General features: G+C 35.4%; 39 protein-coding genes (1 of these 39 only partly in view). 7 read left to right on the plus strand and 32 right to left on the minus strand.

Annotated elements, in window-relative coordinates; translation table 11 throughout:
• Positions 1-715 carry the 3' portion of an imidazole glycerol phosphate synthase subunit HisF gene (hisF, locus tag J3U63_RS06565; RefSeq protein ID WP_267371024.1) on the plus strand. 62 nt of this gene lie to the left of the window's left edge, so 715 of the gene's 777 nt are visible here — the last part of the coding sequence; the start codon falls outside the window, past its left edge; the stop codon is at positions 713-715.
• A complete protein-coding gene (gene hisIE, locus J3U63_RS06570) occupies positions 709-1,338 on the plus strand; it encodes a bifunctional phosphoribosyl-AMP cyclohydrolase/phosphoribosyl-ATP diphosphatase HisIE (RefSeq protein ID WP_267344042.1) in 630 nt (209 codons plus the stop codon). The genes hisF and hisIE overlap by 7 nt, the downstream gene beginning before the upstream one ends.
• Before the next feature lie 88 nt (positions 1,339-1,426).
• Here the strand turns inward: hisIE and cysB are convergent, their stop codons facing one another.
• The 3 genes from cysB to matP form a co-directional block, all read right to left on the minus strand.
• The gene (gene cysB, locus J3U63_RS06575) at positions 1,427-2,398 is read right to left on the minus strand and encodes an HTH-type transcriptional regulator CysB (protein ID WP_267334217.1); all 972 of its coding nucleotides are present in this window, start codon (positions 2,396-2,398) and stop codon (positions 1,427-1,429) included.
• Positions 2,399-2,561: 163 nt separating this feature from the next.
• The gene (topA, locus tag J3U63_RS06580) at positions 2,562-5,162 is read right to left on the minus strand and encodes a type I DNA topoisomerase (protein WP_267371025.1); all 2,601 of its coding nucleotides are present in this window, start codon (positions 5,160-5,162) and stop codon (positions 2,562-2,564) included.
• A gap of 30 nt (positions 5,163-5,192) precedes the next feature.
• Positions 5,193-5,657: a macrodomain Ter protein MatP gene (gene matP / locus J3U63_RS06585; protein ID WP_416379607.1), complete on the minus strand. Its 465-nt coding sequence runs from the start codon at positions 5,655-5,657 to the stop codon at positions 5,193-5,195.
• 148 nt (positions 5,658-5,805) lie between these two features.
• Here matP and J3U63_RS06590 point away from each other — a divergent pair, with 148 nt between their 5' ends.
• Positions 5,806-7,488 (plus strand): amidohydrolase, encoded by a 1,683-nt coding sequence (locus tag J3U63_RS06590; RefSeq protein WP_267371027.1) that lies wholly within the window; start codon positions 5,806-5,808, stop codon positions 7,486-7,488.
• Positions 7,489-7,554: 66 nt separating this feature from the next.
• On the opposite strand, the gene J3U63_RS06595 is transcribed toward J3U63_RS06590, so the two are convergent.
• Complete coding sequence (locus J3U63_RS06595; protein WP_267371030.1) at positions 7,555-8,964, minus strand: PTS fructose transporter subunit IIC; 1,410 nt, start codon at positions 8,962-8,964, stop codon at positions 7,555-7,557.
• A complete protein-coding gene (locus tag J3U63_RS06600; protein ID WP_267371031.1) occupies positions 8,957-9,391 on the minus strand; it encodes a PTS sugar transporter subunit IIA in 435 nt (144 codons plus the stop codon). Before J3U63_RS06600 ends, J3U63_RS06595 begins: the two co-directional genes overlap by 8 nt.
• 364 nt (positions 9,392-9,755) lie before the next feature.
• Between J3U63_RS06600 and J3U63_RS06605 the strand changes: the two genes are divergently transcribed.
• A complete protein-coding gene (locus J3U63_RS06605; protein ID WP_267334211.1) occupies positions 9,756-11,117 on the plus strand; it encodes an APC family permease in 1,362 nt (453 codons plus the stop codon).
• A gap of 114 nt (positions 11,118-11,231) precedes the next feature.
• Here the strand turns inward: J3U63_RS06605 and J3U63_RS06610 are convergent, their stop codons facing one another.
• The 9 genes from J3U63_RS06610 to J3U63_RS06650 form a co-directional block, all read right to left on the minus strand.
• Complete coding sequence (locus J3U63_RS06610; RefSeq protein WP_065634652.1) at positions 11,232-11,495, minus strand: HPr family phosphocarrier protein; 264 nt, start codon at positions 11,493-11,495, stop codon at positions 11,232-11,234.
• Between the two features lie 143 nt (positions 11,496-11,638).
• Positions 11,639-12,577, minus strand: coding sequence for a phosphatidate cytidylyltransferase (locus J3U63_RS06615; protein WP_267344035.1), 939 nt, complete (start codon positions 12,575-12,577; stop codon positions 11,639-11,641).
• Positions 12,578-12,634: 57 nt separating this feature from the next.
• Positions 12,635-13,114 (minus strand): hypothetical protein, encoded by a 480-nt coding sequence (locus J3U63_RS06620; RefSeq protein WP_267371032.1) that lies wholly within the window; start codon positions 13,112-13,114, stop codon positions 12,635-12,637.
• Positions 13,108-14,421 (minus strand): phosphatase PAP2/dual specificity phosphatase family protein, encoded by a 1,314-nt coding sequence (locus tag J3U63_RS06625; RefSeq protein WP_267371034.1) that lies wholly within the window; start codon positions 14,419-14,421, stop codon positions 13,108-13,110. Before J3U63_RS06625 ends, J3U63_RS06620 begins: the two co-directional genes overlap by 7 nt.
• A gap of 24 nt (positions 14,422-14,445) precedes the next feature.
• Positions 14,446-16,200 (minus strand): bifunctional alpha/beta hydrolase/class I SAM-dependent methyltransferase, encoded by a 1,755-nt coding sequence (locus J3U63_RS06630; RefSeq protein WP_267344032.1) that lies wholly within the window; start codon positions 16,198-16,200, stop codon positions 14,446-14,448.
• A 10-nt stretch (positions 16,201-16,210) separates the two neighbouring features.
• On the minus strand, positions 16,211-16,822 hold the full coding sequence (locus J3U63_RS06635) for a CDP-alcohol phosphatidyltransferase family protein (protein WP_267344031.1): 612 nt from the start codon (positions 16,820-16,822) through the stop codon (positions 16,211-16,213).
• A gap of 71 nt (positions 16,823-16,893) precedes the next feature.
• Complete coding sequence (locus tag J3U63_RS06640) at positions 16,894-21,168, minus strand: acyl-CoA dehydratase activase-related protein (RefSeq protein ID WP_267371035.1); 4,275 nt, start codon at positions 21,166-21,168, stop codon at positions 16,894-16,896.
• Positions 21,169-21,460: 292 nt separating this feature from the next.
• Positions 21,461-22,180 (minus strand): epoxyqueuosine reductase QueH, encoded by a 720-nt coding sequence (locus tag J3U63_RS06645; RefSeq protein WP_065634654.1) that lies wholly within the window; start codon positions 22,178-22,180, stop codon positions 21,461-21,463.
• A gap of 165 nt (positions 22,181-22,345) precedes the next feature.
• Positions 22,346-23,305, minus strand: coding sequence for a phospholipase D-like domain-containing protein (locus J3U63_RS06650; RefSeq protein ID WP_267371036.1), 960 nt, complete (start codon positions 23,303-23,305; stop codon positions 22,346-22,348).
• 367 nt (positions 23,306-23,672) lie between these two features.
• Here J3U63_RS06650 and J3U63_RS06655 point away from each other — a divergent pair, with 367 nt between their 5' ends.
• The 3 genes from J3U63_RS06655 to J3U63_RS06665 all read left to right on the plus strand — a co-directional run bounded on the left by J3U63_RS06655 (position 23,673) and on the right by J3U63_RS06665 (position 29,256).
• Positions 23,673-25,085 (plus strand): EmmdR/YeeO family multidrug/toxin efflux MATE transporter, encoded by a 1,413-nt coding sequence (locus J3U63_RS06655; protein WP_267371037.1) that lies wholly within the window; start codon positions 23,673-23,675, stop codon positions 25,083-25,085.
• A gap of 1,217 nt (positions 25,086-26,302) precedes the next feature.
• The gene (locus J3U63_RS06660; RefSeq protein WP_416379665.1) at positions 26,303-27,688 is read left to right on the plus strand and encodes a glycoside-pentoside-hexuronide (GPH):cation symporter; all 1,386 of its coding nucleotides are present in this window, start codon (positions 26,303-26,305) and stop codon (positions 27,686-27,688) included.
• 41 nt (positions 27,689-27,729) lie between these two features.
• Positions 27,730-29,256 carry a glycoside hydrolase 43 family protein gene (locus J3U63_RS06665; protein WP_267371038.1) on the plus strand — a complete coding sequence of 509 codons (1,527 nt, stop codon included), beginning with the start codon at positions 27,730-27,732 and terminating at the stop codon, positions 29,254-29,256.
• Positions 29,257-29,660: 404 nt separating this feature from the next.
• Here the strand turns inward: J3U63_RS06665 and J3U63_RS06670 are convergent, their stop codons facing one another.
• The 18 genes from J3U63_RS06670 to J3U63_RS06755 form a co-directional block, all read right to left on the minus strand.
• The gene (locus J3U63_RS06670) at positions 29,661-30,674 is read right to left on the minus strand and encodes an SPFH domain-containing protein (protein ID WP_267371040.1); all 1,014 of its coding nucleotides are present in this window, start codon (positions 30,672-30,674) and stop codon (positions 29,661-29,663) included.
• A 28-nt stretch (positions 30,675-30,702) separates the two neighbouring features.
• Positions 30,703-32,103: a hypothetical protein gene (locus J3U63_RS06675; protein ID WP_267371042.1), complete on the minus strand. Its 1,401-nt coding sequence runs from the start codon at positions 32,101-32,103 to the stop codon at positions 30,703-30,705.
• Between the two features lie 506 nt (positions 32,104-32,609).
• On the minus strand, positions 32,610-33,140 hold the full coding sequence (locus tag J3U63_RS06680; RefSeq protein ID WP_267371043.1) for a tail fiber assembly protein: 531 nt from the start codon (positions 33,138-33,140) through the stop codon (positions 32,610-32,612).
• A gap of 1 nt (position 33,141) precedes the next feature.
• A complete protein-coding gene (locus J3U63_RS06685) occupies positions 33,142-34,986 on the minus strand; it encodes a hypothetical protein (RefSeq protein ID WP_267371045.1) in 1,845 nt (614 codons plus the stop codon).
• A 359-nt stretch (positions 34,987-35,345) separates the two neighbouring features.
• Positions 35,346-36,401 (minus strand): hypothetical protein, encoded by a 1,056-nt coding sequence (locus tag J3U63_RS06690; RefSeq protein WP_267334201.1) that lies wholly within the window; start codon positions 36,399-36,401, stop codon positions 35,346-35,348.
• Positions 36,401-39,871: a host specificity protein J gene (locus J3U63_RS06695; protein WP_267371046.1), complete on the minus strand. Its 3,471-nt coding sequence runs from the start codon at positions 39,869-39,871 to the stop codon at positions 36,401-36,403. Before J3U63_RS06695 ends, J3U63_RS06690 begins: the two co-directional genes overlap by 1 nt.
• Positions 39,872-39,878: 7 nt before the next feature.
• Positions 39,879-40,496 carry a tail assembly protein gene (locus J3U63_RS06700; protein ID WP_267348974.1) on the minus strand — a complete coding sequence of 206 codons (618 nt, stop codon included), beginning with the start codon at positions 40,494-40,496 and terminating at the stop codon, positions 39,879-39,881.
• Positions 40,486-41,208: a C40 family peptidase gene (locus tag J3U63_RS06705; RefSeq protein ID WP_267371047.1), complete on the minus strand. Its 723-nt coding sequence runs from the start codon at positions 41,206-41,208 to the stop codon at positions 40,486-40,488. The genes J3U63_RS06700 and J3U63_RS06705 overlap by 11 nt, the downstream gene beginning before the upstream one ends.
• A gap of 1 nt (position 41,209) precedes the next feature.
• The gene (locus tag J3U63_RS06710) at positions 41,210-41,944 is read right to left on the minus strand and encodes a phage minor tail protein L (protein ID WP_267334198.1); all 735 of its coding nucleotides are present in this window, start codon (positions 41,942-41,944) and stop codon (positions 41,210-41,212) included.
• A 61-nt stretch (positions 41,945-42,005) separates the two neighbouring features.
• A complete protein-coding gene (locus tag J3U63_RS06715; protein ID WP_267371049.1) occupies positions 42,006-42,347 on the minus strand; it encodes a phage tail protein in 342 nt (113 codons plus the stop codon).
• Positions 42,348-42,362: 15 nt separating this feature from the next.
• Complete coding sequence (locus tag J3U63_RS06720) at positions 42,363-45,035, minus strand: phage tail tape measure protein (protein ID WP_267371050.1); 2,673 nt, start codon at positions 45,033-45,035, stop codon at positions 42,363-42,365.
• A gap of 140 nt (positions 45,036-45,175) precedes the next feature.
• Positions 45,176-45,382: a hypothetical protein gene (locus tag J3U63_RS06725; RefSeq protein WP_065798291.1), complete on the minus strand. Its 207-nt coding sequence runs from the start codon at positions 45,380-45,382 to the stop codon at positions 45,176-45,178.
• 377 nt (positions 45,383-45,759) lie between these two features.
• Positions 45,760-46,002: a DUF1799 domain-containing protein gene (locus tag J3U63_RS06730; RefSeq protein ID WP_065798292.1), complete on the minus strand. Its 243-nt coding sequence runs from the start codon at positions 46,000-46,002 to the stop codon at positions 45,760-45,762.
• A 62-nt stretch (positions 46,003-46,064) separates the two neighbouring features.
• Complete coding sequence (locus J3U63_RS06735; protein ID WP_267334195.1) at positions 46,065-46,376, minus strand: phage tail assembly chaperone; 312 nt, start codon at positions 46,374-46,376, stop codon at positions 46,065-46,067.
• A 12-nt stretch (positions 46,377-46,388) separates the two neighbouring features.
• A complete protein-coding gene (locus J3U63_RS06740; protein WP_267334194.1) occupies positions 46,389-47,048 on the minus strand; it encodes a phage tail protein in 660 nt (219 codons plus the stop codon).
• A gap of 20 nt (positions 47,049-47,068) precedes the next feature.
• Entirely contained in the window at positions 47,069-47,296 is a 228-nt protein-coding gene (locus J3U63_RS06745) for a phage tail terminator-like protein (protein ID WP_323849508.1), read from the minus strand.
• Between the two features lie 707 nt (positions 47,297-48,003).
• Complete coding sequence (locus J3U63_RS06750) at positions 48,004-48,444, minus strand: D-Ala-D-Ala carboxypeptidase family metallohydrolase (RefSeq protein WP_267334193.1); 441 nt, start codon at positions 48,442-48,444, stop codon at positions 48,004-48,006.
• Positions 48,445-48,446: 2 nt separating this feature from the next.
• Positions 48,447-48,752 (minus strand): phage holin family protein, encoded by a 306-nt coding sequence (locus J3U63_RS06755; protein ID WP_267334192.1) that lies wholly within the window; start codon positions 48,750-48,752, stop codon positions 48,447-48,449.
• Positions 48,753-49,467 lie beyond the last annotated feature (715 nt).

The raw sequence follows: 49,467 nt of genomic DNA on the forward strand, positions 1-49,467 counted from the left end.
ACAGTTTCGCAATCACGAAATTATCGGTGATATCGTACCTTTAGCGAAAAGATATGCCGAAGAAGGCGCTGACGAACTGGTATTTTATGATATTACAGCCTCATCTGATGGTCGAGTTGTTGATAAAAGTTGGGTGGCAAAAGTTGCTGAAGTTATTGATATTCCTTTTTGTGTTGCTGGCGGGATTAAAACGGTTGAAGATGCAGGTCAGATATTAACATTTGGGGCCGACAAAATTTCGATCAACTCACCCGCATTAGCTAATCCAGATTTAATTACTGAATTAGCAGATTGTTATGGTGTGCAATGTATTGTTGTTGGAATCGATACTTGGTATGACCAACAATCTCAGCATTATCATGTTTATCAATTTACAGGTGATGAAAAGCGTACAGTTGCGACCAAATGGACTACCTTAGATTGGGTAAAAGAGGTACAAAAACGCGGCGCTGGTGAAATCGTATTAAATATGATGAACCAAGATGGTGTGCGTAATGGGTACGATTTGACACAACTACAAGCTGTGCGTGATGCTTGTCATGTGCCTTTAATTGCCTCAGGCGGCGCAGGCACAATGGCGCATTTTTTACAAGCGTTCAGGGACGCAAATGTGGATGGCGCTTTAGCCGCTTCTGTTTTTCATAAACAAATTATCAATATTGGTGAACTTAAAGAGTATTTAGCTCAACATGGAGTAGAAATTCGATTATGCTAATTCCAAATTCCGATACCAAATTAGACTTAAGCAAACTTGATTGGCAAAAAGTGGATAATTTAATGCCTGTTATCATCCAACATTATGTCTCGGGTGATGTCTTAATGCTTGGCTATATGAATCAAGATGCACTAACACAAACACAAAATAGTGGCAAAGTAACTTTTTATTCACGCACTAAACAGCGTCTATGGACTAAAGGTGAAACATCTGGCAATTTTTTAAATGTAAAAAGTATTTCAACCGATTGTGATAACGATACATTACTTATTTTAGTTGATCCTGTGGGTCCAACTTGTCACACAGGTACTAACAGCTGTTTTGCTCAGGCACAAACGACATGGGGATTTTTATTCGAACTAGAACAGCTGCTTGCAGCGCGTAAAAGTGCTGATCCAACATCATCCTATACAGCTAAATTATATCATGATGGAACAAAACGCATTGCACAAAAAGTAGGTGAAGAAGGCGTTGAAACTGCTTTAGCGGCTACCGTTCATGATAAAGAAGAGTTAAAAAATGAATCAGCCGATTTGATTTATCATTTACTGGTATTATTGCAAGATCAAAATCTATCACTACAAGATGTGATAGGTATTTTAAAAGCACGCCATAAAAAATAGTGCTAAACGAAAAAGTGCGAATTATTTCGCACTTTATTTGATTTGATTACTACGGACTTAAACAGATAGCGCTATTATTTCAATCTCATTAACGAATCGGTAATTTCACCCCATTGAACATAGTTTGAACATCAACGTTATTTTCGCACAAAATAAGGCGATCAACGGTTGATTTATTTAAATGTGGAGAAAATTGTCTTATAAAATCATACATGTAACTGCGCAAAAATAGTGAACGCGAAAATGCAATATACGTCGTACTATAAGGAAAGATATGCCCTGCACTCAGTACCACAAAATCATTATCCTCATTTTGACTCACTGCCATCTTTGCAACAATACCAACACCAACCCCCAATTTAACATAGGTTTTAATCAAATCGGCATCCGTTGTACTAAACACAATATTAGGTGATTGATTAGCCTTATTAAAAGCCTGATTCAAATCAGACCCATCATTCGAAAAATCATAACTAACTAATGGGTATTTAGATAACTCAGCAATCGAAATTAAACGACTTTTTGCTAAAGGATGATCTTTCATCACTATCACAGCCTGATTCCAGTGGTAACAAGGCAGTGCAATCATATCTTCACTTAATTGAGAGAGATCCGTCACAATAGCAAAATCGGCTTGTCCGGTTTGCGCTTGCAATAAACATTGTGGTGATGAACCCTGCTCCATATGTAAAGTAATATTGGGATATTGTTTCATGAACTGCTGAATGACAACCGGAAGTGTATAACGAGCTTGTGTATAAGTGGTGGTGATGGTCAAGGTACCTTGATTTGGCTGACTATACTCTTTGGCAACAATTTTAATATCATTGGATTTATTTAGGATTTCTCTTGCCAAAGTTATAATCTGTTCGCCAACATCAGTGACTTCGGAAAGATGCTTGCCAACGCGGGTAAAAATTTGCACACCAAGTTCATCTTCTAATAACTTAATCTGTTTACTAATACCAGGCTGTGAAGTATACAGCTTTTCTGATGTTAACGATACGTTAAGATCATTATTAACAACCTCAACTATATAACGCAGTTGTTGCAATTTCATGACAAAGGTTCCTTTCTTTTTATTCCCTTCACCTTTTCAATTAACAAAGAGGTAAAGGGACAAAATAACTCCTTTCACACTTTAGCACAAACGTAAACTCATTTTTATACTAAAACGCATGCATTACCTAAAACAACTTGGTAAACATATTAGGTTTTGTGACCTATTTTTTACTCTTTATCCATTGACCGTCAACGTATTGCATCACCCAACCTGTCGATTTTCCGTTAACTTCGGATGTGACATATTGTTGTTTGCTTTTACGACTAAAACGAACAATGGCAGAATTACCATCCGGATCTTTATTCGGTGCTTGCGTTAAATAGATAAACTTTTCGGGCAACCGATCTTTAAAACGTTGTAATTCTTCAATTAATGGTGCACGGGTTTCTCTTGATTTTGGAAAATTATGTGCAGCCAAAAAGATACCTGATGCGCCATCTCGTAACACAAAATGAGCGTCAGATTTGCTACATTTAAGTTCAGGCAAATCGACTGGATCTTCTTTAGGGGGCGCAACATCACCATTTTTTAAAATTTTACGGGTATTTTTACAATCAGGATTAGTACAGCCCATATATAACCCAAAACGCCCTGATTTTAAATGCATCTCAGATCCACATTTTTCACATTCGATAATTGGACCTTCATAACTTTTTACTTTAAAGTGACCTTTTTCAACAATAAAGCCATCACAAATTGGGTTATTACCACAAATATGTAATTTACGTTCATTATCAAGTAAATAGCTATCCATTGCGGTATGACATTTTGGACAACGCTTACGGGCTCTTAATGCATCGGTTTCAGCGGTTTCCGACTCTTCTAAAATATTGAGAGTTTCGTGCTCAGGAATTAAATTAATCGTTTGTTTACAACGCTCTTTAGGCGGTAGTGCATAGCCTGAACACGCTAAAAATACGCCCGTTCCTGCTGTTTTAATGCCCATTTCGCGCCCACAATGAGGACACTTAATTTCAGGGGTGAGCACCAAAGGATTAAGTTGCATACCACCTTTATCGGGTGATTGCTCTGCCACTTCAAGATGTTTACTAAAATCACTAAAAAACTGATCGAGCACTTCTCGCCACTCTTGTTTTTTATTAGCAATCTGATCGAGTGCATCTTCCATACGCGCGGTAAAGTCATAACTCATGAGATCATTGAAGTTTTCATTTAAACGATCAGTAACAATTTCACCAATTTTTTCGGCATAAAAACGACGATTATCTAAACGCACATATCCACGATCTTGAATAGTTGAGATTATCGTTGCGTAAGTCGATGGGCGACCTATTTCACGTTTTTCTAACTCTTTGACTAACGATGCTTCGTTATAACGTGCTGGTGGTTTAGTAAAATGCTGATTAGGATTAAGCGCAATCAAGCCCAACTTATCGTTAATTGATACAGCGGGTAAAATTTTATCATCATTATTTTTGGCCAATTGCGGTTGCACTTTAGTCCAACCATCAAAACGTAAGGTACGTCCTTTAGCTTTTAATAAGAAATCACCAGATTTAACAGTAATTGTTGTCGAGTTATATTCGGCTGAAGTCATTTGACAGGCAACAAATTGACGCCAAATCAATTGATAAAGTTTACACGCATCAGCTTCAACATCACTTATATTATCCGCCAGTAATTTAACGTCTGACGGGCGGATTGCTTCATGCGCCTCTTGAGAGTTCTTTTTGCTACTGTAAACATTTGGTGATTTAGGCAAATAGTTATCACCAAAATTTTTGCCAATATATTCACGTACCATGGCTAATGCATCTTGGCTCAAATTAGTCGAATCGGTACGCATATAGGTAATATAACCAGCTTCATAAAGACGCTGAGCAAGCATCATCGTTTTTTTGACGCCAAAACCTAAGCGCGTGCTCGCCGCTTGTTGTAAGGTCGAAGTAATAAATGGCGCAGTTGGATTGCTCTTAGTTGGCTTTTCTTCGATATTGGTCACTTGATATTGGCTGTTGTTTAATTCAGCTAGTGCAATATCAATGGCGACTTTATCTTTAGGTTCGAACGCTTCATCTTGATAATGAGTAACTTGTAAAGTGAGTTGCTCGTTGTTCGCTGTACTTAAATCAGCAAAAAGATCCCAATATTCTTCAGGAATAAAGGCATGAATTTCGCGCTCGCGTTCTACCACAAGTCGAACGGCAACCGATTGAACGCGACCTGCTGATAATCCTCTAGCAACTTTTTTCCAAAGTAAAGGTGATAGCATAAAACCAACAACGCGATCCATAAAGCGACGAGCTTGCTGGGCATTAACTCTATCCATATCAAGCATGGAAGGATGATTAAACGCATTTTTGATCGCTGTCTTGGTGATTTCATTAAATACCACACGACGATATTTGCTATCTTCACCGCCAATAACATCTTTCAGATGCCATGCTATTGCTTCCCCTTCTCTATCCAAGTCGGTTGCGAGGTAGATCATATCGGCATCTTTAGCGAGTTTTTTTAGTTCTGAAACAACCCTTTCTTTACCAGGTAAAATTTCGTAATGAGCTTTCCAACCGTTATACGGATCAACACTCATACGATCAACTAAAACCTGTTTTTCAGAACGTTTTACTTTTTTTTCGGCTTTATCTTTTGTGGTTTTTTCAACTCGATGGCTACTGCCACTTACTGGAAGATCGCGAATATGCCCTACGCTTGATTTAACCACAAAATCTTTGCCAAGATATTTATTTATTGTTTTTGCTTTGGCAGGTGATTCCACAATAACAAGGGATTTTCCCATAATTAAACCTATTTTATCCTGTAATTTACGTTATTTACTGTCTTGTTTCACATCAAGTAATGACAGTAAATCATCTTTTATTGTCGATACTTTCGTTGCATATTGCTCTTTTTGCTCAGCATCCTCAATAAGTTGTGTAATGGTCTGTGACAACGTGCAACCTCGGCGTTTTGCCAAATTAGCTAATCGTTGCCAAACTAAAAATTCCAAATCAATAGACTTTTTTCGTGTATTTTGTTGCTCAGCGTTAAAATGTCGTTTTCGTTTCGCACGAATGGTCTGCTTCATGCGATTATCTAAATCAGGGTTTAGATGCTGTTTTATCCATTGCACAACACCTATTGGATTATGTTCTAAAAGTAATAATTCATTTACGGCGTGCTGAGCTGCGCTCTTCTCAATATAACGAGTAATCAACTCGCCTTCTAAATGCCTTTTCACAAGATAGTGCCATTTCCATCCACATTCAAGGTTTTCGAGTTGTTGATATTTCATCTTTTCACCTTGTGACGCTGTAACTAAAGGTTGTAGTTGTAGCATAATCTCATCACACAATAAAGAAAATTATTGCATTTGACAAATTTTTTATAAATCTGCTATCGTTCACGTTTATTTAGAACTTGATTTAAGGAAATCACCAATAATGGCTAAAGCTGATGTTATTTATATTAATGGCTATATTTATACTGCAGACAAACAAGACAGTGTTTGTCAGGCTATTGCTATCGAAAATGGCTATATTATTGCAACGGGGAGCACGCAACAAATAAATAGCAGTCAGTATGTCGATAATAATACGACAGTTTACGATTTACAAGGAAAAACGATGATTCCCGGTCTTATAGATGCGCATTTGCATACTTTTTGGGGGGGAATGCAACTCTCTTCTTGTAATTTAAATTATCAAAGTTTAACCGTTGACCAAACTTTAGCTATTATTCAAAAATATTTAGATCAAGACTCAACCGATAATGATACCAATTGGTTACAAGTACGAGGATGGCTACGTCAAGAAGTGTTGCCAATAGGTACCGATATTACACGTTTCGACCTTGATAAACTTAATACCCAGCGCCCGGTAATTTTGTTTTCAAATGATTGCCATACACTCGTTGCCAATAGTCTGGCATTAGAAAAATTTGGTCTTAATAAAGATACGCCTGAACCATCAGATGGTAAGATTGGTCGAACTAATAATGGCGAACTTAATGGCATTTTAGAAGATGCACCGGCGATGCGTGCATTTGACAGCATATCTAAACTGACCGATCAGCAAGCGGTGAATATTGCAAAATTATCACAAGCAGAACTGAATAAACAAGGCGTAACGGCAGTAATGGATGCTCGCATTACCGAAACCATTGCTGATGCTTTTTTGACCCTTAAGCAACAAGACGCACTTTCAATACGCCTATTTGGTGCACATGAGTTACCACCCGATGATGTATCTTCAATAGATCAAATTCCGCTGTTATTGGACAAAGTTAAGCAATTTGCTCATCATTATGATGATAAAAACTGGCAACCTAAACCAGGTATAAAAATTTCGCATACTAAATTGTTTGTTGATGGTGTTATGCAAGCACCATTAATGACGGCACGGCTATTAAAACCTTATCAACTTGAACACGAAAAAGATCGTTACGGCGATCTTTACTATTCAACAGAAATGCTTGATGCGTTAATCCTTGAATCAGCAAAAGCAGGCTTTCACCCACATACGCATACAGTAGGAGAAGGTGCAATTGAAGTGGTACTCAATGCTATTGAAAAAATGCGAAAAGCATTGCCTGATGCGGATATAAGACCAAGTACGGCTCACAATGAGCTTAGTGCTGCGCATCAATTTGCCCGATATCAGCAATTAAAAGCCGGCGTAGTCTTTTCGTTCCAATGGGCGGGATGCAGCGCAACAATGGTTGAACAATATCATACGCTTTTTGGTCCAGAACGTTATAATGGATTAGAAGCACATGGCCAATATATTGATGCTGGTGTGAATTGTGCATTTGGTAGTGATTGGCCAATCGATCCCCTTAATGAATGGTACGATTTTCAAGTGGCAATGACCCGACAAATAGATACCGATCACCCTCGTTTAAACAGTGATCGAAATTTGACAGTAACAGAAGTGCTGCGTTGTGCAACCATAGGAGCCGCTTATATATTGAAACAAGAGCAATACATCGGTTCAATTGAAAAAGGCAAATTTGCCGATCTAATCATTTTAGATCGTAATCCATTTACCATACCGGCAACAGATATACAAAATGTTAAAGTATTAACCACAATCGTTGGTGGTAAAACGGTATATCAAGCATCGTAATTGTTCATTTAAAGAATCGAGTTATTTATCACGACGCCAACACAACGGTAGCGTCGTGATAAACAGTTATTCAGCTTCGATTTCAATTGGGTCGGCACTTTCTACTGCTCTCTTTTTCGTAAAATGCAATATTGCGGCAATAATCAATGCACCAATAAACATGTCAATAATATACCACATTGCACCTTTTGTTACGCCACCCAAGGCAACCAGCCCACCAAACGCTACTAATGACTCAATACCATTAATCATCCCTAACATACCTGCCACTGCCGTACCGACAACAATAGCGATAATTACACGTTTTGGATCTTTAGCGGCAAATGGGATTGCACCTTCGGTTATACCGGCTAATGATAAGAAGAAAGCGGTAATGCCAAACTCTTTTTCTTCTTTAGTATATTTAGAACGAGAAATAATCAATGATGAAATCGCTAAGCCTAATGGTGGAATTGCACAGCACATGCGGAACACACCATTTGGTCCATAAACACCTTCCGCCATAGCTGCCAAAGTAAAGGCCGTTGCTGCTTTACTACATGGTCCCCCCATATCTAGTGCAGCAAGAATACCAATACCAATGCCTAAAAACGCTGCATTGACTTCTGACATGCCTTTTAACGTAGCAACCATTGCTTTCACAAACCAATCTAACGGGTAAGATAGTCCGTAAATATAAATGGGCGCCATCACCAATATCGTCACTGTTGGAATAATCATGACTGGCATTACTGATGCAATGACAGGATGGACTTTAACGGTTTTAAACCATTTTACAAAATAACCAATTAAAACACCGAAAATCATCGCACCAATAAAGCCTGTACTGACATGATTAACACCAATTGGGTTATTAACTACATAGCCCATAATAAACGCAGGCGCCAACGCCGCATTGCCGCCAATAGAATAGGCCATATAAGCTGCAAGCACAGGTACCATCATAGCAAAACCATAAATTGCTACTTGCTGTAAATCAGCAAAAAACTGATTACTTGGCAAAATCGTATCGTTGGTTACATCACCTGTCATTAACACAATCGAAAAAAGAATACCTGAAGCAATAATAACGGGTAAAAATTTGCTGATTCCGGTATTTAATGCACGAAATATTTCTTTACCAATACTGTCTTTTACTACTTTAGTTGACATTTGTTCGGCATTATTGAAAATGTTGACCGTATTTTTCACGGCTTCGCCTGTGCTTACTTTAATGACGTTTTTATATGGTTCTAACCGCTCGGCATTTTCAATTGAAATATCAGTGGCTAATATAATCACATCTGCAGTTTTTAAATCGTGTTCGGTTAATGGATTATCAATACCTGCTGCGCCTTGAGTTTCTACTTTACAATCCCATCCCCGTTTTTTTGCCTCATTTTCAATCTTTTGTTTAGCAATATAAGTGTGAGCCATACCAGCAGTACAGGCACAAATTGCAACAATCTTTTTTTTGTCAATCGCACTATTATTCATACAAACCTCGTACTTTATCTGCTAATGACTGGGTATCACTATTAAGTAAAGTTGCAATAAAATCATCATCCGCTAAATGAGTTGCTAATTTAGCAATAATCGCTAAATGCGCCTTGTTGGCATGTTCTGGCGCACCAATCATAATCACCAACTTCACTTGGTTACCATTATTCCAAATGATGCCATCAAGATATTTCCCCACCACAATAAATGGCGTTTTTACTGCGCTACTTTTTGCATGAGGCAAAGCAACATCGGGTAACACATCGGTTTCCATCTCTTGCTCATGAGCCATCACATCATCAAAAAAAGTTTCAACATTAGTTAAATAGTTTTGACTGGCATTGGACATTAAATGAATAACCGATGATTTTTGATTAACGATATCACTGGTAAGCTCAACCGATAAAACAGGTATTGACTGCATATACCGCTCCTCTTTAATTAAAAATAGATATTTAAATTTACTGATTTTTATGATCTCTGTTTATTAAATATACAATGAATTATTTTCGGTGACACTAATTTTGTCTTATCAAGAGTTAGAGCAAGATCACAAATATGCACAATTCAATTTTACGTTTTAACGAGCAATTCCAGTGTAAACAGCTTAAAAATAATGACTAATGTGTGTTAAAGTCTATAAATCGCTCGCTTTAGTACCTTTTTACTAAAAATTAGCTTGCATAATTATCATAATGTGGCAGAATTCCTTGCCGCTTTAAGCGGGTAAAAAGGCAAAACTATACTTAGTAGTTTTTTATTGTTTTTTGGGACAGAGGAGCAAAGTCATGTCCGCAATAAAAATGAAACGAGTTTTAACCACACCTGCATTGATTGCATTTGGTTTAGCTTATATGGTTCCTTTGGGGATCTTTACCACTTATGGGGAAGTCACTGTTGATAGTAATGGTCACTTACCTATAGCCTATATCATCACCTTAGCCATGATCTTTTTTACAGCATTGAGTTATTGTCGAATGGCAAATAAACTGCCGATTGCTGGATCTGCCTACTCGTATGTACAACATACTTTTGGTGGAAAAGTTGGATTTTTGGTAGGTTGGGCACAAATCCTTGATTATCTATTTTTACCAATATTGAATTATTTGGTTTTAGGTATCTACCTGAATGAAGCATTTCCAAGCATTCCTGCTTATGTTTTTGTATTGGGTTCATTAATCAGTGTAAGCTTTTTAAATTATTTAGGGATTAAACTGATTAACTCTGTAAACTTTACATTGATTATTGTACAAATGATTTTTATAGGGTTATTTATCTTTTTAACTTTAACTAATGTTAATTTAACCCCTGAGGCAATGATGAAACCTCTGCAAGTTAATGCAGGAGATTTTAGTGGCTTAATGTCTGGAGCGGCAATATTATGTCTTGCCTTTTTAGGTTTTGATGCCATAGCGACTTTAGCCGAAGAATCTAACGATGCACAAAAATCATTACCAAGAGCAATTATCTGGACAGTTCTAATTGCTGGCTGTATTTTTCTAGTCGTATCGTATTGTGCTCATCTGGCATATCCTATGTGGACAGATTTTGTAGATAATAAAGATACAGCCAGTTTAGTCGTCGTTCGTCGAGTGGGTGATATAAGCCAATTAGGCGGTAATTTTATGTATAACTTCTTCCAAGCCGCATACTTAACTGGTGTTTTTGCATCAGCCATGACAGCGCAAACCAGTGTATCAAGAATTTTTTATGCTATGGGACGTGAAGGTGTTTTGCCTAAAAAAATCTTTTATAAAATTCACCCTCGTTATAGAACACCTTATTTATCGATTATTTTTGTCGCCTGTTTTTCATTGTTAGCGCTGGTATTAGATCTTAGTTTAGTGGTGTCGATGATAAGCTTTGGCGCATTAGTGGCTTTTACTTTTGTCAATTTATGCGTGATTAAAAGTTACTTAGGTGATTCAAAAGCGAAAACAGCATTACTGCTATTTAAATATGGATTATTGCCTGCGATTGGTGTTTTACTTTCACTATGGCTATGGACCAGCCTTGATGCAACGGCGATGATTGTTGGTTTAGTTTGGTTAGCAATTGGATTTTTCTATCTACTTTATCTAACTAAAGGCTTTACTGCTTTATTGCCATCGATTGATCATCATGAATTAAATTCAATCATCAAAGATTAAGTTCTTATAAATTGGTCTACTTTAAAGTATCTAGTTACTGCCCTTTTAAAACAACTCCGTCGACCTAAGTCGACGGAATAATAATCTTGTAAGCGTGGCTATTTGTTTAACCGATTACTCACCAAAACCACTAGCAAATAATTCGCGAATTTCATCCATTGCGGCTTGTTCGTCTTCACCATCACAAATAATTTCAACAGTTGAACCACCTTTAACGCCAGCACCAAGTAATCCCATCATGCTTTTTAATTTGATTGCTTTGTCATTATAAACAAGTTCAATTGATGATTTGTAACGACCTGCTAATTTAACAAGTGTGGTAACAGGGCGAGCATGAAGACCAGTTGAATTTTTTACTACCATTTGTTCTTTTAACATACTAAAGTCCTTATTTATATCTTTACGTTAATACAATGAATGGTATTTATATCATAAATTGAGTTATTTTGCTCTTTTTTTGCATACAAATTTCGATAAAAATAACGCTTTTATTGTTGTTACTTAGTTGAGCAGGATTGGACTTAAACCCAAAAATATCGAACAACATGGAAAAAAATCGGCGCAGCAAAGCAGATAGAATCGAAGCGATCCAGTATACCGCCATGACCACCTATCAATTTGCCCCAGTCCTTTACTCCCTTATCTCGTTTAATTGCCGACATCACTAATCCACCACAAAAACCGAGTAAAGTAATCATCAGCGAAATTAGGCCAGCTTGCACAAAACTAAATGGCGTTATCCAAAACATGCTTGCGCCAATTAAACTTGCCGAAACCACACCACCAATAAACCCCTCTACTGTTTTTGACGGTGATAAATTGGGGCTAATTTTATGTTTACCCCATAATTTACCAAACACATATTGGAGTACATCTGACAACTGCACCACTAAAATCAAAAAAGCGATGAGTAATAAATTACGATCTTGATAATGGTCGATATCTAATACCAGTAATGCTGGTACACAAGATATACAATAGACAGTAATCATCAGTCCCCATTGCACATCTGCGGTTCTTTCTAAAAAGTTATTGGTTGAGCCGGTTATTGAGGCTAAAATCGCCAAAAGTAAAAAGACATAGACGGGAATAAAAATACTAAATAGACCATACCAAGACAATGCAACTAAAATATATTGCATTGGTAAGGCAATGACGTAGGCAAAGATTAAAGCAAAATAGTCATAACGGCTAATCGGTGTTAAATGTAAAAATTCTCGCAGTGCTAATCCCGATATAACGAAAAACAGAAAAATTACGGCTAACTTACCAATCCAAAAAGCAACACCGATAATGATCACCATCACCCACCATGCATTGATACGCGTAATTAAATTATCAATAACACTATTTGGTGCTGTTGTACGCCTTTTTAACACCCAAGCAATCGTTGTGGCAATCAGCAAAAACAAGCCTATACCAATAAATAATAATAACGTATCACGTTGGTAAATCGACATTTTTTCTCCTAATTGCTCAATTAAGTCATCTCGCAAAAATAAACGTTATACAACTCATCAACGACAAATGATTATGCTAATCAAAACACCCACTACTAGCAAAAGCTGTATAGCTAACACGATTAACTGTACTTTGAAAAGACCTAATGTACCGATTTGACGTTGTTTAATGGTTCTAACCGGCGTTCGAACCAATTTGATTAAATGCAATTTCAACAATGCTTGATCGAGTTCATTAAGCACATCAGGTACCTGATCTAAATGATTGGTTAAATAATCAAATAGTTTTTTATCAAAAGCAATACGCACTGCATAATATTTGGTGACAATACCAAGCAAAAACACAACTAAACAAGTTGAAGACATGAACCATGAAAAATGCAATAGATCACTCAATAATCCCATAATTACAGCTGACAAGGTCAATAACATTGAAAATATATCAAGTTGTTGACTTACGGTCAGCAAGCTACAAAATGTCGCTATATCAGTCTGATTAATCTGGGATTGTTGCTTAATATTTTCACTGCTTAACATATCGATTCCCTGTTAGTGAGCTGAGCAAGCCAATTTGTTAAAATTAAACGCTGCCTATCTGAAATAACAATAGTCGTGCGACACGTTTTAACCTGTGTTATTGCATCTTCAACAGTCAATGCTTTTTTAGTCCACAATAACCAAGCAATAACGGCAGTAGCGCTTCTTGAATACCCCAACGCACAGCATACTAATAACTTTCCCTGCCGTTGATATTGCTCAATACGTTGCGCTGAATATTGACACTGTTGTTCAGATAATGGCGTCATATCTAATACCGGAATCAGGCTATAGCTACCGTCAAAATGCCCAATGGGCAATTCAGCACACAAATCAATCACCGCTAAAAATTGATATTTATTTAAAAAATGGCCAGAAGGAATTCGACCTAAATAAACATTATCCGTGATTCGATCAACATCTTGATGCTTGATTGTCCATAATCGTGAATTGAGCCACATAATCGAAAAATAAGGGAGATACAATAGCGCAACTGCTAAATTAAACTGTCCATTGAGTTGTTTTTGAAAACCCTCAGCACCTAAGATCACATAATTAACGGCAACCAATAACAAAGATGCCGATAGCCATAATAACCACAGCCCCCAACCACCAACATAAATCGCTAAACTAAACGATAATAATGACAAGATAAAGTAGATCACACCCCATCGATACTGTTTAGACAGCGGTCTAGCTTTTAATATTGATCCCCCTGATTGTGGCCACAACCAAATACAAAAACAACCAACCCATAAACCTGTTGGTACATCAAAAAAGTGATGCTGCCAAGTTGTTAATACCGATAACGCAATACATAAACACCAAAGATGCAGTAAATAACGCACCAATACAGTTTGGTAATAACTTGCATAAAACTGCCATAGAATCACTAACAGTGTAATATGTAATGAAGGAGCTTGATTAAAGGGTTTATCAAATCCCATTAAAATATCAAATAGAAGTCCAAAAAAACCGTCTAATGGTGGGCGCTCAAAACTAAATTTTAGTGGAAAAACAAGAAAACAAACGACACAAATAATTTGTGCTGATAATAATCTTAAGCCAAGTATTTTTAGTGACTGACTAGATTTAGCTAATAAGATAGCCAATCCATACATCAAATCAATTGACCAATAAGGCACAATAGTCCAAGGCAATAAAGGGATTGCTTGTTCCCAAGCATAAACCACACTATTAACTTGAACACGTGTTGAGGTAAACCAATTAGCAAAATTATAACTGCTAAAAAATAACAACGTTAATCCAATAAGCCACAGCCATTTTTGAACGGTAAGTTTAGTCATCGTATATCGTGGTATTGGCATAAATTATTTTTTTATTCGTTGTGCTAGTGAAACCGTAAAAATGCCCCACTGATCAACACTCATGGTTATTTTTTGAAAACCTGCCTCACTAACCAGTTGATCCATTTCCAGTTGCGTTCTTCGGCGCATAATCCATGGCTGCCCATCACGATGTGAGGTTAATGCTCTGGCAATAAACTCGAGTTGTGGATGCCATGGCTGATTAGTGTAAATTAAATATCCGCCTTCAGACATGACATCGGCTAACCCTGACAACGATTCTCGCAACAATTGATTGTCACTAAATAACTCATACAAACCAGATACTACTGCTAAATTAGGTTGAGGTGATAATTGTGCTAACTCTTGCCGACTAAAAGCATCGCCTTTTTCAAAACGAACAATATCCGTTAAGCCCTGCTGCTGAATTAATGCTTGTCCATCGCGAATATTAATATCACAGTAATCACGTAATAGCACTGAATTAGGTTTATGTGCGATTTGATTTATCGTTTCAATAATATAACGTCCATGCCCTGCTGCAATATCAACAATATTAACAGATTGATTTTGTTGTTGTAACTGTAAAATAGTTTGCTTTAACAGCGCTTCAAGATGAACTTTTCGCTGACGGATACCACGCCAACCAATAGATTGTAGATAAATATAATCAAAAAATTGTCCAAGTTTAGAACTGCCCGATGGTTGGTTTTGATAGACATAGTCAAGCGTACTGCCTGAATCAAACCCAGTGTCAAAACCGAGTTTGATTCCGTCAGACATTTTACTGGCATAACGCAAACTGGTTTGAATAAATTTCCAGTATAAAGGCTTAATCAAACCAACGGGTGGCATAGTTAAATTATCCGCCTCTTGCCTTGTATAACCAACTAAATCGGCATTAACTAAGCAAGGAACATTTATCGGATTGGCAAAACAACCGACAATAAATCGCCGTGCTCGATCAATAGCGAAATGGCGATCTTTTTCACCTAAGGTATCATGATAAAATCCAGGTAATATATGTAACTCTTTTTGTGCGGTACCCAAATTCTCATAAAATTGTTGTTGTGGTTTACGCCTTACCACATAATCAGACCCCGACACCAGTAGTTGCGTGGGTACCGTAATCGCATTTGCATCTTGAACTATGCGATCTGCCACCGCATACAAATCTAATAATAACCGCACCGATATTGGTCTAGTAATTAATGGATCTTGAGTAAACGATTGTGCTCGACTCGCATCATGGGTCAGCAGCTTAGGCTTAACATAACTGTTAACAAAAAAGTTGCCTTTTAAGTTATACAGCAATTTTAGACCCGATACCGCAAAAGGGACATATAACTTGACGCTAAAGGCCGGTGAAGCTAAGACTAAGGCTCGAATATTCGGTACATAATCATGTGCCCAAGCTGCAGCAATAACCGCCCCTACACTTTGCGCAATAACAGCAATATCTTGATCACAAAAGTGATACTCTTGCTTAATATGTTGTATAAAACAGTGGGCATCTTTAATCAGTGTGGCAAAATTAGGGGCATCGCCTCGTTCACCTGCCGATTGACCGTTACCTCGCGCATCCCAAGCGAAAATTTGATAATCAGGTAGTTCAAGTTCGTTAGCAAGATGTGCCACTCGACCTGAATGCTCATGGCCTCGATGAAAAATGACGATAGCGCGATCTTTACCACAGTTATTGTCGATTGCCGGCCAATAGCGATAAAATAACTGACAACCATCATGGCTTATAAAGGTTTTTTGTTGCTCTTGACGCATAATATATTCCTTATTTATTTTGCGCTTCTAATAAGCCTTTGTTCACTCGATTAAAGATGGTATAGATAAGTAAAAGAGTAATCAGACACAATAACGTATTAATCCAACTTAAAGGCAGTAAATGGGTGGCTATACCTAAGCTTATTATACTAAAAATAGTGGCGCGATCACTTTTCCCCATTGGTCCATCATAACGGCGTGATGCTCCAATCATTAATCCCAATACGCCACTATATTCAGTCAAAAAGGCTAGTAACACGACCAAAATCACCAGAAAACTACTCACGCCGTCTAGTGGCATAAAAACCAGTAATAATGCGCTGTCTGATATCACATCACAAATTTCATTTAAATAAGCACCCAAATTAGATTTTTGCTGAAATTCACGTGCTAACATTCCATCAATAGCATTGAGCGCCATTCGAATAAACATCCATATTGGAATTAACATAAATAACCAATGATATTGGGCGAAACACCCAACCATTAGTGCTACTAAAATCGATGCCAAACAGGCGAATAAAGTCACTTGATTAGCCGTTACACCAGCATTATAAAGCTTATGGGTATAAGGTCTAAGTAGTGCCTGAAACTTCGGCTTTAATTGATAAACTGATATCACTGATGATCCTAAATTTTAACCTACTGCTATGATAATATTGGCAAAATATAACATAGCAGTTTTTTATTTCATTATACAATTCGTTGCAATTGGGTATACTTTAACGAACTGACCATAAAATGCAAACGATTGAGTACATTGACTTCACCGGCGCCGTCGTCAAAATCTAAATAGAGCAAATTAAGTTTAGGGTTAAGATCACGCATCCGTTTTTCTACCCCTTTTGATACTACATGATTTGCAATACAACCAAATGGTTGAAAGCTAATGACATTATTAATGCCATATTCAGCAAAGGTCATAATACCGGCTGGAATCAACCAACCTTCGCCAAATTGATTGGCTAAATTAAGAATTTGCTCGGCTTTTTTGGCGATATCACGGATATTATGAAACGGCTGATAATATTTAAAATGCGATAAAATCTGATTAGTTTTATTGATATAGCGTTGGGCCACTTTTTCAAAAAAGAACAGTAATGACGATAGATAACTTTTTGGTAAAAGATGATTATCAATATTACTGTCATAATTGACAAACACTTGAGCAAAAAATTCAATCATGGGTGGAATTACTGGCTCAATTCCCTGATCGACTAACCATTCGACACTATGCTGATTGCCAAAGCTGTTATATTTTACATAGATTTCACCAACAATCCCTATTTGTGGGCAATCTTTATTGACGGTTTCAACCTGATTAAAATGCTCAACAGCTTGCGCCAATAACGCATAAATCGCTCTATGCCCTTTTTGCTCATTAAGTAGCTGCTGTAGCTTTCTAATATACAGCTCTTTAAGTTGATTAGCCTGTTGTTTCACTTTGGCTCTAGGTGCCACCGCGTAATACATTTTCGATAATGAATCAGCAAATAACATAGCAAAAAAGGTGGTTGGCAGAGTTTTAAGCCAATTAATTTTAAAGCCAGGTTGTTCACTTGCATTCATATTATCGGTACTAAGTGACACAATCGGCACATCTTCAAAACCATTACTAATCATGGCTTTTTTGATTAACGACAGATAACTGCTCGCACGGCATTGCCCACCGGTTTGCGTGATACCAATTGCCACTTCATCACGATTATATTTACCCGATCGTAACGCTTTAATCACATCGCCAACAATAATCGTTGCTGGGTAGCAAATTTCGTTATTACAGTACTTTAATCCCCACTCAACCGAGCTTTTATCTGGTTTTGGTAACGTTTCTAGCTTATAACCTGATAATGCAAAAATCGGCGGTAATAACGGTGAATAAAAATCAGAAATAAATGGCGCTAAAATAGTACGACGCTGTTTATCCTTTTTACTGAAAACTGCCGTTTTTTTACGTTCCACCATTTTCAATGGTTGATGTTGATTCATACGAATTGATTCGATAATCGATCGTAAGCGTAAACGGACAGAACCCGTTGCGGTGATCTCATCTACACGAATGATCGTACAAGTTTTACCCTTCGATTCTAAGATTGCTTTACACTCATCAGTGACAATCGCATCAGGCCCACAACCAAATGAATTGAGCTGTACAAATTGAATATTATTCGGTTGCTGTGCAACAAATGAAGCGGCAGCATATAAACGATTTGGATAGCTCCATTGTGAACAAATTTGCAGTTCTGGCGATAATTGATGAATGGCACCTAATACCGAATCTTCGGTAATAACATCACAGCCTAGCGCATTTAAAATTTCGGGCGTTTTGTGATTAATTAAACTATCACTATGATATGGCCGTCCAGCTAAAATAAACACATAGCGCCCAGTTTGTTTGGCATTATTGAGTACTTCAACCGCTTTACTGTATAAATCATGTTTAAACTCAGCTTGTGCAAGTAATGCAGCTTCAAACGCTTTGTCGGCAACTTTTTTGTCGATACCTAACGAAGTTAAATAATTGATACAGCCTTTTTTAAGTAACTTACTATTGGTAAAGTTAATAACGAGGTAATCTAATGGAATGCGAAATTTTTCTTCCGGATTAATCGCACTGTGGATCACTTCAGCATAACTACTGACAATTGGACAATTATAGCTATTAACCGCATTGTCAAACTGGGCTGATTCAAACACAACCATCGGCATAAAAATACGATCGACCTTCTGCTCAATCAACTCCATGATATGACCGTGCACTAATTTTGCCGGAAAGCAAATGCTATCAGACATTACCGTTCCAGCCCCTTTTTCATAAATATTTTGTGTTGAAAAAGGTGAAAGTGTCACGTTTATACCACTTTGTGTCAATAACGTATGCCAAAAAGGGAAGTTTTCATATTGTCCTAATACACGAGGAATACCAATATTAATTTTAGCATCGGCATTAACCACATTAGTTCGTTTAAATAGCAGATCATTTTTATAATCAAACATATTAAACGAGCTATTATCGCGATATTGATTATTACTTAAAAAACGTTCACATTTATTACCTGAATAGTAACGTTGACCATTGGCAAATCGATAGATGATAATATCGCATTTATTTTCACAACCTTTGCAGCGAGACGGTTTAGCTTTATTGTCTTTTGCTTTGTGAAGATTATCTAAACCAATAAATTGCGAAGCTGTAGGGTGCGCTAAATAATGGTTTTTAGCGACCAACGCTGCCCCATAAGCCCCCATTAACTCAGGAATATTAGAACTGGTAATTTGCGCACCGGTTAACTGTTCTAATGCTCGAAATACTGCGGGATTTTTAAAAGTACCGCCCTGCACCACAATATGATCACCCAGTTTACGCATATCATGCAGTTTCAGCACTTTATGAATAGCATTTTTAATCACAGAAAACGCCAGTCCTGCTGAAATATCACCCATGGTGGCATTTTCACGCAATGCCTGCTTCACTTTAGAATTCATAAAAACAGTGCAGCGCGTTCCTAAATCACATGGATTAGAAGATTGACACGCGGCATCAGCAAAATCAATAGTATTAGAGTTAAGTGATTTGGCAAAAGTCTCAATAAACGATCCACAACCCGATGAACAAGCTTCGTTTAATTCGATATGATTAACCACACCATTAGCAATAAAAATGGCTTTCATATCTTGGCCGCCAATATCCATCACAAAACTGACATCAGGATCGATATGTTTAGCTGCGGCAAAATGCGCCATGGTTTCGACCAAACCGTCATCAATAGCAAAAGCGGCTTTTAATAGTTCTTCACCATAACCTGTCACACCGGTGCGAGCAATAATAATCTCCTTACCTGATGCAGTAATTTCATCGTTTAATTTAGTTAAGCCATGAATTAAGGCACTAATCGACTGACCATTGTTGGGTGCATAATGCGTAAACAACAGCTCATTATCTTCACTAACAAGCGTAATTTTGGTGGTAGTAGAGCCACTGTCAATGCCTAAAAAAGCATTCTGTTTTTGATAATCTGCTAAATTGCATCTAGCAATTTCGATATATTTGCGCTTCTTTTTCCAATTATCAAATGACAACGACTCATTAAACAACGGTTTTAATCTAAATGATTCATTAACTTTAATTTGAGTAGAAGCATTTAATCGTGCAATAAAATCTGTCAACGAAAGCTCGGTTCGCTCAATAATGTGAATTGCAGCACCCCAAGCGGACAGTAAGGTCGGATGTTCGGTGGTAACAACCTGATCATCTGTTAATTTTAGCGTATTTAGTGCGGCTTTACCTAATGTTGGGATAAATGAGAAAGGCCCACCAATTAACATCACTTTTGGCACAATATCATAGCCACGAGCCAAGGTGTTGATTAGCTGAATACATACGGCATGTAAAACTGAATAAGCGATATTTTCTTTCGAGACATTGCGGCTAATTAAATTTTGGACATCGGTTTTGGCAAAAACACCACAACGAGAAGCGATAGGAAAAATTTGGTCATGATTTTGAGCAAGCGCATCAAACTGCTGAACGGGAGTATTAAGCAAAGTTGCCATCTGATCGATAAATGCGCCGGTTCCCCCTGCACAGCTACCATTCATTCGAATATCGGGTGGTCGATCGGGAAAAAAGAAGATCATTTTACTATCTTCACCACCAATATCTATCAACGTCCGTACTTCAGGATATTTGCGTTGTACCACTTCCGATGCTGCAACCACCTCTTGAATAAAGGCGATATCGGCTTTTTCGGAAATGCCCATTCCGGCAGAACCCGTCACTTTTACAGACAAGCGTATATCATCACCAAGCTTCTGTTTAATTTCACTGAGCAATTGAAGTACTGTTGCCACAATATGCGTATTATGGCGTACATAATTAGTATAAACAAAATTGTCATGTTCATCTAACACAACGCATTTTGCTGTAGTGGAACCCACATCCAATCCGAGCCTATATATTTTTGACATAATAAACTCACATTTTATTAATTTAGATTTAATTTATTACAAAATTGGTAATAAATCTCAAATTATTAATTTTATTTTTATATAAATCATTATAACCAAATCTTAGTTCTTTTTAATAGGGATGGATAAAAAATCCCCTAAAACAAAAGCGATACACAATAATAATTTATCTTAAGAAGGCGTGATGTGATTTGTAATTCTGTCTAAAACTAACTGGAATCTGACCTATATCATACAAATATAGGTCATAACAATTATAAAATAATCAGTAATCTAATGAGTTTGCAACGGCTTAAAGTGCTTTTTCTAAACCTTGTTTAGCAATAGTAATCACATTTTTTAGATCGACACCTTGAGCTTTAGCAGCAAAAATACAGCCACAATAACATTGACGATAAACATCATATTCTTTGCAAAGTTCAATAGACCGTTTATAACCATTGTTCTTTTTAAAATCAGAAGGAAGATAATTAACAGAAAAGATCTCTTGGATCTCAAATCCTAATTCATTAATTTTTTGACTGTTCTTTTTAGGGCTGAGCGTCAATGCACTTGCAAAATAGTCAAATCCTAACTCTTGCGCTTTAATTGCCGCCAAATCTAAACGCATTTTATAACAAATATGGCAACGCTCACCGCCTTCGGGGGCATCGCGCAAATGACCAACTTGCTTAATAAACTCTGCTGGCTGATAAGGTGCTTCTAAAAATTGTACGTTATTTCCGGTCTTTTGATTAAAATCAGCAATAAATTTTTGTTGCACCACACTTCGATACTCATATTCAACGCGTGGATGAATATTAGAATTCGCAAAATAGATAGTAATATCGGCATATTGTGCTAAATACTCCAATACATAAGTACTACAAGGTGCACAACAGCTGTGAATCAATAATTTAGGACGAACCGCACCCGACTGCCAATCGGCAATGACTTCTTTTAAAACGGAATCATAATTAACTTTATTATGTGGGTTTAATTTATCAAGAATTGTTTTCGCATTAATTAACATGAGGGCTCATTTATTTATTATTTTGATGATAGTAGTCATTATTGGTCGCTATAATATAGCGTTATAGATTTACGTCAAGATAAACGCGCCAATTTTTATACTGAAACACATATATTTCCTTAAACTTTTCGGCAAGTTTATTACCTAAAGTGAGTTCAATATTTGTTAACTATTTTCGCATAGTGCTAATAGATCTTCATAAGTTAACTTATGCTTATTGCTGTTACACCAGCTTGCCGCTTGCTTTGCCATTGCAGCTTTGAGTGACCGACTTAATTTAAATGGACGAATGACCTTTTTTGAAAAATTAAAAAGAAACACATATTGTTGTGATTGGCTAGGATAGATGCCTAGACAATAAAAAAACGCAATCTCTTTACCTTGGTTATTCATACATAAAATTAGCTGATCTACGCTAAAATCCGTTTCATATTTTTTTTCAACCAGTAAGCAATCGCGATTCATATCAAATTTTATAGTTGGATGCTCTCTGGCGACGACTTCTTCAGCCACTTGTTCATCCTCATCGCTTAAATAAGAATCCCAAACCAAAAGTCCTAATTCAATCATAGGATTTATTGCTAAATAATTGGCTAAAGTTGGAATAGATGCTTTTGTAATACGTTGATGTAGGGTTTTATAATTCTGTAAATATCGATCAAATTTTTGATCACTAGATTTTATCACTTCTGGTAATTGTTTGAGTTGTTCGATATCAGCTAAATAATCTGCATACAGATTTTTGTTTTGTATCATTACACATGTGTCACGATTGAGGCCGATACCTATGTTAGTAAAATTTGCACTACCAATAATCACCTTTTCTGTCTCTACTTCAGACTGAATCAAATAGAGTTTCCAATGGACACTTTGGTTATAGCGAAAATCGACATAAAAACTGAATTTATCACAATCTTGCGCTTTTTGCTGGCAAAACTTAATAAAATCTGGCGAGTTAAAAGCATTAATGGTGCTGATAATCAGTTCCAACTTAATACTATTATCTTCTAGTAATTGTTCTACTATCATTTCGGTATGACTGGCAAAAGCAGAAACAATGCTGATTTTTTTATTGCCCTTTTTCAATAACGCATTCTCTAAATCATCATTATGAAGAATTTTCATACTTTTCCTTATCTTTTTTTCGACTTAACACGCTTTACCCTAAAACTAGCAAGACTACCACACTTTAACTGGCAATGAGCTAGAAATAAATCGGTAACTATTATCAGTAATAGTAAACACTGATTAACAGCTACCCTCTGTGTTATTACCTCACCAGTCATCAAAATAGCATAAAAGATGAAAAAAATAACATATTTAAACTCTAGCGTTCTTAATCCAAACTTGTATTTAATTCTTTTTAGCATCAACAAATATATTAAAGGTTAGTTTTATAATATGTTATTTTTTAAAACACACATTCATTTTTGTTCAATAAAGGAGTTATAATTATCACAATAATTTTCAGTTATAAGATTTAGGCTTCCAATTGAATGTTCAACTCATTAACAGTTTAAAAAATCTGCAATTATATAAAAAAAGACATTCAAATAGTGTGCTACTATGGCGTGAAATTTATCCATTAGCTATGCCAATCTTTATAGAAAATCTTTCAGTGATATTGATGGGTATTTTTAGTACCTTTTTAGTTAGCTGGATAGGTAAAGCGCAAATGGCGGCTGTCGGTTTAGCTGAAAGCTTTAATATGATTATCATGTCATTTTTTATGGCAGTAGCATTAGGAACCTCTGTAGTCGTTGCGTTTAGCTTAGGTCGTCATAATCGTAAAAAAGCGGTTTTTGCTGCCAGACAATCCATTACCCTATTAGTATTAGTATCCGTACTATTATTTGGATTTGTCGAATTCTCGGGCTATTGGATTGTTGATATCATTGCTGGAAAAGCCGATCCCGAAGTTAAAAATTTAACCTTAACATTTCTACGATTAACAGTATTAGGCTACCCTGCATTAGCGTTTATTTTGGTGGGATGTGGTGCATTAAGAGGCGCAGGCAATACCAAACTGCCCATGTACCTAAACATCATTATGAATATTTTAAATATCTCGATTAGTTATGTACTTATCTATGGAATTGGCAGTTGGCAAGGTTTTGGCTTTATTGGTGCAGGTATTGGTTTAACAACATCGCGTTATTGTGGCATGTTTTTTATCTTATTAGTCTTGACGATAAAACCTAGTCGTGCGCTTTTTATTCCATTGAGAAGTTACTTTCATTCATTTAATGCTAGAATTTTGGTTGATATTCTTAGCATCGGTATTCCAGCTAGTGTTGAATCAGTGATGTTTAATGTTGGCAAATTACTGACGCAAACGTTTGTTGCCGGTATGGGCACGTCAACGATTGCAGCAAATTTTATCGCTTTTTCCATTGCAGGACTGCTTAATTTACCGGGTGGAACTTTAGGTGCAACCTCAACCATTATAGTTGGAAAACGCCTTGGTATGGGGCAAATCTACCAACCAACCAGACAACTAAAATTTATTTTTCAATTTACCAATATATTGCTCTGTTTGATTGCATTTGTGACAATGCCCTTTGCTGGCCTACTCAGTTCACTTTATACCAATGATCCTGAAGTTATCGAAATATCAAAACATTTACTGTGGTTAAATGCTCTATTTACACCATTTTGGGCTTCGTCTTTTGTGTTACCTTATGGGTTTAAAGGTGCCAAGGATGCCAGTTATACTATGTGGGTGGCAATCGGTAGTATGTGGATGTGCCGAATTGTCGTTGGTTATCTATTTGGTGTTTATCTTGGCTTTGGTGTAATTGGCGTGTGGTTTGGAATGTTTCTTGATTGGATCATTAGAAGTATATTCTTCTACTACCGCTTAGTCAGTGGTAAATGGCTATGGCGACATCAAGAACACAATTAACTATAAGTTTTCTCATTGAGCTATTTTAATTGTTCATGATAACGAGTGGTTTAATTAGGATTTAACCATCGACTATACAATTATTAGCTAAAGGTGTTTAAATTTTATTATCAAAAATTTATTATTTACCACTAGTAAAAACCAATTTGAAGGTAGCATAAGTTATCGTTTTAAATAAATCACTATTTAATTAAATAACTTTTTTCATCAAGCGTATTGTTACTATATTAGTATCATCATGTTAATAACAATCTAAATCTAATATCGTTTTGGACTTTGCGTGAGTAACAAGTTGATCAGGACTCCACCAAATTTATATACTCAAATTATAAAAATCCAACAAAATATCATTAGTAACGCAGCACAATGAATACCCCTATTTTTTGTGAATAATATCCGAAGTATGGTATGGCAGACATCGATTAACGTTGAGTTATCATATCAATATCAAATTGTGTTTATATCTTGGTATCATTTCGACTATCTGTACATTACCAAGAGTTTCAAAATTAACAACACCATAAAACTCTAAAAAAATTCTAGTATTTCATTACCAATCAAATGTTGATATTAAAATCTTGCTACTGTTAGTGAAATAAATTGAATAAAACTTTTTTAAGTAATAAAAAATAAATTAATTACCGACTGTATTTATTGGCTTGTAAATAAGCATGTCGAAAACAACTATTTTATACACGGCAATGAAACAACTGAAAACATATTGTCTGGCATAAGCAAGAAATGGGCAAAAATTTTTGGTTGTTTGTTAATTTGAAAGTAATTTACCTAAACCATTGAATTGGTTAACTTTAAATCACAAGGCATCGTTACAGCTAAACTTTTCTACATTAATATAATGCCCCAAAATTGTAATAGCATAAATTTATAATAATTAACTTTTGTAATAACTCATTTTCAAGGATTGATAGCGTTAAAAAAGTGCGATTATTCCTTTGATTACCAAATTGTTTATTAGATGACTTTCCATAGATTTACTTTTTATCATTGGTTAGATAATTAAATATCACAATAAAATTTGTGATATTTATCACATTAACCATATATCGTAATTTCAGTACGCAAAATCATAATATTGTTTTGATAATGAATTTTATACACTCAATCCATCGTTGTTTATTTTCAATAATTCGAAATAGAAACAAATATGCTTAAAAACTGTTTAGAAAACAGTGTGTTTATATAATTATAAGGAGATGATGATGGATAATAAAAGATTATCAGTCATGGAAAAAATAGGCTTTGGAATGGGTGATGCAGCATGTGGAATTGTTTATTCATCAGTCACCATGTTTTTGACCTACTTTTATACCGATATTTATGGACTATCAGCTGCCGCAGTCGGAATCATGTTTTTAGCAACACGAATTTTTGATGCCATTATCGATCCTATTACCGGTATGGTAGCCGATAGAACTAAAACTCGCTGGGGAAGATTTCGACCTTGGTTGATTTGGTTTGCCATTCCCTATGCTGTGCTTGCAGTCATGACCTATACTACACCTGATTTTGGTTACTCTGGTAAACTCTTATATGCCTACATTACTTATGCGTTGTTGATGCTATGCTATACCTTTATTAACATCCCTTATTGTGCACTAGGAGGGGTCATTACGCGTGATGAAAAAGATCGTCTTTCTGCACAATCATTTCGTTTTACCATCTCATCAGCAGCTGGATTAATGGTGTCAATCGGTACTCTATTTTTGGTGGATTGGTTTGGTAAAGAGAATAAACAACTCGGCTTTCAAATGACAATGGCAGTAATGGGCATTATTGCTATTGCGATGTTAGTGTTTTGTTTTGCAACCACTAAAGAACGCGTAACACCCATTGAAGATAAAAATGTCAGCATAAAAAAAGATTTAAAATGTCTGCTAGCTAATGATCAGTGGTGCATTGTTGCTATTATTACGTTTTTTTCTAGCATGGCTGGGGTGATGCGTAGCTCAGCAACACTCTATTATGCAACTTATTTAATGATGGGCGGTATTAGCTCGGCAGCGGGAACAGCGATGAAATCTGCTTTTGTGTCAACCTCAGTAATTGGCACTATTTTAGGTGCAATGGCTGCTGGATATTTTGCTAAACGTTTTACCGCGATTCAATTATTTAAAAATATTAATTTAATTTTGTTTGCCATTGGCGTCATTATGTTTTTTATTCCACCAGTTTGGTTAGCTGTGGTGTTTCCTCTTTATTTTTTAATCGGCTTTTTCCATTCAATGTATCAACCCTTCAAATGGAATATGATGGCGAATGCAGCCGATTATGGTGAATGGAAATTTGGTCGACGCGCTACAGGCTTGTCATTTTCTGGAAACTTATTTGCACTTAAATTGGGTATGGCAATAGCGGGCGCATTGGTTGGTATTTGCTTAGGCTTATTGGGTTATCAAGCTGGTGTGGATGTGCAAACGCCACTTGCAACGATGGGCATTATTGGGCTGTTAACTATAGGACCTGCGTTTTCATATTTGTTACTTTGGTGGCTTATGCGTTTTTATAAATTAGATGACAAAATGATGGAAAAAATTCAACAAGATTTACTTGCCAGACAAAAAAATATTGAAAACAATAACTAGGATAAAAGTTACGTTAATAACGTAATGTAAAAGGTAATTATATGCGTTTTGATTATTATAACAATCCCATTATCTGTGCTGATTATTCAGATCCAGATATTGTCAGAGTCAAAGACGATTTTTTCATGGTTTCATCTAGCTTCAATCATATGCCAGCACTGCCGATTTTGCATTCTAAAGATTTAGTGAATTGGCAAATTATAAATCATGTATTTTCGTCTCTTGATTTACCGGGTTATGATTGTGTGCAACCTGGGAAAGGCGTTTGGGCGCCATCTATTCGATATCATGACCAAAAATTTTGGGTATTTTTTAGTACGCCCGATGAAGGGATATTTATGTGTAATACGCATAACCCATGGGGGCAATGGAGTAAACCACATTGCGTAAAACCCGCATTAGGTTGGATAGATCCTTGTCCATTTTGGGATGATGATGGTCAAGCCTGGTTAGTTCATGCTTTTGCACAAAGCCGTTCTGGCATCAAGCATAAATTACAGCTGTTTCGTATGAGTAATGATGGCACGGCTTTAATTGACGATGGAAGAATTATTTATGATGGCACAGCCGACTTACCAACACTTGAGGGTCCAAAACTCTATAAAAGAAACGGTTGGTACTATATTTTTGCGCCAGCTGGCGGCGTTGAAACCGGTTGGCAAACCGTATTACGTAGCCAACTCTTAGAGGGGCCTTGGACTGCTCGTAATGTCTTATTTCAAGGTAATACCACTATTAACGGTCCCCATCAAGGCGGCTGGGTTGAACTTGATAATAATCAATGCTGGTTTGTACACTTTCAGGATGCCAATTTATATGGACGAATCGTACATCTACAACCAATGCACTGGGGTGATGATGATTGGCCAAGAATCGGAACCGCCATCGATGATAACTGCGGTCAACCTGTTGTGTCATATCCAAAACCATTAACCACTTGTAATTCAGATGATTATACCATGCAAACGAGCGATGACTTCAAGCAAGGCAAGATCGGTTTACAGTGGCAATGGCAAGCCAATCCTCAAAAAAATTGGCTTGCAGAACAGAGCGATGGCTTAACGTTAAATTGTTACCCACTACCAATACATAACAAACAGCAAACACTCTATTTTGCTCCTAATTTGTTATTACAAAAATTTTCGTCATGGCAATTTACTGCTGAAACTGCATTAGAGCTCAATACAAACAATTCGGGTGATTTTGCAGGTTTGATCATTTATGGCGAACGTTATGCGGCCCTAACCCTTTGTTATAAAAATCATCACTATTTTTTATGTTATCGATATGGTTGGATGAAAGATGCTGGGATAGTTGATGAAAATAAAGAAATAATTACTGAACTGGATTCACCGAATTGCCAATTAAAAGTTGAGGTCGGATTAAACGGTATTTGCCAATTTTATTATCAAGATACCAATAAAGTGTGGCAAAAGATCAGCCGTGATTTTGCGGCAGGCAAAGGCAAATGGGTTGGCGCGAAAGTGGGTATTTTTGCTGCCAGCGAAGCAAAACAAGCAATAAGTGGTAAAGGTAAATTCAAGTATTTTGAAATTATTGCCAAATAGATCACAATACAAGGTAATATCAAAAGTAAATATACTATTTTTGATATTACCTATTTATGTCAAATTAGACCACTGTTAAACAACGATATAGCTAGATGAACTTATAGCTTTATGATACAAAAAATTGTAATTGAGTTATAAAATTTATTACAGCTAAATAAGCATAAATGGCTAATATTTCTTAATTTAAATTCTGAGCCTATTATCAACATCACGATTTATAGCGATCATTATTACTACTGTTTAAATAGCAAGCAATAACAATGCGTTAAGTACCACTTATTTATAAATTGACCACTGATTAGTGTAATAGTAACCAGTGGCCAATGCATATTCTTATCATTAAATTTTAGTCATAAATGATTGGTAAATTAAATGCTAGTTTTAGTAATTAGTATATTAGTTTACAGCTTATCCAATAACTGTGCCTTTTTCGCGTTAAATTCCTCTTGAGTCAAGATACCTTCATCAACCAGTTGTTTGAGCTGTTTTAATTGGTTAATAATTTGTTCGTTATTAGCCGTCGCTGCGGTATTTGTGGCATTATTTTTATTTAAATCAAACGATTTTGCTAAATCTAAACCTGCACCAAGTTGTAACCCTGCACCAGCCAGTCCCCCTTCATTTTGAGCTGCATCGCGTAATGCTTTGAGTTTTTCATGTTCGACATAATCTAAACCGACCTCTTTGGCAGCTAATGCATCCGTTCTTGAATTAGCTATTTTACTAATGCGCTCCAAAGTCTCTTCACTAAATGTGGCGGACTCAATTTGAAAATCCTCTAACAAAAGACCTAATTTGCCAAAGATAGATTGCAAACTCTGTTTAATTTGGTCCGATAATTTAACTAATTGTGAATCAATATTTTGATAAGAATAACTTTCTGTTGCTAATTGTGAGGTGATAGTTGGAATGATACGCGAAATCATTAATTGACTCAGATCGTTTGCGGTATAAACTGATTTACTGCCTACTACTTCGGTAAAAAAATGCTGAGCTTGTTCAATTTTAATTGCATAGGTTCCATAAGCACCAAGTTCAATTGGAAATTGATATACACTATCAATATATTTTATCGGCGTTGATGTGCCCCATTTTTGATTAACCAAACTTGCTAAACGGAAAAAATACACATGCATTTTGTGTTCGCTTTCCAAGCTTTGCAGTATTTTAACTAAGTTAGTAATGAAAGGATGATTGGATGTAGAAAGTTCATAAATACCCGATTTAGTCATCACATCGATCACTTCACCCTTATAAACTAAAATGCAGCCTTGTCCTGGATTGATAATTAATTTACTGGCATTTTTTACTTCATTAGTTGGCGTTGGAAACTCATAAAATAAAACATTTTGCTCTTGGTTTTTCCACTCTATTACTGTTTTTAGTTGTCTTTTAAAAAAGTTGCCTAATCCCATATCATATTCCTTATACTAGTCATACTTATTATTTTTCATTTACTAAAGTTAGTTTTTTAATGATAGTACCATCAGAAGCTATTTGCGCATACTTATCGCAACTCTGTTTAATGATAAATCCATCATTAAAAGGCATGATCTCTTTTATGGTGATATCATCACTTGATAATGTCCAAATCACTTTACCGTTATTAATATCCAATCGTTGATAATTATAATTTGAATCGGGACTTGCACTAGTTCTGGTTTTTATAATTAATGTATTATCATCAAAATAGATAATTTCAGGATTAAAATAAAGTCTATCCGGAGTAAGGTTTTGATGAGAAACCAGTTGATATTTTGGATTATCGTAATAAGGAAGACTGTAATTATAGGCGTTTGCCGCATCAGTAAACTTGCCTGAACCATCAGTATTTTGATCACCAACTTTAGCTGATGTAAAAGTGTAATGGCTTTTACCATCAGGACTAATAAAAGTAAATTTAATTAACTTAAAATCCTCACCATAATTATTGGCAAAGCTAAAAGCAGTGTGTTTACTGGTATCATCTGCACTCCGCTCAAAATCTTTAATTGTCATATAAAAATCATTATTATCAACAAAAGCTTTATCCTGCAAAGGGAAATAATAGATCTTTTGCCCATCATCAGTCAGTATATGTAAAACATGGCCGACGGCGCCTTGTGCGGTCGTGATATTGACTGAGGCGATGCCTTTATTAAATTGAGGATAATTTTGCAATAACGAAGATGTCACATCAGTTAGGGTAAAATTCTTTTTATCAAGTAAAAAAACAGTGCGTTTGCTTGCAACTAGATAGGTTTTATCTTTAGTAAAGTCATATGAAGTCCAATTAACTTTACCAAACTTATCAAATTTCACATTAGCAATTGGGCTTTCTTGCACAATTTTTTCGGAAAGCAAATCATACACAGTAAAATAATACTTTTGTTCATAGGGTAAACCATTGGAACGATTAATGATTCCCATCACAAAAGGTTTATTATCGACTAAAACTAATGAGCAAAAATTATAATTAACACGCAATGTACCACTACTTTGCGCAATTTGCGGATTGGCCGACACTGATTTAGTGGTTGTAGTCTGATTTTGTTGTATTTGCGTAGTTGCGACTGGGGCATCATAAGAAGGCTTCGATTTAAAAAACATATTGAGCAAACCAACACAAACGCAACCAACCACGATACAGCCTAGAATAACAATTATTTTTGATTTAAATTCACCAAAATACTCATTATCTAAATTAGTTTGTTTATTATCATAAGTGACATTAACATTAATATCATCACTATCTAAAAAATATTCAGTATGACAATTTTCACAACGATAATGATCGGGTTTAATTTCAGTTTTTTGTATGCTACCACAATTTGGGCACTTGATTATTTTGATTTGCTTTGCCATTCCTATTTACTCTTATCATTATTTAATTTTGGATAAATATCGGCTATTTTATCGATTAAATAAGGGAGTGTCACTTGAAATATAGGTTTAAATTTAACGCTAACTTGCCTAATTCATCAGCAAATTTGTAAAACAGATCAAATGAAGTTGCTGCAATAACGATGACTTTTATTTTAATAACAAAGTGACAAAATTAATCACAAAATCAAGTAACGTTATTCAAAACATCGATAAATAGTGGCTCGATTCAGATCAAGTAAATCAATTAATAATTATTCTGTTAGTATAGTGGAGAATTTTAAGTGTAAAAATGAATGATAACAAATAATACACTACCAATTTTGAAAGGAATGATGCCCTAATATTTACAAATAATTGTTTATTATCAAAATATGAATGAATAAAGCGAGATAATTTATAGGATTAAGCAAAAAGAAAGCTTATCTGCTTAATTATAGTAAAGGAAGGATAAGATGAATGGAAAACATTGGTAGTGTGTGTTTAATTTATTCGGGCTTAGTTGGAAACGAAATATTCGTATCAGATACATTAATGCGAGTTAATAATATACGATATTTTTTCCATTGTTTTAGCTGTTCCTCTTCATTAGATTCTTGCATATCTAAATCGACAATATCTTGAAGCAACGCTATTTTTTCGTTGGCTTGATTTATTAATGAATTTTTCATAACTTGATTTTGTTCAATGGTAGCGTTATTTTCGGCCACTTTATCTTTTACCCATTTTTTTCCGTTCCATTTACAAAATTCGAATGGCTCAAGTAACGTAAATCCTGCTTTAAGTTCTCCAAGGTAGTCAATTTTAATAGCTTCCTTTGTTTCAATATTAAAGGCTGTTTTTTCGCGGTTATCTTTGACTAAAACCCATTTACCATCTTGCTCACACGGACAAAACCCATCTTTAAATTCAGGAGCAATCCGTAACGCATTGTCAGGTGGCATTGTGTCGTCGTTAGCCTCTAATTGATGTGTGTACGGTTTAAGTTCAGCTGTATTATCATAATAATAATTAATCATATCAAACTCCAAGGTAAATTACAGGTGTCATACCAATATTAAGTGGGCGATTTTCATTTGCTGTTGGTACAACTCGTGATGCATTGAAATTATATCCGTATGTCTTGGCTTGCATACTTGCAAATGCACCACCATTTTCTGGATTCACTGCATCCACCCCAGAAAATACACCTTGTGCGTATTTATAATGATTAGTTACAACACCAGTGTCGAAATGTCCCCAAATTTCTCTGATAGCATCATCTTCAACACTACCTACTTGTCGGGTAGCTCCATCAACGGCTCGCTCAAAAAAACCACGCCCATCGGCTGAAAATGCCGTTGGCACATTAATATATTGTTGTCCATTTATAGTTTTAATCGTAATACGATGGTCGTTTTTATAATTAATGGATAAACCATTTAAAACCTGCCCTTGCGGTGAACTTAATAAGTAATTATCGCCATTTCGGAAATACCAACCAAATGGTAATTCATCACGTCGAAACGGCATTAAACGTTGGTCACCAATAGCATCTTTGAATACTACATGGCTACCTACCATATAAGTAGGTGTATTATTAACAACTGTTTTAACTGCTGGAATAGCTCCCACAATATCGGCAGAAGCATTCGCCGTTGTTATTGCTTCATACCAATTTTGCTTACCATCATCTTTTGAATCTGTGCGATAATAAATGCGAGGGGTCTTGTTATTAACTACAGCTAATTGTTCGACTTTCCAATGCTCGCTGTTACTAGGATACGCAAGCAATGTTGCCGAATCATCCCTCCCGTTAAGTGGCAAATTAGGAAAATTGGATGACCTACATTGATAAAACCCTCCCACCAAGCGTTCATCAAAATTATTGACAGCAGCACCCGTTTGACCGCCGATACCATAATCGCCTGCTTTTAATGCGGATTTGCCGTTAATAGTAACATCATCAATATTATCAAATTTCCACGCATTACCATCTTTAGCATATCTAAGCTTTGTAAACCAATTCTTTTTTTCTGCATCATAAAAAAGAAATGAGAAATTGTCTCCAATTGGGCGAATTACTGTAACATTATCAGGATTTTCATAATTGAATTTGATACCGCACGCTTTGTATTTAAGGGTAAGTTGACCTGTAACTGTATCTCCGTTTTTTTTCACAAATGTCGATGTATCTACTGTTGAAGCCCAGCTTTTCGCATCATCTGCTGATTTAGCCGCTGCATTCGCTGATGTTTTAGCATTAGTTTCGGATGTTTTAATTGAATTAGCGCTATCGCTAGCGTTTTTAGCTGATACGCTCGCTGCTGTTGCTGATTTATTAGCTGAATCAGCACTTGTTTTGGCTGCATTAGCGCTATCTGTTGCTGATGTACTTGCCTTTTGAGCGTTACTTGCATTTTTTGCTGACTCACTAACATAAACTTTACTTTCTTCAATAAGCTTAATAAGTTCTTGTTGAATAGAGTATTGCGAAATTATTGTAACAACGCTTCCATCAGGTGCTGTCAATGTAACTTTACCATCACCTGTTAATATTGTCTGCCAAGCATTAAGTTGTGTTTGATAATAATTTAACATTTCAGAGATGCGTAATGCTAAACTTTCAATTGAAACCGTTGGTGATGTAGGGATTTGATATATACCCCCTGTTTTACTTTCACCACGATAATCATCTGCCAACATTAATTGCGTATCAGATTGTACGGATGCTATTTCATAGATTTCAATTTGATTTGATGATTGTAGCAATAACATTCTACCAGCAGAAATACCCAACAACGGATTAGCCCATTTAGTGCCAATCCCTGTCACGATGTTACTGCCTTTTGTTACATTGATCGTACCTGTTTTGTACCAAGACATAGTATTCCTCGAATTTTAGACATAAAAAAACGCTACGAGAGCGTTTATATTTTCCGGTTTTAATTTATAATTTAAATAATTTTTTTGAGTTATCCCTTTTTATTTGTATTTGAGCTCCTCACATATAATTAATATATGGGTGGAAAAATTATCGAGTATCTAACGTATAGTTCCATCAACGTTCAAACTCAAATCATAGTGATTATCATTAATTTTTTTTATCTTGATGATATCAAATCCATTTATTGCATTACCCAATGAGTTTTCTTGATAAATAGCTCTACAACTTGAATAATTTGCAAAAGATAAAGACGAAAATAATATTACAGATAGAATTATTAATCTTTTCATTGTTAACCTCAAAAATTGAAATAATTTTCAGCGTCTAAAACTAGGACCTTTTGCGCAGAAATATAGAACCCATAACTCAATTCAGATTCAAACCAAAAAACTTTATGTATTCGTTGCTCTGACGTAGAGAGTTGATAACCATTTGATCTTACGCCGATGTCGCAAACCCAATTTTGATTTTTGTTGCCATTAAAAAAACTAGCTCCGACTGAAACCGTTGCGTGCATCGGGCGTTTAATACCATTTATTGACTGCCATTGACCAAGTGAGTATCTTTCAAAACTTGTTAACACCGGATTAATGAAGATTTCATTACAAGAATCATATACAACATTTTTATTCTTATATATTCGCAAGCCAAATTTTGATGTTTTTATGTGACCGACACCAAAAATGACAACTTTAACTTTAATTGTTCGATTACTTACATGCCCATTATGATCGTAAGGAACATAACCAAAAACGTCATAATATCTGTGCTCAAAATCTTTACCAATTGAAATGGTTGGATCGTCGCAATAAAAAAATACAAATGAATTATAATTTGATAATGACGGATCTATATCGCTAACTCTCCATCCTTGATTGCTGATTTCTATATCTCCTTTCCATATTACATTAGTAAAATTACTATACTGATTAATTTGAAAAAAAGAACTAACACCATTAAATAAAATGCCGTGACCATTAGCTTTAATGGATTTCGGCCACGTCAAAAGAACAAGCTGTTGATTTTGGTCTAAATATACTTCATCAGGATACTTCGACCAAGAATTTCTCCCGTATTCACCATTCTTGAAACATAATTGACGATTTTGATCTAAATAAGCAATAGGATCACTTGATGCATCAATAAATGTTGCCCCTGTTGAATCAGTACCAAAAGACCAAAACCCACACGGCTCTGACAAATGAGCATAATAATCATATCCCTCAGGTACATACAATCCTGTTTGCGGATATACATTTGAACCTAACGCGCCTGAAATACACATTGTCGTACACTTGCTATCTAATTTATATGCCGTACCCGTTTTTGTGAAAACTTTAATTCCAAATGACATTACACCTCCAAATTACCGATTTGAACAACTAAAGCACCTGTTTCATCGAAAACTTTTAAACCTTCACCATTGAGTACAATTCGACCCTCATTATAAAATGAACTATTTATTTCAAAAGTACCATCCTTAAATAACCTCCACCCAGACTTACCTGGTATATAGTTTTCTGATTGTATAGTATCTGATATTTTTGCAAAATTTAGAGTTGAGTTACCTATGATTGCATCATTCATGATGACAAAACCATCCTTGACGATGAAAGCGGGTACTGGTGTACCATTAGCTTGATTCATGACCATCAATTTATCAGCAAGGAAAATAACATTTGACTGCATACCTACATCGGTATTTTCAACGCCCATAGTCATCCCCGCAACATATTGCCTGCCATTATTATCAACCTCCACTTTCATTGTGCGGTAGGCAGATAATTTACCATTGGTGTCTTGGATGGCTTTTGACACATCATTAACTTGCGCAGACACATTACCGATATGGGTATTAATTGAGCTAATACTATTAGCCTGTGAAGTAATTACATTACCTTGTTGAGTAACTGTTGTTTCCATTTGATTAATGGCTGTTGCATTATTTTTAACACTATTATTTACACTATCTATTGATGATGATAATTGCGTTAGAATGTTACTTTGAGACTCAATCGATTCACCTTGTTTTACTGTCGTTTGTTTAAGTTCATTGATAGAAGCGTTCGCGCCATTTAAATTTGATGAGATTTCGGTCAATTTAACTGCGGTTGCCTCACTTTCATTTACAATCAAAGCTTTCGTTTCTTTTATTTCAGCATGAGCATTACCGATTTCTTTTCGCCACCTTTGAGAATCAACATCATTTGCTAAAGCGTTTTCAATAATGGACTTAGCATTTTCGATTGATAAACGTGTATTTTCAGCCAGCATAGTAGTATGGTCTGTGATTGAGCTGGTGTTATTATTTGTTTGTTCTACTAATGAGTTCCATGCGTCAGTCTCTTTTATTTCCTCAAAAATATGATCGGTTAAGTCATTGGTATTGGTACTGGAAATACCTTGCACCCAATCGGTCCAATCACTCACATTACCAATTTTATCAACTAAACGAGCACGATAGAAAAAGGTTTGACCAATTGCAAGTCCCATTTGTGAATAGCTGCAACTAGGATAACTGACATTAGAAAGTAATCTTGCATCTTCTTCATTTTCATTGTTGGAATATTGAATTTCGGTATGGCTGGTATCGCCCGCACCTTTAGGAAAGGACCAAGTTAAATCTATACCTAATATCACATCATCACTTGCGCTAAAGCCGACAGGTTTTTCAGGTGTTCCAACTTTGCCTTTAATGAATTTTGATTGTGAATATGCCCAAGGTGATGATGTATCAAGTGCATTAACAGCGCGAACACGCACATCATATGTACCAGAATATACACCTTCAATGGAAAAATTAGTTCCATTAGTTTTGCCAATATTATTCCAAGATGAATTATCTTTTCGCCATTGGGCAATATAATTTGTTGCACCTTCAGCCGCATCCCACTGAGCATTCAAACACGAAATAGACAGTCCTTGTGAGATATAGCTACTTTCAAAAACACTAATATTTTTTGGCGATGATACCGCTGTCGGCGGTACCACAGTAATTGGCTTAGGCTCAATTCGGATTCCATTATCAATGTAGTTGAATTTATTGGGGGCATGCTCCACAGCAGTAATGTTGAATTTACCATTTTCACTTGCCGATATTGAGGTAACCCGAAAATATTGAATAGCAACATTATCACTGTCAATACACCAGATTGCTCCAGCGACAGGTGTTATTTTATAGTTTGCAGTCACCGTAATTGTTTGCCGATCTTCACTAATTGATCTAATTGTTCGACTTTGCGCGGTACCATCGGGCAAATTAATCACTAAACGATCTCCGGCTTGATAATCTATCTTTCTATCAAGTGTGATTTTTCGACCAGTAACTGATTGTATTCGTCCGCCGTTTTCTTTACCTGAACGTGAGGGATCAGCGATACCAATAATTCTGGCTGGTAAAGGAATATAACCGTCTAATCCGACGGTAAACGTAACCACTTCATCTTTCGCATTTGAAAGCAAAGCCCATCGTCCACGCCTTTGGGCTTCGGCTTGCGATGTACAGCCTATAGCGGTTAACTTCATGACATTAACATCATAACGACGCATCAAGTCATAATCCCATACGGGTTCAACATCGTCACAGTAATGGTTATTCGGATCTGAATAGGCCACTAAACATGATGTATAGCGATTTTTATATGAACCACTTGAATAGGTAAAATCACCAACAACATTTGAAGGATGGTAAATAAAATCAGGTTCATCTTGTGGCATATCCGCCGTTAGACAGATTTGATCGTTACCCCAAAATAGTATGCCACGAAATGAAGCCACCAGATCTTTTAAAACAGTATAGGCTTCTTCCTGACTTTGTATATATTCATTACAAACAAAACGTGGTTCTTTTCCGCCTCGCCCATCAGATACCATCTGATCACAATACTGACCCAGTTGATAGATAGACCATTTATCAAGCATGCTGGCATCAATTCTTAACCCCATTCCGGCTATTTCATCACGCATTAAGTAATAGGCAAGCCAAGCAGGGTTGTTGGTATAAGCCATTTTAAAACCACCTGTCCATGTGCCAATGTATGTTCGACTCACTGGATCGTAATTATCAGGAACTTGGACAACTTTACCTTTAACTTTACAACTAATTTTAGGTATTGAACCATTAAATTGACTCGCATCTAATTCGATATAAAGCAAGGCGGTATTTGGGTAACGTAATTTGCTATCAATTATTTCAGCATAGGATGACACGCCAAATGTATTAACCAATTTACTCGATTTTGAATCAGGAGTGAATCGTCTTACTCGTATAGCCCAACCATCAATAGCTTTCGGTAGATTAATCCGGTGATCACGCTGATATTCTGAAGTGGTTTTACCCTGAAACGTCCCATTTATCACCGTTTGAAAAGCACCACCATCAGTTGATAATTCGATAACATATTTGGTAACTGTACCAACTGAGTCACCATTATCCTTATACTCAACGTGAGCCGGTAAACTCAATTTAATACGAACTGCATCCAGATCTAAATTCGAAAATGCACGCACCCACGGTTTATCAGCTTTAACTGTGAAACCAGCTCGCAATTCATTACTAATTTCGGGTATACCTTGAATATAGTCTTGCGTCTGCGAGCCATTGCGAAATTCCCAATTGACGCCTTTGAAGTTACGAGAACCATCTAAATTGGCCAGCGGAGTGTTATCAATAAAAATGTCTTGCTCTGTTAAATGTCCCTGAATTTCACCTTCGCTTAACGCTAATAACAACTTAAGTTTGGCGTTTGACAGTAAATTATCAGGTTGTTCATATGGCGTATGTTGTTTTTTACTTCCGCCTTTTTGCCCTTCTATCAATTGCATAACTCACCTACTGTTGGTCTTCTGAATAAATACCGGCATTAATTACCGCGCCACCAATTTCACGTTCACCAAGCAAAACAGGCACAGGATAGCCAACAGCATTAGTATTCACTGGCCCACCAAATCCATAATTAGGTTTATTTTCGGCACTCGATGATTTACCTGCATTAAATTTAGGCTGTGGAGTCAGTAGTTGAACCACGCCCCCCAACATCATGCTAATACCAATTCCTGTTAAAATAGATGTTGCGCTCATCGTACTAGCCGTCAAGAGAGTTCCCCACTGAGCTAATGTTGCCCCTGCTGTAAAAAAAGCGGCAACTAATGCAACTGCACCAATAATAATTTGAAACATGCCTCCACTTTTTGCACCTTGTGTGACTGGCATAATCGTATAGTTTTTGCCATTCGCATTAATATCAAACTCATCAATACCAATATTTTTGCCATCAACAAAAAAAGCGAACTTAATACCTTTTAAATGTGCTGAACACATGTACTTTTCAAATCCTTTAATCGTTGCACATAGTGCGCGTAATAGTTCTTTAAGATTTTGTACATCATATTGATGATTTTTACCAAACTGCTTAGCCATTGCACCTTTTAGTGTTAAATTACTGAGCATGAAATAACTCCTTATGTCGTACTATGCGAACTGTTCTATCTCGAAAATATTTACCGTAAGGTGTACGAGTCGATAGTTGACCGTATAAATGATGTAAAATAAGATTGTCACCAACATAAATAGCAGCATGATTGGTCACTTGCGCACCAATACGCATCATGATGATATCGCCAACTTGCATTTCAGTGATGTTGACTGCAACAAATCCTTCAGCTTGCCAATTATCATCATAAAGATGTTCTGTTCCGCTTTCCCACCACTGCCTTGGAACCGAATAATTATTTAAATCAATATTATATTCTCGCTGATAATAATCCATAATCAGTGACCAACAATCAGCATGCCCAAGTAGCCATTGGCGTCCGGTATAATCTCGATTTACGCGTGGCGATATTGTGCAAAAATCACCATCGGGTACAGATATAATGCCCCACTCAATACCTGAATGATCACATTGAATACGGTCAAATTCAGATGGCACTAGTGATACAACATCAGGATGAGAGTGAATAATCATGATAATTTCGCCCAACTTTTCGGCTTGTAACTGTTCGTCAGCTGCAATCAAAAAATGCTCTTTAGGATTATCAGAAATATTCTGACAAGGAACATATTTTTGCGACTTACCCGTATCAATAATCAATCCACAGGCTTCATTTGGGTATTGACTCTCTGCATGATTTTTTATGGCATCTAATAATTTTTGTCTCATATTACTTACTCTGTAAATTAGCTGCTGGAAAACCACCAAAAGGAAGCGAAGCATTACCATGCCTTGCTTTACAATCTTTTAAAAGTCCACCGCATACATCTTTTGCAGGATCATCCGTTGGATCACCAGTTTTGGTGAAATATTTATTACCAGCATAATCACAACCAGTACCACTTCGATACCAGCCACGCATACACCAAGTGCAAACAGTGGTAATTTGCCTTGTTGGTAGCTGTAGATTTTGGATATCAAAAGGTGAACACAACTCAAATTCAACCATAGTTTTGGTTTCTGTTTTTTTGCTATTTACATAAAATAGTTGTACGCGTTCTTGAGCTGGATCTGCATTTGGATTACCATTAATCCAGTTGGCCGCATCCAGATACTTAGCCATTGTGGTATGGATTTTGATTTTTGCTTGAACTAAATCTGCATAATCCAAGCAAAGCCTTGTCACTTTTCCTTCAATATTGCCAACTGATAACGTTGGTGTTGGTTGGGCGCCTGTGCTACTCAACTCAAGACCTTTTAGTTCGTAAGGATAAGGTAAGTATTCTTTTCCTTGCCATTTAATAGAAGGTAAATTATCAACAACAAAAGAGGCCCAACCCTCTGATGAGACATTATGCGCATGAAAGCGAAGGACTTCATCTAATCCAAATTTTGTACCATCAAGTTCAATAAGTTGAATTAGCTCGTTGCCTTCAAGTGCTTGTAAGTCCTGTGTTATTGGCATTTATGTTCTCCAGACATAAAAAAACCACCTAAAGGTGGTTAATTGAATAGGTAATAATAATTTATGGTGCATAAGCCTGAATAAATTTAAATGATAGTGAAACAACATTACCCCCCATAAATTCTGATTCAATAGATTTATTAACGACTCGGTATAACTTTTCTTCACCATAGGGATTAGTCCATTTGAAAGATTTTATAATATGAGAATTTAAAAAAGCGCGAACTTGTTTAACTTCGCTTTGTTGCCCCATATAAGTCAATTGCCACTCTTCTGTAGTACTATTAATACCGGTGCTTGATAATTGTGTATAACCATCACCAAAACTAATTTCATTAATATTGGATAGATCCGAAACTTTTGGATTTCCCATTGTTTTCCATTGAAATTTATCTACTGCCATAACCTCTCCAATCACTTACCTTGCATGCATCACGTTATATAAGTCACCACCAGGTGAAACAAGTTTTTTCATCATCTCATTCATGCGTTGCTGTATAACGGCACCAACTTGAGCCTCAACAGCTTTTGCATCAATATTATTTGTTGTAGTTGTTGCTGAGTTGTTTTCTGAGGACATATTAACAGCAATATTTGCCGATACATTTACAGCACTTGTTGATTGATTCGATTGACGAGTAAAAGCAATGGGTGAAGCCTGACCAACATCGACATATCCACCATTAGCATACTCTTGTTTTTTATCATTCATTAATGCATAAAGTGTATTTACCCCTATACGTTTGGTTGCTTCTTTAGTGAAAACAAATTCACCTTTGTGAACAATACCGGCTGGTTGATATTTATTACCTCGACCGGTAAAGCCCCCTGGGTTTAACGCATATCCAACATTACCACCCATTGCATAACCACGAATTTCGCCGCCACTGTAGGCATCTTGAAGTCCCCCTGTCGCTTTACTTGATCCACCACCAAACCCCATCCACCCTAAAGCTGTTTGAATTACTTGGGCTAGTATTAGCTTATTAATAATTTCAATAATATTAATTAAGATAGAACGGGCAAACTCGTTAAAATTGGCTTTTCCTGTAGTCACTAATTGAGTCATCATATTTGCCATAGAGCCCATGGTATTTTGTGCAAACCCTTTGGCTGCGCTAAATACGTCTGAAGAGGTTTCTGCAAATTCTTTTAAACCAGTTTTTAATCCCATAATCCAATCACTTTTCTGTGTATCGTCTAAGGCATAACGTTGTTCTAAAAGATTGGCTGCTGATATGTAATCTTGAGTGATGCTAACAATATCTTCTGATGTGAGATGATTACTAGGATCTAAATCTTTTTCTTTTCTTCTTTCTAGTTCAATCCTCTCAGAATAATGGGCACTTTCAGCCGAGCTCATGCCAAAAGTTGCTTTTTTATCAGTAATACTATTTTTATACTGGGATATAGTTTCAGAAATATTTTCTTTTATTTGTTGTGCTTTGTTAAGCGCATTAATTTCTTCTGCTATAGCTGCATTTTTTTCATACTGCAAACTTAGAGATAATTTATTAGCCAACAAATAACGTTCTTCAGCCGTTAATTTGCTTTTATCTGTTTCTTCTTCAAGCATTTTAATTTGAGCTTGAAATTCTAAGTATTTTTTTCGTTCAGCCGTGATATTTTGTACTGTTGTATTTTGCTCTTTTAAAGAAAGCAATTGAATCTGTAAGCTTTTTTCAACTTCTCTATTAGATTCTAATAAATTGTGCTTTGGCGTATAATTGAAAGAATTAATGTTATTATTTGTTGGGTTTGGGTTTGGGTTTGGGTTTGGGTTTGGGTTTGGGTTTGGGTTTGGGTTTCCATTATAGTCATTTAAAGTGTTTAAACTTACAACAGCATCATGAGATTTAACAACCAAGCCATTTAATAATTTGATAAGATCATTTAATGAGTCATCTTCCTCTCCTGCTTTGAATTTTAAATCTGACACAAATACAGCTAAATCATTTAATTTTTTTGAGGATGAAGCTGAATCTTTTGTAGATAAAATATCAAATATTTTTTGATAGATTTCTAATATTAATTGCTTTTCTGTATTAAATTTTTTCGCTAAAATTTGTGCTTCATTTTCAATTTTTTGTTTTCTACGTTCTATCTCTTCTTGTACTTGTTGTCTATTTTCTTCATCAATAATAGAACTTCCAGATTTATAACTCCCACCAGGATTTTGCTGATTTTTTTTAATAAAATCCATATCATTAAAAATATTTACGTTATCTTTAGCAAAATATTGTTTTAGCGTTTCTTTTAATGAACTAAGAGTCTGATTAGCATCTTGCTTAGCGACTTCAACTGTTGCTTGCGCTAATTTAGGATTGATTTTATTTAATTTAATTATCTCATTTGTGAAAGAAGCAATGCCGTCATGATTAATTTTTATTACATTATATAAACTTTCTTGCGCTTTTCTTAGTGTTTCTGTTGCTGTTGTCGATTTAGAAAAATAGGAAATCAAATCATTACCAACAACAATTCCAATTTCAGCTATTGTTCCTACTATACTTGCTATCGGATTTTTAAATAGAGCCCCAATTTCAACTCCATATTCAGCAAATGATAAAAGAGGATTTTTACTTTTTTGTGATTGTTCCGATAACTCTTTTATTTGATCAGAAAGCGAACTAAGTGTTATTTTCATTTGATCATTTGAAGCAGAAAAATCCTTCTGTATTTCAATCAGTTCTAATAAACTATTTTGAGAACTCTCGATCATTTCATCATAAAATTTCAATGAGTGAGCATCAAAAAAATCTGATCCATTATTTCTAGATAACCTATTTTGAGTTAAAAGAAGATTATATAATTCATCATTAACTGGAGAAATAACTTTTGATAGAATCATTAATTCTTTATTTTGTTTTTCTAGTACTTTAGAATTTAATTCTATCGCTTTAATATTTTTTACAAGTAATTGTGTATACTTCTCAGAAAATCTTAGATTTTTTTCAGTCGATGAACCTAGTGTATTTATTGCCGCAGCCGATTCCTTTGATTTTTTTACAAAAAAATCAAGCTGTTTATTTACTTCTGTAACGCTTTTAACATTAATTTTTAACGTTAGCGATGTAATTTGTTCTGCCATAATACTCTCCAGGCATAAAAAAACCCGCCAAAGCGAGTTTATTAAGTAATAAGTTGTTCTACTAAAATAGAGAAGCCAATCTTAAATTAAATCTGTTGCTAAATATTATTTAAAGAATTTATTACCAACAATAATAGTGCTTACTTTATTTCTTGTCTTTTGGTTATTATATCTTGCATTTCATTTGATATGGTTGAAATCGCTGAAATGCTATTTAGCACAGTCTCATCGGCCCAATGCGAATTGCCCATATCACTAATTAATAACTCAGATATAGCGGTGATATGACTTAATTTTGCATATAACTTATCAAAATCTGATTCGGCAATAATAATATTTCTGTTCATCTCTATTTCCTTAACTAACTTAATTTTCTATAAATCTAATAAATGGATTGATTCATTAATGGCTCTATTATGTATGCTTACTTTGCTATTTGTAATTTAGATTTGATTGTTTATTGCAATTTTACAAATTGCAAATTAATCAATAACTTTTGTTTGCGCACCTTCACTAGGCTGTTTTAAAATGATTATTTCAATTTTGTTATCACAATCTTTATTTGTTTGATATCAATAAATTAATTTATTATGCTATTTTTTATTGGTAATAAATCCGTTTCGATTCGTTTTTCTATTGCTCATTTATGAATAAATAGATGTGACTTATCGCTTATCTTATTTAGATTAAAAATAACAAGTGTTAGATAACCGACTTTCGTCGGTTATTTGGTTTTATGAATTATTTTTAAGGCTTGGCTTTCCATTAGTTGAATATCGTGAAAAATCGTTTCGCTTTCTAAAATATTATTCACTTTCATCACCCAAGGAAGGCAATTATAATCAAGCCCGATTAGTCCACTCATGCTTGTACGCCATTGCGTTGACATGGCTTTAAATAATCGAAATGAATCTAAATTATCCTGCCATATCTCTATAAATTCGCCATCATAATCATCCTCAGACAAACCAAAAGCAGCTAATTCATCTTGAGAAGGTTCAGGCGTATATAACGCAGTGACAAGCTCAATTAGTTTTTTTCGCGTTGACCAAATAATTCTTTATAGTAAGTTGTTGTAATTGCTTGTGAAGCAGATGGATAGTTATTTAATAAAATTTGCATATTGTCTTGATTAAATTCATCATTTAAACTCCAACCAGCGACAATTTTCATGATAAAATCAATAACACCATTATTTTTCAGTTCATCTTCAAATTTAGCAAGCTCATTGACTGGATAATGTTTGAAAGTAAACTCAACTGATCCGTCTTCTTGGCCAGGCCGAGCAATTAACACTTTGCATTTAAAAGTGGGATCTGCAATTAATTTAAATTTTGCCATTGACCATTCACCTTATTTATCTTTATAAAATGTAATAGCGGGTGATTCAACAGTGGTACTAATTTTTACTGTTTCAACTTCGTTAATTGTGGTTTCTGGTGTTGGATCAAATGAAACCCGCACCGCGTCATAACGTGTTTCATTCGCTTTTGGTACATACATTTTCATAGCCACAACTTCATTGGTTTGATCTAAGCTTTGTAGTAAAGGATAAATCGGTAATGAGCTATCATGAGCAATGGTAAAAGTTTTGGTTTTAGCTGATTTTATCGTCGGTAATTGACGTTCTGTTTCATCTTCTAAAAATTGAATTTGTACAAATTGTTGTTCACCGCCCTCGCTGGCTACTTCTTTAATTTGTGGCAATCGTTCCCAATCGGTAATTTTAGTAAGACTACCAAAGCCTTCGTTAGCTGGGAATACATTAACATTACTTGTGTTAATATTACCTAAAGTGACATCGGTATTATTAACACGTACAATTCGTGCCACAACATTATTTAGTTTATTCCAAGACGAAGCAATAACAACTTCGTCATCAACATTAAGTCCATGCCCAGCTTTTAATGTCACGACAGCCTCTTTATCGTTAGTAATTAGATTAAAATCAAGCTTAGCATCTTTTGATTTTTGCACGTAAACTCGTGCACCATTAGGTAAAGCAAAACCCATGTGTTAACTCCTTTATTTTATTACATTAAAGTGTCAGCAAGATAATTCATACTGACGGGAATAGTGTAAGTGGTTTTATCCGTTATAGTAGGATAAGCACTTGGTACAAAATTAATATAAAGCGCAAAATTGTCTTTTTTTAACTCTAAATTAAGTGGGAAGTGAGCAATAATCGCATCACATATACGCAAAGCATCTGATTTGCCCGTATTGATTGGTACTGATAAACACCTTAATAAACTCTTGATTCACTGTCCAAATCGAAACAGGTTGTGATCGCTGGTAATAAAGTTGATCTTAAATAAGCATTATCGTTCTGTTGAATAGTAACATTTTTATCAAAAATGGATAATTGTACTTGTTTTGCAACTATTTCAAGATATGATTCAAGCCGTGCCGAAATAGGCAAAATCAATTTTTACCTCTTTACTAAGTTTATTATTAGAATATATCTATGCTTTCAATATTGCTTTTATGATCGTTTTGTTTGGTGTATGTCTTACATTATCAAATTCCAATCGAGTAATATTTTGAATGTGATTAGTGATATAAATGAATTGCACATCACAAAACATATTTTTATTTGTGCCATGCAGTATTTTGAAGTGTTAGTAGAATCAATGTAATTGACATTTTCTCTATCAACTAATTCTACTTCTGTAGTATCAGATGATACGTGCCAATTGGACTCAAATTGTCGACTAAAATCTGTCTGATGATTTTCTAATTCAAGAAATTTGAGATGAGTTATTCGAAGGGGGTAGAAGACGATGTCTTGTAAAATATCGATACTTATTTGTTTTACCAGCGTATCAGGCTTATCTTTCCCTTGATTAATAAACTAATTGATTCCATTCAAAAAATTTTGTAGTTGCTAGACATAACCAACATCTATTGTTAACAAAATTCATTTAAGCACTGAGCAAAATTGATAAGGTTAAAGTAAGAGTAGTAACTAGATTAACCCATTTACATATGTTGTTTTCCCACTGTTTTTTATCGCGGTTAACACCTGTTGACGGTTAGATGTAGGACTAAAACTTATGTGCACCCATTGATTATGTTCTTGAATAAGCTTATCAAATTCAACTCTTGCATCGATTAATCGTTGACAAATTTCTTTAGGTGTACCAAAAGACGAATGAAAATCGACGGCTAATCCTAGCGTGTGGGCACTGGTTGCGACTCCACCAACACGCGCATTTAGCGCAGGGCAACGATAACCAGAAGTGATAATAATGGGCTTTCCTAAAGCTTGTCTGACTAATTCCAACTTTGCAGCGGTGAATTTAATATTAGGCATCAACTCTGTAGGCACGCTATTATCTATCTTTAATCTGCTGGCTAATAGAGAGTTAGTAAATTCCTCTAATTTAAAGTTTGCTGTAAGTTTCACGGTTATTCTCCTTTAGCTTTTTTTAACAGTTTTTCTTCGAGTATTTTTATTAGGGTTGCACCAGACCAACCAGCTAGACCAGCTACGCCTCCTGCTAATTCAAATTCCCAGTTGAAATAACTTGCGCCCAGTACAACCAATAGACCGGCAAATATTGAAATAAATATTTGTGCAAATAACACCCAGACATTGAATTTGTTGCCATTGAGCACGTGATAGCAATAACTCGCTAATGAGCCCAATAAGGTGACAATCATTAAATAAATGACAACATACCAATTAATGTTGTTAGGATCTTTTATAGGCATAATAAATCTTTATATAAGTTAACAACGGTAATTGAATTTAACCGCTGATTTTGTTTATTTAAAATAGGAAAGATAATGAATAAAAACAATGTGATAGGTTAATTTTATTGAAAAGAACATGTATTAGAAATAATGCATAATACTATGAATTTCTTAATCTTTATCTTGTCATTATTAGACAAATTATTTAATTTTAATGAGTAATAAACGATTGAACCCAATATCCCTAATATTTTACTATTTTCTAATCATGCAATATCAAAAATAGTTGCCGCCTCCTTTTTTTAATAATAATTTCATATAACAAATTGATAAAATTATAAAATATTTACCAATAAACATTTTTATAATGTCAATTAGACTAATTTACATCAAAATCATTGCTACTGTTGTAGCAAGTAGAAATCGATAAAAGGTAAATAATAAGATTGATACGCAAAAGATTATCTTGTTTTCTTGATGAATTAAGATGTTTGGTATCATTTAAGAGCATTAATACACTATCAAATAAAATTTAATATATTATTGATTATTTACCTAATTAATCTCTAAATATTTGCATTACCCTATTTCGAACGACTCAAATTCAAAATTAATTTAATTAGCCAAATATCCTATTTTGCAAATATTTCACATAACAAAAAAGCCCGTCTATTGCTAGCGGGCTTTTTTATGCGTTTAAATTTTGATTATGGACTAATTATATATGCTTATT

The sequence above is a fragment of the Gilliamella sp. B2838 genome (assembly GCF_026536185.1).
Taxonomy (GTDB): domain Bacteria; phylum Pseudomonadota; class Gammaproteobacteria; order Enterobacterales; family Orbaceae; genus Gilliamella.

Coding starts and splice junctions, on each gene's coding strand:
- J3U63_RS06690 (WP_267334201.1), bottom strand. CDS start 36,401: ATGTCATTTGGAATTAAAGTTTTCACAAAAACGGGTACGGCATATAAA.
- J3U63_RS06625 (WP_267371034.1), bottom strand. CDS start 14,421: ATGACTAAACTTACCGTTCAAAAATGGCTGTGGCTTATTGGATTAACG.
- J3U63_RS06740 (WP_267334194.1), bottom strand. CDS start 47,048: ATGGGTTTTGCTTTACCTAATGGTGCACGAGTTTACGTGCAAAAATCA.
- J3U63_RS06595 (WP_267371030.1), bottom strand. CDS start 8,964: ATGAATAATAGTGCGATTGACAAAAAAAAGATTGTTGCAATTTGTGCC.
- J3U63_RS06640 (WP_267371035.1), bottom strand. CDS start 21,168: ATGTCAAAAATATATAGGCTCGGATTGGATGTGGGTTCCACTACAGCA.
- J3U63_RS06605 (WP_267334211.1), top strand. CDS start 9,756: ATGTCCGCAATAAAAATGAAACGAGTTTTAACCACACCTGCATTGATT.
- J3U63_RS06725 (WP_065798291.1), bottom strand. CDS start 45,382: ATGAACAGAAATATTATTATTGCCGAATCAGATTTTGATAAGTTATAT.
- J3U63_RS06705 (WP_267371047.1), bottom strand. CDS start 41,208: ATGAGACAAAAATTATTAGATGCCATAAAAAATCATGCAGAGAGTCAA.
- J3U63_RS06755 (WP_267334192.1), bottom strand. CDS start 48,752: ATGCCTATAAAAGATCCTAACAACATTAATTGGTATGTTGTCATTTAT.
- J3U63_RS06645 (WP_065634654.1), bottom strand. CDS start 22,180: ATGTTAATTAATGCGAAAACAATTCTTGATAAATTAAACCCACATAAT.
- J3U63_RS06650 (WP_267371036.1), bottom strand. CDS start 23,305: ATGAAAATTCTTCATAATGATGATTTAGAGAATGCGTTATTGAAAAAG.
- J3U63_RS06665 (WP_267371038.1), top strand. CDS start 27,730: ATGCGTTTTGATTATTATAACAATCCCATTATCTGTGCTGATTATTCA.
- J3U63_RS06685 (WP_267371045.1), bottom strand. CDS start 34,986: ATGTCTTGGTACAAAACAGGTACGATCAATGTAACAAAAGGCAGTAAC.
- cysB (WP_267334217.1), bottom strand. CDS start 2,398: ATGAAATTGCAACAACTGCGTTATATAGTTGAGGTTGTTAATAATGAT.
- hisIE (WP_267344042.1), top strand. CDS start 709: ATGCTAATTCCAAATTCCGATACCAAATTAGACTTAAGCAAACTTGAT.
- J3U63_RS06660 (WP_416379665.1), top strand. CDS start 26,303: ATGATGGATAATAAAAGATTATCAGTCATGGAAAAAATAGGCTTTGGA.
- J3U63_RS06735 (WP_267334195.1), bottom strand. CDS start 46,376: ATGGCAAAATTTAAATTAATTGCAGATCCCACTTTTAAATGCAAAGTG.
- J3U63_RS06715 (WP_267371049.1), bottom strand. CDS start 42,347: ATGGCAGTAGATAAATTTCAATGGAAAACAATGGGAAATCCAAAAGTT.
- J3U63_RS06615 (WP_267344035.1), bottom strand. CDS start 12,577: ATGTCGATTTACCAACGTGATACGTTATTATTATTTATTGGTATAGGC.
- J3U63_RS06700 (WP_267348974.1), bottom strand. CDS start 40,496: ATGCTCAGTAATTTAACACTAAAAGGTGCAATGGCTAAGCAGTTTGGT.
- J3U63_RS06590 (WP_267371027.1), top strand. CDS start 5,806: ATGGCTAAAGCTGATGTTATTTATATTAATGGCTATATTTATACTGCA.
- J3U63_RS06695 (WP_267371046.1), bottom strand. CDS start 39,871: ATGCAATTGATAGAAGGGCAAAAAGGCGGAAGTAAAAAACAACATACG.
- matP (WP_416379607.1), bottom strand. CDS start 5,657: ATGAAATATCAACAACTCGAAAACCTTGAATGTGGATGGAAATGGCAC.
- J3U63_RS06610 (WP_065634652.1), bottom strand. CDS start 11,495: ATGTTAAAAGAACAAATGGTAGTAAAAAATTCAACTGGTCTTCATGCT.
- topA (WP_267371025.1), bottom strand. CDS start 5,162: ATGGGAAAATCCCTTGTTATTGTGGAATCACCTGCCAAAGCAAAAACA.
- J3U63_RS06670 (WP_267371040.1), bottom strand. CDS start 30,674: ATGGGATTAGGCAACTTTTTTAAAAGACAACTAAAAACAGTAATAGAG.
- J3U63_RS06630 (WP_267344032.1), bottom strand. CDS start 16,200: ATGCGTCAAGAGCAACAAAAAACCTTTATAAGCCATGATGGTTGTCAG.
- J3U63_RS06620 (WP_267371032.1), bottom strand. CDS start 13,114: ATGTTAAGCAGTGAAAATATTAAGCAACAATCCCAGATTAATCAGACT.
- J3U63_RS06720 (WP_267371050.1), bottom strand. CDS start 45,035: ATGGCAGAACAAATTACATCGCTAACGTTAAAAATTAATGTTAAAAGC.
- J3U63_RS06600 (WP_267371031.1), bottom strand. CDS start 9,391: ATGCAGTCAATACCTGTTTTATCGGTTGAGCTTACCAGTGATATCGTT.
- J3U63_RS06680 (WP_267371043.1), bottom strand. CDS start 33,140: ATGATTAATTATTATTATGATAATACAGCTGAACTTAAACCGTACACA.
- J3U63_RS06675 (WP_267371042.1), bottom strand. CDS start 32,103: ATGGCAAAGCAAATCAAAATAATCAAGTGCCCAAATTGTGGTAGCATA.
- J3U63_RS06710 (WP_267334198.1), bottom strand. CDS start 41,944: ATGCCAATAACACAGGACTTACAAGCACTTGAAGGCAACGAGCTAATT.